58 protein-coding genes and 1 pseudogene (2 of these 59 running past the window's edge) are annotated in these 55,471 nt (G+C 65.6%); 34 read left to right on the top strand and 25 right to left on the bottom strand.

What is annotated here, in order from left to right; all coding sequences use genetic code 11:
• The 10 genes from flgJ to AC0IZS_RS05315 all read right to left on the bottom strand — a co-directional run.
• A protein-coding gene (flgJ, locus tag AC0IZS_RS05360) for a flagellar assembly peptidoglycan hydrolase FlgJ (RefSeq protein ID WP_471634689.1) crosses the window boundary here: on the bottom strand, window positions 1-767 show its 5' portion. It extends 163 nt beyond the left edge of the window; the window shows 767 of its 930 coding nt (coding positions 1-767); its start codon is at window positions 765-767; the stop codon falls past the left edge of the window.
• A gap of 2 nt (window positions 768-769) precedes the next feature.
• Window positions 770-1,861 (bottom strand): flagellar basal body P-ring protein FlgI, encoded by a 1,092-nt coding sequence (locus AC0IZS_RS05355; protein ID WP_471639466.1) that lies wholly within the window; start codon window positions 1,859-1,861, stop codon window positions 770-772.
• A 205-nt stretch (window positions 1,862-2,066) separates the two neighbouring features.
• Entirely contained in the window at window positions 2,067-2,696 is a 630-nt protein-coding gene (locus AC0IZS_RS05350) for a hypothetical protein (protein ID WP_471634688.1), read from the bottom strand.
• 88 nt (window positions 2,697-2,784) lie between these two features.
• Window positions 2,785-3,498, bottom strand: a complete 714-nt coding sequence (locus AC0IZS_RS05345) for a flagellar basal body L-ring protein FlgH (RefSeq protein ID WP_471634687.1) — start codon at window positions 3,496-3,498, stop codon at window positions 2,785-2,787.
• Window positions 3,499-3,532: 34 nt separating this feature from the next.
• The gene (gene flgG / locus AC0IZS_RS05340) at window positions 3,533-4,315 is read right to left on the bottom strand and encodes a flagellar basal-body rod protein FlgG (protein ID WP_057204081.1); all 783 of its coding nucleotides are present in this window, start codon (window positions 4,313-4,315) and stop codon (window positions 3,533-3,535) included.
• A 24-nt stretch (window positions 4,316-4,339) separates the two neighbouring features.
• A complete protein-coding gene (locus AC0IZS_RS05335; protein WP_471634686.1) occupies window positions 4,340-5,080 on the bottom strand; it encodes a flagellar basal body rod protein FlgF in 741 nt (246 codons plus the stop codon).
• A gap of 31 nt (window positions 5,081-5,111) precedes the next feature.
• A complete protein-coding gene (gene flgE / locus AC0IZS_RS05330; RefSeq protein WP_471634685.1) occupies window positions 5,112-6,392 on the bottom strand; it encodes a flagellar hook protein FlgE in 1,281 nt (426 codons plus the stop codon).
• Between the two features lie 56 nt (window positions 6,393-6,448).
• Complete coding sequence (locus AC0IZS_RS05325) at window positions 6,449-7,102, bottom strand: flagellar hook assembly protein FlgD (protein WP_471634684.1); 654 nt, start codon at window positions 7,100-7,102, stop codon at window positions 6,449-6,451.
• 18 nt (window positions 7,103-7,120) lie between these two features.
• Complete coding sequence (flgC, locus tag AC0IZS_RS05320) at window positions 7,121-7,525, bottom strand: flagellar basal body rod protein FlgC (RefSeq protein WP_305746561.1); 405 nt, start codon at window positions 7,523-7,525, stop codon at window positions 7,121-7,123.
• Window positions 7,526-7,555: 30 nt separating this feature from the next.
• Window positions 7,556-8,047 (bottom strand): flagellar basal body rod protein FlgB, encoded by a 492-nt coding sequence (locus tag AC0IZS_RS05315; RefSeq protein WP_471634683.1) that lies wholly within the window; start codon window positions 8,045-8,047, stop codon window positions 7,556-7,558.
• A 215-nt stretch (window positions 8,048-8,262) separates the two neighbouring features.
• Between AC0IZS_RS05315 and flgA the strand changes: the two genes are divergently transcribed.
• The 3 genes from flgA (at window position 8,263) to AC0IZS_RS05300 (ending at window position 9,865) form a co-directional block, all read left to right on the top strand.
• Window positions 8,263-9,009, top strand: a complete 747-nt coding sequence (gene flgA, locus AC0IZS_RS05310; RefSeq protein WP_471634682.1) for a flagellar basal body P-ring formation chaperone FlgA — start codon at window positions 8,263-8,265, stop codon at window positions 9,007-9,009.
• A 91-nt stretch (window positions 9,010-9,100) separates the two neighbouring features.
• A complete protein-coding gene (gene flgM, locus AC0IZS_RS05305) occupies window positions 9,101-9,430 on the top strand; it encodes a flagellar biosynthesis anti-sigma factor FlgM (RefSeq protein ID WP_322591412.1) in 330 nt (109 codons plus the stop codon).
• 51 nt (window positions 9,431-9,481) lie between these two features.
• Window positions 9,482-9,865 (top strand): hypothetical protein, encoded by a 384-nt coding sequence (locus tag AC0IZS_RS05300; protein ID WP_471634681.1) that lies wholly within the window; start codon window positions 9,482-9,484, stop codon window positions 9,863-9,865.
• A 286-nt stretch (window positions 9,866-10,151) separates the two neighbouring features.
• On the opposite strand, the gene AC0IZS_RS05295 is transcribed toward AC0IZS_RS05300, so the two are convergent.
• From AC0IZS_RS05295 to motA, 9 genes are all read right to left on the bottom strand, one after another.
• Entirely contained in the window at window positions 10,152-10,868 is a 717-nt protein-coding gene (locus tag AC0IZS_RS05295) for an RNA polymerase sigma factor FliA (protein ID WP_322591414.1), read from the bottom strand.
• Between the two features lie 4 nt (window positions 10,869-10,872).
• Window positions 10,873-11,679, bottom strand: coding sequence for a hypothetical protein (locus AC0IZS_RS05290; RefSeq protein ID WP_471634680.1), 807 nt, complete (start codon window positions 11,677-11,679; stop codon window positions 10,873-10,875).
• Window positions 11,672-13,186 carry a flagellar biosynthesis protein FlhF gene (flhF, locus tag AC0IZS_RS05285; protein ID WP_471634679.1) on the bottom strand — a complete coding sequence of 505 codons (1,515 nt, stop codon included), beginning with the start codon at window positions 13,184-13,186 and terminating at the stop codon, window positions 11,672-11,674. The genes AC0IZS_RS05290 and flhF overlap by 8 nt, the downstream gene beginning before the upstream one ends.
• Window positions 13,183-15,261, bottom strand: a complete 2,079-nt coding sequence (flhA, locus tag AC0IZS_RS05280) for a flagellar biosynthesis protein FlhA (protein ID WP_471634678.1) — start codon at window positions 15,259-15,261, stop codon at window positions 13,183-13,185. Before flhA ends, flhF begins: the two co-directional genes overlap by 4 nt.
• On the bottom strand, window positions 15,258-16,418 hold the full coding sequence (locus tag AC0IZS_RS05275; RefSeq protein ID WP_471634677.1) for an EscU/YscU/HrcU family type III secretion system export apparatus switch protein: 1,161 nt from the start codon (window positions 16,416-16,418) through the stop codon (window positions 15,258-15,260). The genes flhA and AC0IZS_RS05275 overlap by 4 nt, the downstream gene beginning before the upstream one ends.
• A 172-nt stretch (window positions 16,419-16,590) precedes the next feature.
• Complete coding sequence (locus AC0IZS_RS05270; protein ID WP_471634676.1) at window positions 16,591-17,220, bottom strand: protein phosphatase CheZ; 630 nt, start codon at window positions 17,218-17,220, stop codon at window positions 16,591-16,593.
• Window positions 17,221-17,224: 4 nt separating this feature from the next.
• The gene (gene cheY, locus AC0IZS_RS05265; protein ID WP_007852233.1) at window positions 17,225-17,611 is read right to left on the bottom strand and encodes a chemotaxis response regulator CheY; all 387 of its coding nucleotides are present in this window, start codon (window positions 17,609-17,611) and stop codon (window positions 17,225-17,227) included.
• Between the two features lie 72 nt (window positions 17,612-17,683).
• Window positions 17,684-18,616, bottom strand: coding sequence for a flagellar motor protein MotB (gene motB, locus AC0IZS_RS05260; RefSeq protein ID WP_471634675.1), 933 nt, complete (start codon window positions 18,614-18,616; stop codon window positions 17,684-17,686).
• 12 nt (window positions 18,617-18,628) lie between these two features.
• Complete coding sequence (motA, locus tag AC0IZS_RS05255; RefSeq protein ID WP_057204096.1) at window positions 18,629-19,489, bottom strand: flagellar motor stator protein MotA; 861 nt, start codon at window positions 19,487-19,489, stop codon at window positions 18,629-18,631.
• Window positions 19,490-19,821: 332 nt separating this feature from the next.
• Here motA and rfbF point away from each other — a divergent pair, with 332 nt between their 5' ends.
• The 7 genes from rfbF to AC0IZS_RS05220 are packed head-to-tail and all read left to right on the top strand — an operon-like array spanning window position 19,822 to window position 26,137.
• Window positions 19,822-20,604: a glucose-1-phosphate cytidylyltransferase gene (rfbF, locus tag AC0IZS_RS05250; RefSeq protein ID WP_471634674.1), complete on the top strand. Its 783-nt coding sequence runs from the start codon at window positions 19,822-19,824 to the stop codon at window positions 20,602-20,604.
• 2 nt (window positions 20,605-20,606) lie between these two features.
• Complete coding sequence (gene rfbG / locus AC0IZS_RS05245) at window positions 20,607-21,692, top strand: CDP-glucose 4,6-dehydratase (RefSeq protein WP_471634673.1); 1,086 nt, start codon at window positions 20,607-20,609, stop codon at window positions 21,690-21,692.
• Window positions 21,689-22,252: a dTDP-4-dehydrorhamnose 3,5-epimerase family protein gene (locus AC0IZS_RS05240; RefSeq protein WP_471634672.1), complete on the top strand. Its 564-nt coding sequence runs from the start codon at window positions 21,689-21,691 to the stop codon at window positions 22,250-22,252. The genes rfbG and AC0IZS_RS05240 overlap by 4 nt, the downstream gene beginning before the upstream one ends.
• A 13-nt stretch (window positions 22,253-22,265) precedes the next feature.
• Complete coding sequence (locus AC0IZS_RS05235) at window positions 22,266-23,492, top strand: methyltransferase domain-containing protein (protein ID WP_471634671.1); 1,227 nt, start codon at window positions 22,266-22,268, stop codon at window positions 23,490-23,492.
• Window positions 23,489-24,607: a DegT/DnrJ/EryC1/StrS family aminotransferase gene (locus AC0IZS_RS05230; RefSeq protein ID WP_471634670.1), complete on the top strand. Its 1,119-nt coding sequence runs from the start codon at window positions 23,489-23,491 to the stop codon at window positions 24,605-24,607. The genes AC0IZS_RS05235 and AC0IZS_RS05230 overlap by 4 nt, the downstream gene beginning before the upstream one ends.
• Complete coding sequence (locus AC0IZS_RS05225; RefSeq protein WP_471634669.1) at window positions 24,597-25,286, top strand: NeuD/PglB/VioB family sugar acetyltransferase; 690 nt, start codon at window positions 24,597-24,599, stop codon at window positions 25,284-25,286. The genes AC0IZS_RS05230 and AC0IZS_RS05225 overlap by 11 nt, the downstream gene beginning before the upstream one ends.
• Window positions 25,287-25,333: 47 nt before the next feature.
• On the top strand, window positions 25,334-26,137 hold the full coding sequence (locus AC0IZS_RS05220) for a cephalosporin hydroxylase family protein (protein WP_471634668.1): 804 nt from the start codon (window positions 25,334-25,336) through the stop codon (window positions 26,135-26,137).
• A gap of 47 nt (window positions 26,138-26,184) precedes the next feature.
• On the opposite strand, the gene AC0IZS_RS05215 is transcribed toward AC0IZS_RS05220, so the two are convergent.
• Window positions 26,185-28,284 (bottom strand): O-linked N-acetylglucosamine transferase, SPINDLY family protein, encoded by a 2,100-nt coding sequence (locus AC0IZS_RS05215; RefSeq protein ID WP_471634667.1) that lies wholly within the window; start codon window positions 28,282-28,284, stop codon window positions 26,185-26,187.
• A gap of 199 nt (window positions 28,285-28,483) precedes the next feature.
• Window positions 28,484-29,994: pseudogene (locus tag AC0IZS_RS05210) on the bottom strand (flagellin N-terminal helical domain-containing protein).
• Window positions 29,995-30,319: 325 nt separating this feature from the next.
• Here AC0IZS_RS05210 and AC0IZS_RS05205 point away from each other — a divergent pair.
• The 4 genes from AC0IZS_RS05205 to AC0IZS_RS05190 all read left to right on the top strand — a co-directional run bounded on the left by AC0IZS_RS05205 (window position 30,320) and on the right by AC0IZS_RS05190 (window position 34,325).
• Window positions 30,320-31,831, top strand: a complete 1,512-nt coding sequence (locus AC0IZS_RS05205; RefSeq protein ID WP_471634666.1) for a flagellin N-terminal helical domain-containing protein — start codon at window positions 30,320-30,322, stop codon at window positions 31,829-31,831.
• A gap of 236 nt (window positions 31,832-32,067) precedes the next feature.
• Window positions 32,068-33,498, top strand: coding sequence for a flagellar filament capping protein FliD (fliD, locus tag AC0IZS_RS05200; protein WP_471634665.1), 1,431 nt, complete (start codon window positions 32,068-32,070; stop codon window positions 33,496-33,498).
• A 65-nt stretch (window positions 33,499-33,563) separates the two neighbouring features.
• On the top strand, window positions 33,564-34,022 hold the full coding sequence (gene fliS, locus AC0IZS_RS05195) for a flagellar export chaperone FliS (protein WP_471634664.1): 459 nt from the start codon (window positions 33,564-33,566) through the stop codon (window positions 34,020-34,022).
• A 3-nt stretch (window positions 34,023-34,025) separates the two neighbouring features.
• Window positions 34,026-34,325 (top strand): flagellar protein FliT, encoded by a 300-nt coding sequence (locus AC0IZS_RS05190; protein WP_007860919.1) that lies wholly within the window; start codon window positions 34,026-34,028, stop codon window positions 34,323-34,325.
• A 397-nt stretch (window positions 34,326-34,722) separates the two neighbouring features.
• On the opposite strand, the gene fliE is transcribed toward AC0IZS_RS05190, so the two are convergent.
• Entirely contained in the window at window positions 34,723-35,034 is a 312-nt protein-coding gene (fliE, locus tag AC0IZS_RS05185; RefSeq protein ID WP_007853768.1) for a flagellar hook-basal body complex protein FliE, read from the bottom strand.
• 175 nt (window positions 35,035-35,209) lie between these two features.
• Between fliE and fliF the strand changes: the two genes are divergently transcribed.
• From fliF to fliR, 13 genes are all read left to right on the top strand, one after another.
• The gene (gene fliF, locus AC0IZS_RS05180; protein WP_471634663.1) at window positions 35,210-36,901 is read left to right on the top strand and encodes a flagellar basal-body MS-ring/collar protein FliF; all 1,692 of its coding nucleotides are present in this window, start codon (window positions 35,210-35,212) and stop codon (window positions 36,899-36,901) included.
• Window positions 36,902-36,933: 32 nt separating this feature from the next.
• Entirely contained in the window at window positions 36,934-37,929 is a 996-nt protein-coding gene (fliG, locus tag AC0IZS_RS05175; protein ID WP_322591435.1) for a flagellar motor switch protein FliG, read from the top strand.
• Window positions 37,916-38,644: a FliH/SctL family protein gene (locus AC0IZS_RS05170; RefSeq protein ID WP_471634662.1), complete on the top strand. Its 729-nt coding sequence runs from the start codon at window positions 37,916-37,918 to the stop codon at window positions 38,642-38,644. The genes fliG and AC0IZS_RS05170 overlap by 14 nt, the downstream gene beginning before the upstream one ends.
• A gap of 31 nt (window positions 38,645-38,675) precedes the next feature.
• Window positions 38,676-40,034 (top strand): flagellar protein export ATPase FliI, encoded by a 1,359-nt coding sequence (gene fliI / locus AC0IZS_RS05165; protein ID WP_471639465.1) that lies wholly within the window; start codon window positions 38,676-38,678, stop codon window positions 40,032-40,034.
• Between the two features lie 18 nt (window positions 40,035-40,052).
• A complete protein-coding gene (gene fliJ / locus AC0IZS_RS05160) occupies window positions 40,053-40,502 on the top strand; it encodes a flagellar export protein FliJ (protein WP_471634661.1) in 450 nt (149 codons plus the stop codon).
• A gap of 16 nt (window positions 40,503-40,518) precedes the next feature.
• A complete protein-coding gene (locus AC0IZS_RS05155; RefSeq protein ID WP_471634660.1) occupies window positions 40,519-41,904 on the top strand; it encodes a flagellar hook-length control protein FliK in 1,386 nt (461 codons plus the stop codon).
• A gap of 165 nt (window positions 41,905-42,069) precedes the next feature.
• Window positions 42,070-42,651, top strand: a complete 582-nt coding sequence (locus AC0IZS_RS05150) for a flagellar basal body-associated FliL family protein (RefSeq protein WP_471634659.1) — start codon at window positions 42,070-42,072, stop codon at window positions 42,649-42,651.
• A gap of 18 nt (window positions 42,652-42,669) precedes the next feature.
• Complete coding sequence (gene fliM, locus AC0IZS_RS05145; RefSeq protein ID WP_007853747.1) at window positions 42,670-43,674, top strand: flagellar motor switch protein FliM; 1,005 nt, start codon at window positions 42,670-42,672, stop codon at window positions 43,672-43,674.
• Complete coding sequence (fliN, locus tag AC0IZS_RS05140) at window positions 43,664-44,104, top strand: flagellar motor switch protein FliN (RefSeq protein ID WP_471634658.1); 441 nt, start codon at window positions 43,664-43,666, stop codon at window positions 44,102-44,104. The genes fliM and fliN overlap by 11 nt, the downstream gene beginning before the upstream one ends.
• Window positions 44,105-44,123: 19 nt before the next feature.
• Window positions 44,124-44,486, top strand: a complete 363-nt coding sequence (locus AC0IZS_RS05135; protein WP_471639464.1) for a FliO/MopB family protein — start codon at window positions 44,124-44,126, stop codon at window positions 44,484-44,486.
• Window positions 44,479-45,276 (top strand): flagellar type III secretion system pore protein FliP, encoded by a 798-nt coding sequence (gene fliP / locus AC0IZS_RS05130; protein WP_471634657.1) that lies wholly within the window; start codon window positions 44,479-44,481, stop codon window positions 45,274-45,276. Before AC0IZS_RS05135 ends, fliP begins: the two co-directional genes overlap by 8 nt.
• 15 nt (window positions 45,277-45,291) lie before the next feature.
• Window positions 45,292-45,561, top strand: a complete 270-nt coding sequence (gene fliQ / locus AC0IZS_RS05125; RefSeq protein ID WP_007853732.1) for a flagellar biosynthesis protein FliQ — start codon at window positions 45,292-45,294, stop codon at window positions 45,559-45,561.
• Between the two features lie 13 nt (window positions 45,562-45,574).
• Complete coding sequence (fliR, locus tag AC0IZS_RS05120) at window positions 45,575-46,345, top strand: flagellar biosynthetic protein FliR (RefSeq protein WP_471634656.1); 771 nt, start codon at window positions 45,575-45,577, stop codon at window positions 46,343-46,345.
• 97 nt (window positions 46,346-46,442) lie between these two features.
• Here fliR and AC0IZS_RS05115 read toward each other — a convergent pair whose 3' ends face one another.
• Together AC0IZS_RS05115 and AC0IZS_RS05110 are read right to left on the bottom strand one after the other, a co-directional pair.
• Entirely contained in the window at window positions 46,443-47,072 is a 630-nt protein-coding gene (locus AC0IZS_RS05115; RefSeq protein WP_471634655.1) for a response regulator, read from the bottom strand.
• Window positions 47,069-48,184, bottom strand: a complete 1,116-nt coding sequence (locus AC0IZS_RS05110) for a hybrid sensor histidine kinase/response regulator (protein WP_471634654.1) — start codon at window positions 48,182-48,184, stop codon at window positions 47,069-47,071. The genes AC0IZS_RS05115 and AC0IZS_RS05110 overlap by 4 nt, the downstream gene beginning before the upstream one ends.
• A gap of 185 nt (window positions 48,185-48,369) precedes the next feature.
• Between AC0IZS_RS05110 and AC0IZS_RS05105 the strand changes: the two genes are divergently transcribed.
• From AC0IZS_RS05105 to AC0IZS_RS05075, 7 genes are all read left to right on the top strand, one after another.
• On the top strand, window positions 48,370-48,816 hold the full coding sequence (locus AC0IZS_RS05105) for a hypothetical protein (RefSeq protein WP_035203188.1): 447 nt from the start codon (window positions 48,370-48,372) through the stop codon (window positions 48,814-48,816).
• A 49-nt stretch (window positions 48,817-48,865) separates the two neighbouring features.
• Window positions 48,866-49,228 carry a response regulator gene (locus tag AC0IZS_RS05100; RefSeq protein ID WP_007853722.1) on the top strand — a complete coding sequence of 121 codons (363 nt, stop codon included), beginning with the start codon at window positions 48,866-48,868 and terminating at the stop codon, window positions 49,226-49,228.
• Between the two features lie 40 nt (window positions 49,229-49,268).
• Complete coding sequence (locus AC0IZS_RS05095; protein ID WP_471634653.1) at window positions 49,269-51,398, top strand: chemotaxis protein CheW; 2,130 nt, start codon at window positions 49,269-49,271, stop codon at window positions 51,396-51,398.
• Between the two features lie 60 nt (window positions 51,399-51,458).
• A complete protein-coding gene (locus AC0IZS_RS05090; RefSeq protein ID WP_471634652.1) occupies window positions 51,459-51,947 on the top strand; it encodes a chemotaxis protein CheW in 489 nt (162 codons plus the stop codon).
• A 99-nt stretch (window positions 51,948-52,046) separates the two neighbouring features.
• Window positions 52,047-52,946 (top strand): CheR family methyltransferase, encoded by a 900-nt coding sequence (locus AC0IZS_RS05085; RefSeq protein WP_471634651.1) that lies wholly within the window; start codon window positions 52,047-52,049, stop codon window positions 52,944-52,946.
• A gap of 44 nt (window positions 52,947-52,990) precedes the next feature.
• Window positions 52,991-53,740 carry a chemoreceptor glutamine deamidase CheD gene (gene cheD / locus AC0IZS_RS05080; protein ID WP_471634650.1) on the top strand — a complete coding sequence of 250 codons (750 nt, stop codon included), beginning with the start codon at window positions 52,991-52,993 and terminating at the stop codon, window positions 53,738-53,740.
• A 31-nt stretch (window positions 53,741-53,771) separates the two neighbouring features.
• Window positions 53,772-54,875 (top strand): protein-glutamate methylesterase/protein-glutamine glutaminase, encoded by a 1,104-nt coding sequence (locus tag AC0IZS_RS05075; protein WP_471634649.1) that lies wholly within the window; start codon window positions 53,772-53,774, stop codon window positions 54,873-54,875.
• 150 nt (window positions 54,876-55,025) lie between these two features.
• On the opposite strand, the gene AC0IZS_RS05070 is transcribed toward AC0IZS_RS05075, so the two are convergent.
• Window positions 55,026-55,471 carry the 3' portion of an ATP-binding cassette domain-containing protein gene (locus AC0IZS_RS05070; protein ID WP_471634648.1) on the bottom strand. It continues 1,453 nt past the right edge of the window, so 446 of the gene's 1,899 nt are visible here — the last part of the coding sequence; the start codon falls outside the window, past its right edge — the gene reads right to left on this strand; it ends in the stop codon at window positions 55,026-55,028.

Below are 55,471 nucleotides of genomic sequence, written 5' to 3'. Positions count from 1 at the left end.
GGGCTTTCCTTGATGAGGCGCGCGTAGTCGCGAAACGAATCCTCGTACGAGTCGTAAGCCCGGAACTTGGCCACCACCTTGCGCGGAGCGCCGTTGATGTATTCGGTGGTCGTGATCTCGGCGACCTTGCCGGTCCAGCCCTTGCCGGCCTTGATGCCAAACAGGTTGAAGGAGTTGCTGCCGTCGGCGTTCTTGATCTCGCTCTTGCCCCAGCCGGTCTCATGGCCAGCCTGGCCGAGCATGAAGCTCGCGGGGATGCCGCTTTCCTGCGCCACCTTCTCGGCCGTGCCGCTCAGGTGCTGCACGAAGCCGTCGCGGCCCTTGGGCGCCTGGCCCACGGCTTCGGTGCTGGTGGGGGTGGCGCTCACCTTGGCGGCTGCCGGACGCTGGATCTGCGACAGGCTCATGGTGGAGGGCACGGAAAAGGACGGATCCGGCCCGCCCATCTGGCGCGAGAGCTGGCGCGCGATGGCCTCGGACAGGCCGCCCGACTGGCCGGCCATCTGCACCGAAAGCTGCTGGTCCAGCAGGTCGGTGCCCAGGTCGCCCTGGGCGCCGTCCATGAGGCCCGACTTCATGGTGGCCTCGCGCATGCTCTTGATCAGCTCGCGCATGAACAGCGATTCGAACTGCTTGGCGGCCTCTTTCGTGGCCTGGGGATTGTTGTTGCCGGCCTCGTACTTGAGCGCGTTCAGCGAGCGAACGTCGGCCGCCAGCGCGTTGGACGTGCTGGTGGTGGCGGACGACGAAGGCAGCGTGAGGGCCATGGTCAGATCACTTCAAGCTCGGCGTTCAGGGCGCCGGCCGCCTTGATGGCCTGCAGGATGGCCAGCAGGTCACCCGGCGTGGCGCCCAGGGAGTTGAGCGCGCGCACCACGTCGGCCAGTTGGGGGGAGGGCGGCATCTGGATGATGTTGCCGGGCTCCTGGTTGATCTTGATGTCGCTTTGCTGCGCGACCACGGTCTGGCCCTGCGACAGCGGGTTGGGCTGGCTGATGACGGGGCGCGAACTGATGGTGATGGACAGGTTGCCATGCGCGATGGCGCAGGGCCCCAGCGTCACGGCCTGGTTGAGCACGATGGAGCCGGTGCGCGCATTGATCACCACCTTGGCGGCAGGGGCGGCCATTTCCAGCGGCAGCTCCTCGAGGTCGGCAATGAAGCCCACGCGGGCGCCGGGGTCGCTGGGGGCGCGCACCTGCACGGTGCGGCCATCGAGCGCCGTGGCCAGGCCATTGCCCAGCCGGCTGTTGATGACCTGGGCCACGCGGCGGGCGGTCTGGAAGTCCGAGGCATTGAGGCCCAGGCTGATGGTGTCGCCGTCGTTGAGGGGCGTGGGAACGGAGCGCTCGACCTGGGCGCCCAGGGGGATGCGTCCGGCGGCCAGGTGGTTGATCTGCACCTTGCTGCCGCCGGACGACGCGCCGGCGCCGCCCACCACCAGGTTGCCCTGGGCCAGGGCGTAGATTTCACCGTCGGCACCGCGCAGCGGAGTGACCATGAGGAGGCCGCCCTTGAGCGACTTGGAGTTGCCCATGGAGGAGACGTTGACGTCGATCTGCTGGCCGGGCTGGGCGAAGGCGGGCAGTTGGGCCGTGACGATCACGGCGGCCACGTTCTTGAGCTGCAGCTGCGAGGCCGTGCCGGGCGGCAGGCTGATGCCCATCTGCTGCAGGTAGTTGGACATGGCCTGCGTGGTGTAGGGCATCTGGGTGGTCTGGTCACCCGTGCCGTCCAGGCCCACGACCAGGCCATAGCCGGTCAACTGGTTGGTGCGCACGCCCTGCACCGCCGCGATTTCCTTGATGCGCAGCGCATGGGCCGGCCAGGCGGCGCACACCAGGGCGACGGCCATGGCCATCAGCCACAGTCTGCGCAAGGGATGTGCCGTGAAGGGGGAGGGCAAGGCTTTCATGGGCTTCATTGTGGGCCGTGGCCGCACAAGGGAATGCCCAAAAAGAGGTGAATTCACCCGCCTTTTGGCGAAGGCCTTGTTACAAAAGCAGGTCTGCAGCGTGAACCCGGCAGACGGCCGGCCCCGGCCGCCTCCAGCGCTGCCTGCGAGCTCAGTCGCAGCTGTTGTTGATGATGCCCTTCCAGGGCTTGCGCAGCATGAACGGCACGGTGTCCCAGGCGCTCCAGGTGCGTGGATCGTCGAAATTCACCGTAGCGGCCGGCGCAATGATGGCGGTGAGCAGCCAGACGCCGGAATCCAGCCCATGCACCGTGAGGTTGCCGCCCAGGATCACCTCGGTCTGCGCGCCTCCCAGGTTGTCTCCGACGGCCGTGTAGGTGTCGATGGCCTGGATGTTGCCCGATGCGGGGTACACCTTGAAGATCGCACCGGTGGTCATCAGCGGGTTGCGCACCAGGGGGAAGAACAATCCACCATCCCGGTGGAAGACCACGTACACGTTCTGCAGGGTGCTCGGGGTGGAGCCCACCGCAGGCTTGCCGGCGTCGTACTTGAGGGTGAAGGCCAGTTGGTCCAGCGCGGTGGTGTCGCAGGGCGAGAACTTGATGCCTGCGGGCAGGGTCTTGTTCTTGGAGACGGCCTCGGCAGCGGACCCCTTGGGCAAGGTCAAGGTCAATGCCACGGAATAGGCGTAGGTGGTGGGCTGCGCGTGGGTGGCTGGCGAGAATGCAGCGGCCAGGGCCATGAGGCCGCATGCCAGGGAGCTGCGAAAAAGGGACATCGTGAAACCTCGGATCTGAATGCACAAGGGGCGCTGCGCTGGCTGCCTGGGCTGCAGCCAATCCACAGGCGCCCGGTCACATTTTGTATCAGAACGGTGTCACGGTGTTGAAGAAGCGGCCCAGCCAGCCGGTCACCTGGGCTTCGCCCTGGGCGCCGCGGCCACGTGATTCCACGCGCACGTTGGCCACCTGGGTGGAGGCGACGATGGAGCCCGGTTGCAGCGCGCGCGGATCCACCGTGCCCGAGAAGCGCAGCACGTCCACGTTCTGGTTCACGCCGATCTGCTTCTCGCCGGCCACGATCAGGTGGCCATTGGGCAGCACGTCGATGACGGTCGCCGTGATCGAGCCCTGGAAGGTGTTGGCGCTTTCCGTGCCGCCCTTGCCTTCGAAGGCATTTTCCGAATTGGCGCCCACGCCCAGCTTGTCGGTGAACTTCTGGCCGGTGAACGGCAGCGCCGTCACGCCGCTGCTGACCTTGGAGGTGCGGTCCACGGTGGACGAGGACTTCTGGCTGGCCGTCACGTTCTCCACGATCTGGATGGTGACGTTGTCACCCACCAGGCGTGCGCGCCGGTCCTCGAACGAAGGGCGGTAGCTGGCGCTGTGGAACAGTCCCCCGGTGACCGGTGGCGGCGTGCGTGGTGCCATGCTCAGTGGCGGGGGCGCGGTGGGCAGGATGTCCACCGGGGGAGGAGGGGACAGGCTGGCGCAGCCTGCGCTCAGCACCGCTGCGGCGAGCGCCGGCAATGCAAGAAGGCGGCTGCGGGCCGCCTGGCCGATGGCGTGGAGGAATGTCATGGCGAAGGTCCTGGCGGAATGGCTGGTGGCCTTGTTACATCTGGCTGAGCTTGGCCAGCATCTGGTCCGAGGTCTGGATGGCCTTGGAATTCATTTCGTAGGCGCGCTGGGTCTGGATCATGGTCACCAGTTCCTGCACCACGTTCACGTTCGATGTTTCGAGGTAGCCCTGCATGACCGTGCCCAGACCGTTGGTGCCGGGCGTACCCTGCTGGGGCTGGCCCGAGGCCGCGGTCTCGATGAACAGGTTCTGCCCGCGCGGCTCCAGGCCGCCCGGGTTCACGAAGGTGGACATGGCGAGGTTGCCCAGGGGCTGCGGTGCGGTGTTGCCCGGGACCGTGGCGGACACGGCGCCTTCGGCGCTGATGGTCACGCTCGTGGCATTCGGCGGCACGGTGATGCCGTTGGCGATCGGCAGGCCGCTGGAGTTCACCAGGCGGCCCTGCGAGTCGAGCTGGAACGAGCCGTCGCGGGTGTAGCCGATGGTGCCGTCCGGCTGTGTGACCTCGAAGAAGCCGTTGCCCTTGATGGCCACGTCCAGGTTGTTGTTGGACTGCTGCATGCTGCCCTGCATGAAGTTGCGGGCGGTGGCCACCGTGCGCACCCCCAGGCCCAGGTGCAGGCCGGTGGGCAACTGGTTCTGCTCGGTGGTCTGGGCGCCCACCTGGCGCAGGTTCTGGTAGATCAGGTCCTCGAACACGGCATTGGCGCGCTTGTAGCCGGTGGTGGACACATTGGCCAGGTTGTGGGAGATGACGTCCAGCTGGGTCTGCTGGGCTTCCATGCCGGTCTTGGCGATCCACAGGGAGTTGATCATGGCGTTTTCCTAAGGTCTGGGGGGTCAGCCGTTGATGCTCAGCAACTGGCTGGCGGCCTTGTCATTGGTCTCGGCGGTCTGCAGCATCTTGATCTGCTGCTCGAACTGGCGCGAGGCGGCGATCATGCCGACCATGGTTTCCACGGCATTCACGTTGGAGCCTTCGATGGCCCCCGCCAGCAGGCGTGCGTTGGCGTCGTTGGGGATCGGATCGCCCGAGGTGGTGCGGAACAGCCCGTCGTCGCCGCGCTTGAGCGGGTCCTCGGGCGTGGGCGTGGCCAGCTTCAGGCGGCCGATGGCGGCCGCGGGCTGGCCCGCCGTCTTGGCGGTGATGGTGCCGTCCGAGCCCAGGGAGACTTCCGAGCCGGGCGGCACGTCGATCGGGCCGCCGCCGTCCGACAGCACGGGCAGGCCGGTGTTGGTGAGCAGGGCGCCGGTGGGCGAGACCTCCAGGCCGCCATTGCGGGTATAGGCTTCCACGCCATCGAGGCCCTGCACGGCGAACCAGGACTTGCCGATGGGCATGGCATCCAGGGCGCGGCCCGTGCGCTGCACGGGTCCGGGCGTGTCCACATGGCCCGAGGTGGCCTCCAGTGCAAACACGCGCGTGGTGGAGCCGTCGCCCTGCAGCGGGACGGAGCGGAAGGTGGACATCTCCGCGCGAAAGCCGTTGGTGGACACGTTGGCCAGGTTGTTGGCCAGCACCGACTGCCGGTGGGCAGCGGCGCTGGCCCCGGTCATGGAGGTGTAGATGATGCGGTCCATGGCGGCTTCCGGTCAGGGGGTCAGGGGCGGGTCAGCGCAGGTTCACCAGGGTGGACATCACCTGGTCTTGCGTCTTGATGGTCTGCGCGTTGGCCTGGTAGGTGCGCTGCGCGGTCATCATGTTCACGAGTTCGGCCGTGAGGTCCACGTTCGAGTCTTCCAGGGCGCCCGAGCGCAGGGCGCCGAAGTTGCCATCGGTGGCGGTGCCGGTGACGGGCTGGCCCGATTCGAAGGTGGCCACCCAGTTGTTGCCGCCCACCGACGCCAGGCCTTGCGTGTTGCGGAAGCTCGACAGCGCGATCTGGCCTTCGGCGCGCGTGACGCCGTTGGAGTAGCGCGTCATGATCATGCCGTTGTTCTCGACATTGATGCCCGTCAGGTCGCCGGCGGTGTAGCCATCCTGCGAGAGGTCGGACACCGCGAACTTGCGGCCGAATTGCGTCACGTCGTCCAGTTTCACGTCCACGTTGTAGGCGGGCAGGTTGTTCGGGTTGGGCGGTGTGGGGTTCACGTTCAGCGCCAGCGAAAAGCCGGTGGCCGGTGGTGTGGCGGCCGGGCCGGTGATCACGCCGTTGTTGTCGAAGGTGATCTGGCCGATGGCCGTAGCCACCACGGGCGGCACCGCCGTGGGATCGTCGAGGGCGTCGTACACGTCCCAGGTGTTGTCCGTGGCGGTCTTCTGGAAGTACAGGTTGACCGGCTTGGCCACGCCCTGGCTGTCGAACACGTTGATCGACGTGCCGTAGGTGGCACGCGGCGTGGCCGGCACGGGCGGCGTGGCGGCCGGGTCGCCAGCGGCGTCGGTGGCGCGCGCATCCAGGTTGAAGGCGGCGGTGATGGTGGTGGTCTGCTTGGCGGGGATCGGCTCGGAGGTCGGGAACACCATGGGAATGGGGTCGGTGCCCGTGCGCAGGCCGGTGGCCGGGTCGATGGGGTAGCCCATGACCTTGGCGTTGTCGTTGGTGACCATGTTGCCCACCTTGTCCAGCTTGAAGTTGCCGGCGCGGGTGTAGGCGGCCGAACCGTCGGGCAGTTGCAGCGTGAAGAAGCCATTGCCGTTGATCGCCACGTCCAGGCTGTTGCCGGTGATGGTCAGGTTGCCCTGGGTGAACTGCTGCGCCACGTTGGCGGTTTCCACGCCGATGCCGGCGTTGGCGCCGCCAGCCGAGCCGATGGCATTGGCCACCATTTCGGCAAATTCAGCACGGGATGCCTTGAAACCCACGGTGTTGGAGTTGGCGATGTTGTGGCCGATCACATCGAGGTTTTTGCTGGCGGCGTTCAGGCCGGAAAGGCCTTGCTGGAAACTCATGGTGTTCTCCTAAGGGGGGCGTGGGCGGTGTTCAGTGAGGGAGGGCGGGAACGGCGTCAGACCAGGGACTTGATCTGGCTGTAGCTGATGTTCTTGCCGTTGGCCAGCGTGAGCACGAGCTGCCCGTCGGTGGCGCCGGCGGCCGTGACCTTGGACAAGGTGAGTGCGGTCGATTCGAGCGTGGTGGCGCCGTTGACGGCCTTGACGCGGAACTGCAGGCCTTCCTTGCTGCCCTTGTAGGCGCTGGCGTCCCAATCGAAGTTGTGGCGGCCCGCGTCCTTGGGGCCCAGGTCCAGCGTGTCCACCACCTGGCCGCCAGGGGTCACGACCTCGACCGTCACCTTGGTGGCGGCGTACGGAATCTCGAATCCGGCCTTGCCCACGTTGTCGGCGACTGTCATGCCCGAGCCTTCGGTCAGCACATTGCGCCCGACCAGGGTCGTGCCCTGCATGACCTGCAGCGAGTTGAACTGGGCGGCCATGCTCTGCATGGTGGTGTTGAGCTGCTGGATGCCGGTGACGGTATTGATCTGCGCGATCTGCGAGGTCATCTGGGCGTTGTCCAGCGGGTTCATCGGGTCCTGGTTGTTGAGCTGCGCAACGAGCAGCTTGAGGAACCGGTCCTGGGACGCGGCAGGGTCGTTGGCCGCGGTCGCCTTGGCATTGGCGGTGTCGGCGGTCGTGGCGGCGTTGGTGGCGCTGAGGATCATGGCGAGGGTCTCCCGGGGTTACTGGCCCATCTGCAGGGTCTTGAGCAGAAGTGACTTGGCCGTGTTCATCACCTCGACGTTGTTCTGGTACGAGCGCGACGCTGAAATCATGTTCACCATCTCCTCCACGGCGTTGACGTTCGAATGGGTCACGTAGCCCTGCTCGTCGGCGGAGGGGTGGCTGGGGTCGTGGATCTTGCGGCCGGGCACATTGCTTTCGGTGATGGCGCTCACGCGCACGCCGTCCGAGCCCTGCTCGCCCATGTTGGTGGTGCGAAAGACCACCTGGCGGGCCTGGTAGGCCTTGCCGTCGGGGCCGGCCACCGCATCGACGTTGGCCAGGTTGCTGGCCACGACGTTCAGGCGCTGGGACTGCGCGCTGATGGCGCTGCCCGAGACGTTGAAGATGGAGAACATGGACATGGTGGAGTGCCTCTTGGGTGGCTATTGGGCTTACTGGCCCTGGATGGCGCTGAGCATGGTCTTGGCATTGCCGTTGATGAAGCGCAGCGTGGCCTCGTAGCGCACGGCGTTGTCCACGAAGGCGGCGCGTTCGCGGTCCAGGTCCACCGAGTTGTTGTCCAGGCTGGGCTGGGTCTGCAGGGAATAGGCCAGCTTGCCCTTGCTCCCCAGCTCGGCCGAAGAGCCCGGGTCGGCGGAGGAGGCGGTGATGTGCCGTGGATCGGTAGCGATGGTGACCGTGGGCCGCTCGCTGGTGTAGCCGGAGCCGCCCACTGTGGTGGTGGACAGGCGGCGCGGCGATTCGGTGAACGAGGAGCGCTCGCCTGTGGCGTTGCTCAGCGCGTCGGAGAATTTGAAGTCACGTGCGACGTAGCCGGGGGTGTCGGCATTGGCGATGTTGCTGGCGATGGCACGCTGGCGCTCGGCACGCAGTATCAGTGCGTTGCCGTGGAAGTCCAGCCGGTTGGTCATCTTGTCAAGCATGTCTGCCTCACGTCCAGGTTGCGAAAGCGCCAGCAAAAACGGTTTTCTGGCGTGGCTCGATTATGAAAACCACCCGGATTTTCTAAAGCGCGAAGAGCCCGCGTTTGCCGCCGCAGTTCGGGGTTTCGGGCGCAGCCACAGGACCTACAGTGGTGGTCGTGAAATGGCCTTTGCACCGAATGGCAGGGCCACATTGACGTACCAGGAGGCGCCCCATGGCACCCACATTTCTTCCATCCCTTTCCACCGTCGGCCGTGCCGTGCTGGCCGCACTCGCCTGCGCACTGGCGACTGGCGGCTTGGCCCAGGCCCAGGCCGTGGCCGACCCGGCTGCAGACCTGCCCGCCCTGACCCAGCGCTGGCTGGACGATGCCATCACGCGCAACCAGCCTGCGGGCCTGCCGCTGCGCATGGAGGTGAGCATTGGTGCGCTGGACACCCGGCTGCGCCTGGCGCCCTGTGCCCGGGTCGAGCCCTACCTGCCCGCGGGATCGCGCCTGTGGGGCCGCACCCGGCTGGGCCTGCGCTGCGTGGAGGGGCAGACCGCCTGGAATGTGTTCCTGCCCGTCACGGTCAAGGCCTGGGGACCTGCATGGGTGCTGACGGGCAACGTGGCCTCCGGCGCCGTGCTGAGCGCCAGCGACGCCACCGAGGCCGAAGTGGACTGGGCGGCGGATGCAGCCCCGGTCGTGGCCAATCCCGACCAGTGGGTCGGGCAGATCGCCTCGCGCCCCCTGGTAGCGGGGCAGGCCCTGCGCCAGCCGATGGTGCGGGCACCGAGTATTTTCAAGGCCGGCGCCCAGGTGCGGGTGGTGGCACAGGGGCCGGGTTATGCGGTAACCTCGGCAGGGCAGGCACTCACCGCAGGCGCCGTGGGCCAGACTGTGCGCGTACGCATGGACAATGGCCGCACAATCTCTGGTATTGTGGGTGAAAACGGGACGGTTGACGTTACCCTTTGATTCATCCCCCTGCATAAACAGCTAAAGTCCAGCGCCGAAGGGTCGAAAACATTGCTACGAGCTCCGTGTCATCGGAGCGCTGGAGAAGGCGATGAAGATAGGTCAACAACCGGAACTTCCGGGCGCACTGGCGCAAACGGGGCAGGCCAAGCAGGCCAAGGCCCCCGCTGCAGCCCCTGCGACACCCGAAGGAGTGGCCAAAGGCAGCACGGCAGCCCAAGCCGCAGGCGTGCCTGTGACGGTTTCCACGGCAGCCCGTGCCCTGGACCCCGCTGGCCGCGCGGCCAGCGATTTCGACACCAAGAAGGTGGCGGCCGTGCGCGCAGCCATCGAAAAGGGAACGTTCACGGTCAGCGCCGGCGCGATTGCCGACAAACTGCTGGCCAACGCCCAAGAGATATTTTCCCGTTCGCGCGGCTAGCGTGACCGCTGTTTTCCAGGCGTCACCGGCCCGCATCCACCAGGACCGCCCGTGACCACGCCTTTGGAAGACGCCTTGGAGGCTGTTGAGCAGCACATCGAGATGGTATCCGCCGCCCTGCTCAAGGCCGATGCCCCCACCCTTGAACAAGCAAGCACCGGGCTGCGCGATGCCGCAGCCCGTTTTTCGTATGCGCTGGACCTGTCGCGCCAGCAGGTGAGCAGCATCACCCCCGCCCTCAGGGCCCGCATGGACGCCATCGCCGCCACCCTGGTGGTACACCGTGAAAGCCTGGCCCGCCTGGCCGCCATCACCGACCGCCAGACCGCCGTGCTCGTCCCCTCCCAGGACAGCTCCGCCAATGCCACCTACGGCAATGGCCTGGGCGGCAAGCAAAAAGCCGGCGTCGCCAAGATCTACCGCTCGGCCGGCTGATCGGCGCGCGGCAAAGCCGCGCTGTATGGCCACGATTCTTTTTTTGTACTAGTACATAGGCGCTGCCCTGAATGGCGCGCAAGCGCCAGGGCAAACCCGTGGATAGCGCGCGCCCCCAATACCAGGGCAGCCGTGCAAGGGCCGCCCCGCCGCACCGGCTGCGTCCCCCTTCCCGAATTACGCAGTAATTCGAGGAGAAGGGGTGAAGGCGCGTCAGCGCCTCAGGGGGATGTACTAGGGCCTGTTCACACTGATTTCGCGACCCCGAAATCAGTGTGAACAGGCCCTAGTGACTGCGCATCTTCGCCCGCAACCGGGCGATGGACTGGCTGTGCAGCTGGCACACGCGGGATTCGGTGACGCCGAGCACGGCCGCGATCTCCTTGAGATTCATGTCGTGCTCGTAGTACATGCCCATGATGTGCTGCTCGCGCTCGGGTAGCGATTCGATGGCCGTGACCAGGGCCGAGCGCAGGCGGTGGTCGCGCAGCATCTCGAGCGGGTTCGCCGTCTCGTCGCCCACATGGCGGTCGAGGAAGCCATCGTCCTCGTCATTGCCGTGGGTCATGTCCTCCAGGTACACGAGCTGGGTGCCCCGCACCCGTCCCAGCAGGTTCTGGTACTCGGGCAGCGGCATGCCCATCTCGGTGGCGATCTCCGATTCGAGCGGACTGCGGCCCAGGCGCTGCTCCAGCCGGTTGACGGCCTGCTCGATGTCCTTCTGGCTCTTGCGCGAGCTGCGCGACATCCAGTCCCCTTCGCGCAGCTCATCGAGCATGGCGCCGCGGATGCGCTGGGTGGCAAAGGTCTCGAATTGCACGCCCTGGGCGGCTTCGTAGCGCGAAAGGGCTTCCGCCAGGCCCATCATGCCGACCTGGATCAGGTCGTCGAGCTCCACATTGGGAGGCAGCTTGGCAATCATGTGGTGCGCGATCCGCCGTACCAGGGGCACGTGCTGGCGAATCATCGCATCACGGTCAAGCTGGCCTTTGGCGGTGTACATCAGATCAGTGGCTCCGAACGAGGTGTGCTGTGACCGGCGTACCGGCAAAATTGCTGGATGCAATTGCAGTGGCAGCTGCCATCGTTCCATTGATGGTGCCCGCGTTTTCCAGCAGTTGCAAGGCCAGGCGCTGCAGGTCCTGGGGATTCTGGGTGGAGACGGCGGTAGTGTGCACCTGGCCGCCCAGGTGGCGCTCGGCGCAGTCCTGCAATGTCTGCAATGCTGCAAGGGTCTTGCGGCGCTCGGCCGCACCCGACCCGCGCACCAATGCCGCCACGGTGCAGGACAGGCCGGTGTGCTGGGCCATCTGCTTCAAGCTCTTGTAGGTCGTGAGCACGCCCGCAGCCCCGCCCTCCATCACCATCAGCGGCGTGGTCCGGGTGTGGGTGAGCAACTGGCCCAGCAGGGGAGGCGGGGCGTGCAGCACCAGGATGCTGTAGGCGCGCACATAGGGCTGGATGTCCTGCAGCGGCGAGACATGGGCCGGGCGGTCGGCCCGGCTGATCTGCCACAGACCCCGGGCGGCCGGGATCACCGCCAGGGAGGAGGCCGCGGCGCCCTGGTCCATGCCGTCGTGCCAGGGTGCCCGGCGCAGCAGATGGTACAGGCCCGGGGAATCGTCGGTCTCGTAGCCGGTGGCGTCGAGCACCACCACCGGGTAGCCCATCCGCTGCAGGCTGGCGCAGACCTGCCACAGGGTCTCCAGGCCGCTGCCGGCCTGTTCCTGGCTGGCCACGGCCAGCACGCGCAGTTCGGTTTGCGGGGTGAAGCTTTGCAGCCCCGCAGCCTGGTGAAAGCCGGTATCAAGCATCGACCAACCCCCTGTCGGTTGCCATTTCGGGCGAGTGCGAGAAGAAGAAATTCAGGTCGCTGGCCTTGGGGTCGAACGGCGACTTGACCGGCGCACGCATCGAGGTGCCGATGAGCTGGTGGGCGTCGGCGGCTTCCCAGTCCTCGGGCACGCGCTGGCCGTTGGTCACGCCGCGCAGCACCATCTGGTGGCGGATCAGCGCGTCGATGGAGGGTCCGAGCTTCACGGCTTCGTCCACCTTGGACAGGATTGCCTGCTGCGAGCCATTGGTCTTGAACGAGGTCAGCACGTCGTCCAGGGTGTCGCCATGGCAGCCGGCGTTGAGCACCAGCAGGCGGTTCACATGGGGCAGGTCGAGCACGTCGAGCATGTCGCGCTTGCGCGGATCGCGCGGGGCGACGCCGGTGGTGTCGATCAGGACCATCTTCTTGCCGCTGAGCAGGCCCAGCAGGTCCTGCAGCGCTGCACGGTCATGGGCCAGGTGGGCCACGATGCCCAGCATGCGGCCATAGGTGCGCAGCTGTTCGTGGGCGCCTACGCGGTAGGTGTCCAGGGTGATCAGGCCCACGCTGCCGGGGCCGTGGATGCGCGCGCACAGGGCCGCCAGCTTGGCGGTGGTGGTGGTCTTGCCGACGCCGGTGGAGCCCACCATGGCGAAGATGCCGCCCTGCTCGTACAGGGGCGCGGCATCCGTGTCGGTCTTGAGGTTGCGCTCCAGCACCTCCATGAGCCAGCGCACGGATTCGCCGGCCGAGAGCTCCTCGGGCATGCGTTCGAGCACGGCGCGGGCCAGGGCGGGCGAGTAGCCGGCGCGGATCATCTTCAGCATCAGGTTCGACTGGATCGGATTCTGGCGCGCCTGGCCCAGCCAGGCCAGCGTGTTGAAGCGGTCCTCGATCAGCTCCTTCATCGAGTGCAGCTCGTTCATCAGGTTCTGCTGGTTGTTCACCTGCGCATTCGAGAGCGAGGGCGCGTCCTGGCGCTGCTGCCTGCGGGGGGCGGGCTCCGGCAGGTCCATGGGAATCGAGCGCAGCGGGTTGTGGCGTGTCACCTGGGCGGCGGGGCGCTCGCGGGCCAGTTCGGCGGCACGGTCGCGGCTGCGCTCCATCATGGGAACCGGGTCGGAGGGGCCGCTGATGGCCTCATGGCGGCGGCGCAGCATGCGCTCGCGCACGTAGTCCTGGAAGGACAGGGTGCTCATGGCCAATTGCTCGGTGTCTTCCTCCACCGGGTTGCGGTGGGCTGCGGCTGCAGGCTGCGCTGCGCGCGGCTGCTGCTGTTGCACCTGCTGGCGCTGGCTGGCCTGCGCCAGGGGGGAGGGGGCGCTCAATTGCCTGGCCGTAGCGGCACTGTCCAGCGACGAGAGCGTATCCTCGGCCGTGGCCATCACTTCCACGCCGTTGGCGGTCGGGCGGTTGGACAGGATCAGTGTGCCCTCGCCAAAGGCCATGCGTGCTTTGGCCAGTGCTTCACGGGACGTGGCAGCGTGAAAGCGTTTGATGTTCATGATGCACCTTTGAGGATGGGCCCGATACGGATGGTGTGGGTCTCGGGAATTTCACTGTGGGCAAGGACCTGCAGGCGGGGCGCCACGCGGCGCACCAGGCGGGAGATCGCATTGCGGATCTGGTCGGGAACGAGCAGGCAGGCGGGCAGGCCCATTTCCTCCTGGCGCAGGGCCACTTCGGCGGCCTTCTGGGTCAGGATGTCCGCCACGCCGGGGTCCAGCGCCGGGCTGGCGATGTTGCCCAGGGCCTGCACGAGCAGGCGCTCCAGGCCGGGTTCGATGGCGATGACGTTGAGTTCGCGTGTCGGGCCGTAGATCTGCTGCACGATGGCCGGCGAAAGGGCGATGCGCACGCGGCGCGCCAGTTCCACCGGGTCGGAGATGCCGCCGGCATGCTCGGCCAGGGTTTCGATGATGGTGCGGATATCGCGGATGTGCACAGACTCTTCCAGCAGCAGCTGGAGGACTTTCTGGAACGTGGCGATGGAAACCATTTTCGGGACGACTTCTTCGATGAGCTTGGGGGCCAGTTTGGCGACGTGTTCCACGAGTTGCTGCGTTTCCGTGCGGCTCAACAACTTGGCTGCCTGCACTTGCATCAAGTGTGACAAATGCGTCGCCATCACGGTTTCCGAATCAACGACCGTAAAGCCGGCCATTTGCGCCGCTTCCTTCTGCCGGTCGTCGATCCAGTGCGCTGGCAGACCGAAGGCGGGGTCGGTGGTCGGGGTGCCGATCAGCGGCGTGGTGATGCCGCCGGGGTTGATGGCCAGGAACATGCCAGGGAAGGCCTCGCCTTCGCCCACCACCACGCCGCGCAGGGTGATGCGGTAGCCGCTGGGCTTGAGTTCGAGGTTGTCGCGCACATGCACGGCGGGGGGCAGAAAGCCCACTTCCTGCGCGAACTTGCGGCGCACGCCCTTGATACGCGTCAGCAGGTCGCCCTGGCGGCTCTTGTCCACCAGGGTGATCAGGCGGTAGCCCAGTTCCAGGCCGAGCAGGTCCACGGGCTGCAGGTCGTCCCAGGTGGCTTCGCCGTCGGTGGCCACGGGCGGGGGCGGTGCCACTTCCTCGGGCACCTGCTGGCGCTGGTACAGGGTCCAGGCCCAGTATCCAAGCAGGGCGCCGGTGATCAGGAACACCAGGTGGGGCATGCCGGGGATGACTCCGAGCAGGATCAGGATGCCGGCGGTGACGCCGAGCACGCGGGGCGACATGAACAGTTGCTGCACGATCTGGCGGCCCATGTCCTGTTCCTTGCCCACGCGCGAGATCACCATCGCGGCCGCCACCGAGATCAAGAGGCCGGGGATCTGGGCGACCAGGGCATCACCGATGGCCAGCAGGATGTAGCTGTCGGCGGCCTGCTTGGCCGACAGGTCATGCTGCAGCACGCCGATGGCGAAGCCGCCGATGATGTTGATCAAGAGGATCAGGATGCCGGCGACGGCATCGCCGCGCACGAACTTGGAGGCACCGTCCATGGAGCCGAAGAAATTGGCTTCCTCGCCCACTTCGGCGCGGCGGCGCTTGGCTTCCTTCTCGTCGATCAGGCCGGCGTTGAGGTCGGCGTCCACCGCCATCTGCTTGCCGGGCATGGCGTCCAGCGTGAAGCGGGCCGACACTTCGGCAATGCGCTCGGCACCCTTGGTGATCACGACGAAGTTGATCACCACCAGGATGGCAAACACGATCAGGCCGACGGCGAAGTTGCCGCCGATCAGGAAGTGGCCGAAGGCCTCGATCACGGCACCGGCGGCACCGGGACCGGTGTGGCCTTCGAGCAACACCACGCGGGTGGAGGCCACGTTCAGCGACAGGCGCATCAGCGTCGTCAGCAGCAGCACCGAGGGAAAGGCAGCAAAGTCCAGCGGCCGGATCATGTAGGCCGAGACCATCATCACCATCAGCGCCACGGCGATGTTCAGCGTGAAGAAGGTGTCCAGCAGCCAGGGCGGGATGGGCAGCACCATCAGCGCCAGGATGGCCACCACCAGCAGCGGTGCCGACATGCCCTGGAAGGCCGATGTGTTCTTGCCAGCCCACAGCCGAAGGGAATTCATGGAATTGTTCATGGGGCGGTGCCTTGCACGGTGGACGACGTCTTGTTCAGCGGATCGAGCTCAGGGGGAACGTAGGGTTCGACCAGGTCATCGGGCATCTGCCCTTCGCCGCGCAGCGCGGCCTTGAGGCGGTAGACATAGGCCAGCACCTGTGCCACGGCGGCATACAGGGTGGCGGGAATGGCCTGGTCGATCTCGGCGTGCGCGTAGAGGGCGCGGGCCAGCATGGGCGATTGCAGCACCGGCACGTCGTGGGCGCGGGCCAGGTCGCGGATGCGCATGGCCGTGAGGTCGGTGCCGCGCGAGATCACCTGGGGGGCGGCCATGGTCTTGTCGTCGTACTTCAGCGCCACGGCATAGTGGGTGGGGTTCATCACCACGAAATCTGCCTTGGGAACGGCGGCCACGCTGGCGCCGTCGGCCATCTCGCGCTGCTTCTGGCGGATGCGGCCCTTGGTGTGCGGGTCGCCATCGGATTCCTTGTGCTCCTGCTTGACTTCCTCGTGCGACATCTTCAGGCGTGCCTTGAAGAAATACGCCTGCAGCGGCACGTCGATCAGCGCTGCCATGAAGACCACCAGCAGCATCAGGCTGACGCCGGAAACCAGCCATTCGGACATCTGGCGGATTGCCATGGGCGAGGGCTGCAGCACCAGCATGGCCACGCGCTCGATACTGCCTGCCATGTAGTGCCAGGCCACGGCGGAGATGATGGCCGTCATCAGGACCATCTTGGCCACGTTGGCCATCTGCTGCTTGGAGAACAGGTTCGCCACCCCGGAGAGGGGGTTCAGGCGGTTGAACTGGGGGCTGATGGGCTTCATGCTGAAGATCCAGCCGCCGGCGCCGATGGCGCTGAGCAGTGCGGCGCCGCTGGTGAGCAGCGCAAACACGGTGCTGGCGACCAGGCCCACGATGACCATGGTGCGCAGGCGGTCCAGCATGGTGGCGGGGGCCATCACCGTGTTGGCGTTGAACACCAACTGGTGGCCCATGGCCTGCTGCAGGTGCTCCATGAGTGTCGGTGCCAGAACCAGCATGGCGCCGCCGCCCGCACCCAGAATAGCCAGGTGGGACAGATCGCGCGAGCGCGCACCCTGCCCGTCCGTGCGTGCTTTCTGCAGCTTTCGCTCGGACGCCGGTAGGCTTTTTTCTTGGCTGGATTCCATGATGGCGTGACAACTTGTGTCCTGCCATTGTCGTGAGCGACCCGGAAATCTAAAGACGGATAAAGGGCGGCTGCAGGCCCCTTTTCCCTAGTACTCTGTCATTGCCGCGCAGCGCGGAGCGCGCCGGCATCGGCTGGCATCGCTGCGCCGGGCCGGTCGGTAGGATGCCGGGTCAGAAGCCCAGGCTGGCCAGCAGGTCGTCCACCTGGGACTGGTCGGTCACGACGTCGGGGGTGTTTTGCGGGTCCACCACAGGGCCGGCGAGGTGCTCGCGCGGCGCCTCCACCAAGGCGGCGGGCACGTTGGCAGTGGGCGGGGCCGTCTGGATCAGCAACTGCACCAGTTGCTCCTCGATGGTGGCGGCCAGGTTGACCACCCGGGCGATCACCTGGCCCGTGAGGTCATGGAAATCCTGCGCCATCATGATTTCGGTCAGGTGCGTATCGGCTTCCATGGTGACACGCTCCACGTCGGTCAGGAAGTTCATGATCTCGCCCTTGGCCACTGCGGCCACCGGGTCTTTCACCAGCGAGGCCACCACGCGGCGCGTCTCGGCGGCGATGAAATCATGCTGGGCCTTGGCCTGTTCGACCCGGGTAAGCACCTTTTCGGCCGCTTCGCCTGTGAGGCGGGCGATGTAGGACAGGCGACTCTGGGCGTCCGGCAACTCACCCATGGAGCCGCGCAGCTTGTCGGCATAGCCCAGTTCGTTGAGCGAATCATGCAGCTGGCGGGTCAGCAAACCGATCTTGTGGTGAACGTCGGCCGTGGGTTCGCCCTGGGGGGCGTCTGGTGTTTCCATGGCGTCACATTCCCATTTTCTTGAGGATCAGCAGGACCTTTTCCTCCAGTGTGGCCTTGGTGAAGGGCTTGACGATGTACCCGGCAGCACCGCCCTGGGCGGCCGCGACGATGTCTTCCTTGCGGGCTTCGGCGGTCACCATCAGCACCGGCAGATGCTTGAGCTTGTCGTCTTTCTTGATTTCCGCCAGAAGCTGGAAACCGTTCATGTTGGGCATGTTGATGTCCGTCACCACGAAGTCAAACTTGCTGTTGCGCAGTTTGTTCAGCGCGGCGACGCCGTCCTCGGCCTCATCTGCGTCGGCAAATCCGCTCTCCTTGAGCAGATTGCGGACGATGCGCCGCATGGTGGAGAAGTCGTCAACGATCAAGAAGCGAAGGGCTGTGGTCACGTGGGACCCTTTCGGTCGAAATAGGCTGGTTGTATTGTCAAGTGTGGCAGGTTTGGTGACAAGTCGTAACGATCACCTGCCAGACGTTGGATTTTCGCGCTTTTCCGTCGGCACTTCTGGAGCGCTTGCCGCGGGAGTCCCCTTGCCCATGAGGCGTTCTTCGGCCTCGCGGGTCAGCACCGTGATGGTAATACGGCGATTGGCGGGTGCGCGTGGATTCGTGGGTTCGAGCAGATCGCTGGCGGCAAGGCCCACCACGCGGCCCAGCTTGGCATCGGGCATGCCGGCTGACACCAGCTCGCGGCGCGAGGCGTTGGCCCGGTCCGCCGACAATTCCCAGTTGCTGTAACCGCGCTCGCTGTTGCCATAGGGAACGGCATCGGTGTGGCCGGCCAGGCTGATGCGGTTTTCCACCCCGCCCAGCGCGGCGCCGATCTCGCGCAGGATGTCGCGCATATAGGGTTTCACCAGCGCGCTGCCGCTGTCGAACATGGGGCGGTTCTGGTCGTCCACGATCTGGATCTGCAGCCCGTCGGGCGTGACATCGATGCGGATCTGTGACTTGTACTCGTTCAGGCGCGGGTTTTCGGTGATCAGGGCGTCGATCTTGGCCTGCAGCGCCTTGATGCGCTCCTGGTCCTGCTTGGCGCGCTCCGCGCGCGCGTTGTCGATGCTGGCCTTGCGGTTGTTGTCAGGGTCCGAGTCGGAGCGGCGCACCTGGCCGTGCACCTTGGAAAGATCGTTGCCGCCGCCCGGAATCACGCTGGAGCTGTTGCCCGCTCCATCCCCGCCGGTCATGGCCACCTTGAGCGGAGAGCTGAAATAGGCCGAGATCCCCTGCAGCTCCCCCTTGGCGGTGGAGCCCAGCAGCCACATCAGCAGGAAGAAGGCCATCATCGCCGTCACGAAGTCGGCATAGGCGATCTTCCAGGCGCCGCCATGGACGGCATGGCCGCCCTTCTTGACGCGCTTGATGATGATGGGCTGGAGCTTCTTTTCTGCCATGGTAGTGCGGGCTTACTTCTTGCCCTTTACATGTCCCTCAAGTTCCGCGAAGGTCGGCCTGTCGGTGGAGAACAACACCTTGCGGCCAAATTCGATGGCCGTGGCGGGGTTGTAGCCCTGCATGCTGGCCAGCAGCGTGGACTTGATGCACAGGAATTCCTTGGCGGCATCTTCGGTCTTCTGTTCCATCAGGCCGCCCAGGGGCTCCACGAAGCCGTAGGCCAACAAGATGCCCAGGAAGGTGCCCACCAGCGCCGAGGCGATCATGCCGCCCAGCACCGACGGGGGTTGCCCCACCGAGCCCATGGTGTTCACCACCCCCAGCACGGCAGCCACGATGCCGAAGGCGGGCAGGGCGCCGGCCAGCCGGGCAATGGCCGCCACCGGGGCATGGGCTTCCTGGTGGTGGGTGTCGATCTCGTTGTCCATCAGGGCCTCGATCTCGTGCGAGTTGAGGTTGCCCGAGACCATCATGCGCAGGTAGTCGGTGGTGAACTCAATCACATGGTGGTCGCTGCCCACCGTGGGGTATTTCTTGAAGATCTCGGACTCATGGGGGGCTTCCACATCCTTCTCGATCGCCATCAGGCCTTCCTTGCGGGCCTTTTGCAGGATGTCGTACAGCATGGCCAGCAGCTCCATGTAGCGCGCCTTGGTGTACTTGGAGCCCTTGAGCGCGGCCGGGACGGCCTTGAGCGTTGCCTTGAGCACCTTGGGCTGGTTGTTCACCACGAAGGCGCCCATGGCGCTGCCGCCAATGGTGATGAGCTCGAACGGCAGGGCCTTCAGGATCACCTGGATGTTCCCGCCATGCACGATGTACACACCGAAGATGCAGACCATGCTGACGACGTAGCCAATGATGACGAACATGCTGATTCAGTTTGTTTTTGGCGGGCGCCAGGCGGGGCTGGGGCGGTTGCGGTGGAAACACGGCACCGGGCCGTATCGCTGGTTTCACTGTATCTGATTGTGCGCGAACCAGTCCCGCGAGCAAGCGGTAAAGCGCCCATCACTTCGCCCGGTTGGGCGGGTTGCGTGGTTTTTCCGTCGGTTTTCCCGATTTCGGAAACTCCGGCAGTGTTTATGCTGCGCAATAGTAGGGCTTTAAAACGGCAGTTTCGGCAAGACCCCATGGACACAGGTGATCTACATATGAAGACAGGCCCGTTTGCGGATATGTACGCAGCATTGGAGCGCCGACCATGAAGGCTGTGTTGCTGGCCGGTGGTCTGGGCACCCGCATCTCCGAAGAGTCGCATCTGCGCCCCAAGCCCATGATCGAGATCGGCGGGCGCCCCATCCTGTGGCACATCATGAAGACCTATGCCGCCCATGGGGTCAATGACTTCATCATCTGCCTGGGCTACAAGGGCTACATCATCAAGGAGTATTTCGCCAACTACTTCCTGCACATGTCGGACGTCACCTTCGACATGGCCGAGAACCGCATGGAGGTGCACCACCGCCATGCCGAGCCCTGGCGCGTGACGCTGGTGGATACCGGCGAGTCCACGCTGACGGGGGGGCGCCTCAAGCGGGTGCGCGAGTACCTGCCGCCCGATGAACCCTTCTGCTTTACCTATGGCGACGGCGTGGCCGATCTCGACATGGCCGCCCAGTTTGCCTTCCACGCCGAGCACGGCAAGCTGGCCACGGTGACGGCAGTGCTGCCCCCCGGCCGCTACGGCGCATTGGTGCGTGACGGCGAGGGCAAGGGCGACGGTGTGCGCGGCTTCGTCGAAAAACCGCGCGGCGACGGTGGCTGGATCAATGGCGGGTTCTTCGTGCTGTCGCCCCAGGTGCTCGATCGCATCGATGGGGATGCCACGCCCTGGGAGGCTGCTCCCATGGAGAGCCTGGCGCGCGATGGCGAGCTGATGGCGTTCGAGCACCATGGCTTCTGGCAGCCCATGGACACCTTGCGCGAGAAGAACCTGCTCGAAGAACTCTGGCAAAGCGGCCGGGCACCCTGGAAGTGCTGGTGAGCATGGCGCTGCCCGACCCCCCTTTCTGGCGCGGCAAGCGCGTGGTGCTCACGGGGCACACGGGCTTCAAGGGCAGTTGGCTGGCCCTGTGGCTGCAGCGGCTGGGGGCGCATGTCACCGGCATCGCCCTGCCTGCGGCCACCGAACCCAGCCTGTTTGCACTGGCCGGCCTGGCCGATGGCATGGAGAGCCACGCGTGCGACGTGCGTGATGCGGCCGCCACGGCGGCCCTCATCCAGGCCGCACGGCCCGACATCGTGCTGCACCTGGCGGCGCAGGCGCTGGTAAGGGCCAGCTATGCCGCGCCTCTCGACACCTATGCCACCAACGTCATGGGCACGGCCCATGTGCTCGATGCACTGCGTGGCCTGGCCGGCGTGCGCGTGGCGCTGGTGGTGACCACCGACAAGGTCTACCGCAACCGCGAATGGGTCTACCCCTACCGCGAAGACGATGCGCTGGGCGGGCACGACCCCTACAGCGCCAGCAAGGCCGCGGCCGAGATCGTGGCCGCCAGCTACCGCGATGCCTTCCTGTCCGCGCAGGGGGTGGCCGTGGCCACCGCCCGGGCCGGCAATGTGATCGGCGGTGGCGATTGGGCGCCGGAGCGCCTGCTGCCCGATGCCGCCGCCGCCTGGTCTGCCGGCCAGACCCTGGTGCTGCGCAACCCCCACGCCACGCGGCCCTGGCAGCATGTGCTGGAGCCGCTGGCCGCCTACTTGCGCCTGGCCCAGGTGCTGTGGGAGCAGCCCGTGAGCGCGGGGGCCTACAACTTCGGCCCGGCCCCGCAGGAGGCGGCCACGGTGGGCCGCGTGATCGAGATGGCGCAGGCCGCCTACCCTGCGGCCCCTGTGCGCTACGAGAACGATGTGAAGAACCCCCATGAGGCGGGGTTGCTGGCTCTGGACACGGCACTGGCGCGCAACCGGCTGGGTATCGCTCCGTGCTGGGCGCTGCCCGAGGCCGTGGGCCGCACCATGGCCTGGTACCGGGACCACCATGCGGGTGCCGATGCGCGTGCCCTGTGCCTGGCCGATCTGGATGCCTACGAGCAGGCGTGCGGCGCCCTGCGGGAGTTCGCTCCGTGAGCCGCTTCACCGTGGAGGCCACGCCGCTGGCAGGCCTGGTGACCGTGCAGCGCCAGCCGCTCGTGGACAGCCGCGGCTTCCTGGCGCGCATGTTCTGTGCAGAGGAGCTGGCGCCTGCGGGCTGGACCTGGCCGATCGCGCAGATCAACCACACCCACACGGCGCGGTGTGGCACCGTGCGGGGCCTGCATTTCCAGCACCCCCCGGCGGCCGAGGCCAAGCTGGTGAGCTGCCTGCGGGGCGCCGTGTGGGACGTGGCGGTGGACCTCAGGGCCGGCTCGCCAAGCTTTCTGCAATGGTTCGGCACCGAGCTGTCGGCGGCCAACCACCGGGCATTGCTCATTCCGCCCGGCTTTGCCCATGGTTTCCAGGCCCTGTCCGACGGTTGCGAGATGCTCTACCTGCACTCCGCCCCCCATGCGCCCGCCTCGGAAGGCGGGCTCGATGCGCTCGACCCCCGCCTGGCCATTGCCTGGCCCTTGCCCGTGGCAGAGCGGTCACCGCGCGATGCCGAACATCCCCTGCTGGCGCCCGGTTTCACCGGGTTGCCGCTGTCCTGACCGAGTTCTGTCCATGCAATGCCGCCACTGCACCGCCCCCGTGACCCTGCCCATGGCAGACCTGGGTACGGCACCGCCTTCCAATGCCTACCTGCGCGAGCCCGCGCTGCATGCCCCTGAACGCTGGTACCCGCTCCGGGTCCTGGTGTGCGAGAACTGCTGGCTGGTGCAGACCGAGGACTTCGCGGCCGCCGACGCGCTGTTCGATGCCGACTACGCGTATTTCAGCTCGTTCTCCAGCAGCTGGCTGGCCCATGCCGAGGCCTATGTGCAGGAGATGGCGGAGCGCCTGTCGCTGGGTACCCACAGCCATGTGGTGGAGGTGGCCGCCAACGACGGCTACCTGCTGCGGTACGTGGCCGGGCGCGGCATCCCCTGCCTGGGCGTGGAGCCCACGGCCAGCACGGCCGCGGCGGCCCGGGCGCGCGGCATCGAGGTCGTGGAGCAATTCTTCGGCGTGCAGCTGGCCCGCACCCTGGTGGCCCAGGGGCGCGCTGCCGATCTCACGGTGGCCAACAATGTGCTGGCCCATGTGCCCGACATCAACGACTTCGTCGCAGGCTTTGCCGTGCTGCTCAAGCCGCAGGGGGTGGCCACCTTCGAGTTTCCGCACCTGCTGCAGCTGGTGCAGCAGTGCCAGTTCGACACCCTGTACCACGAGCACTTCTCGTACCTCTCGCTCACGGCGGTGCAGCGCATCTTTGCCGCCAACGGCCTTGCGGTGACCGACGTGCAGGAGCTGCCCACCCATGGCGGCAGCCTGCGCGTGTTCGCCCAACGCAGCGATGCCACGCCCGTGGTGCATGGCCGGGTGGGCGAGCTGCTGGCCCGGGAAACGGCGGCCGGGGTGTCGTCGGCTGCGTTCTATGGCGGCCTGCAAGGCGAGGCACTGCGCATCAAGCGCGAGCTGCTGGCATTTCTGCTCGACTGCCATGCGCGCGGGCTCCAGGTGGGCGCCTATGGCGCAGCGGCCAAGGGCAATACTCTGCTCAATTTTGCTGGCGTGCGGGCGGACCTGCTGCCTTACGTGGTGGACAGGAACCCTGCCAAGCAGGGCCAGTTCCTGCCCGGCAGCCGCATTCCGGTGGTCGATGAGGCGCACCTGCGCGCGCACCGGCCCGACCGCGTGCTGATACTGCCGTGGAACTTGCGCACGGAGGTGGCAGCGCAGCTGGACTATGTACGTGCCTGGGGCGGGCAGTTGGTGGTGGCCGTTCCCCGAATGGAGACTCTGACATGACCACACCTTCCCGAATACTTCTGTCGCGCCCATCGATCACCGAACTCGAGGTGTCCTATGCCGAAGATGCGGCCCGCAATGGCTGGGGCGAGCATTGCTACGACTACATTCGCCGGTTCGAAGCGGCCTTTGCCGCGCATGTCGGGGTACGGCATGCCATCGCGACCTCGAGCTGCACCGGGGCATTGCACATGGGCCTTGCCGCCCTGGGCATCGGGCCCGGCGACGAGGTGATCCTGGCCGATACCAATTGGGTCGCCACGGTCGCGCCGGTCATGCACCTGGGTGCCCAACCGGTGCTGGTGGACATTCTGGAAGACACCTGGTGCCTCGATCCCGAGGCCGTGCGCGCGGCCATCACGCCCCGCACCCGCGCCATCATCGCCGTGCACCTGTATGGCAACGTCTGCGACATGGACGCATTGCTTGCCATTGCAACGGAGCATGGCATTCCCCTCATCGAGGATGCGGCAGAGGCCATCGGCTCGCGCCACCGGGGCCGCAGGGCCGGGTCCATGGGCCTGTTCGGTGGCTTCTCGTTCCATGGCTCCAAGACCATGACCACCGGCGAGGGCGGCATGTTTGTCACCGATGACCCGGCGTTGTACGAGAAAGTCCTGACCCTGTCCAACCATGGCCGCGCGCGGGGGCAGGCGCGGCAGTTCTGGCCCGAGGAACTCGGGTTCAAGTACAAGATGTCGAACGTCCAGGCGGCGCTCGGGTGTGCGCAGCTGGAGCGTATCGAAGACCTCATCGCACGCAAGCGAGCGATCTTTCATGCCTACCAGCAGGCCCTGGCGGGTGAGCCTGCGCTGCGCATGAATCCGGAATTGCCGGGTACCGTGATCGGCGCGTGGATGCCCACCGTCGTGCTGTCTCCCGAGGCGCCGCTGGCGGCCGATGCCTTGCTGCAGCGTTTTGTGGACAGCAACATCGATGCCCGGCCCTTCTTTGCTCCGCTCTCGACCCTGCCATGGATGCAGGGCGGCAGCAGCGGCCGGCATGCCGTGGGCATTGCCAAGCGCGCCGTGAATCTGCCCAGCTACCACGACATGGGCAGCGCCGATATCGCACGGGTGGCGGGCGTGATCACCGAGGCGCTGCATGCCCGCTGACCATGGCCCTGTGCCCTCTCTGGACGGGCGTTCATTCGTGGTCTGGGGATGCTCGGGCCATGCCCGGGTGTTGCTCGACCTGATCGAGGGGCAGGGGGCCCGTTTGGCCGCTTTTGTGGATGCCCGGCCCGTCCCGTCTCCCGTGGCGGGCGTGCCTGTGCTTCTGGGTGACCCTGGCTTTGCCGACTGGATGCGTGTGATGTCACCGCCTGCGGGTTCCTTGTCCGGTGCGATTGCCATCGGACGGCAGGGGCCGGATCGCCTGCAGGTTCTAGGCCAATTTCTGCACCATGGCATCGCGCTGCCGGTGCTCGTGCATTCCACCGCCAGCGTGAGCCGTTCGGCCACCCTGGGCCAGGGATCCCAGGTGCTGGCGCAGGCCGTGGTTGCCGCTGCGGCGGTGCTGGGCGATGCCTGTATCGTCAACCACCGTGCATCCATCGACCATGAGTGCCAACTGGCCGACAGTGTGACCGTGGCGCCCGGGGCCACCCTGTGCGGTGGCGTCCAGGTCGGTCCGGGGGTCTTCATCGGTGCTGGTGCCACGGTACTGCCGCGTGTCACCATCGGCGCCGGTGCCATGGTGGGGGCGGGTGCCGTCGTTACACGCGATGTGCCCGCAGGCGCCGTGGTGGTCGGCAACCCGGCCCGTTTGATCCAGGCGCCGTCAGCGTTGTGACGCACGCCCTTCCCAGTCATTGTTTCAACAGTCCGCAGGAGCATTTCATGCCGAACAAACAGGTCAAGGGCCCCGTCGAGGTATTCCAGCAGGAGCGTGCGGACCGGCTTTCGCACTACGCCGAGGATGCGCATTTCCAATCCCTGTCTGCCGACTGGCTGCAGGCGTCCATGCAGCGCCAGTACGTGTACAACTTCGAGTGGCTCGGGAGACCCATCATCCAGTACCCGCAGGACATGGTCGCCATGCAGGAACTGGTGTGGCGCGTGCGGCCGGACCTGATCATCGAAACCGGCATTGCCCACGGAGGCTCACTGGTGCTCAGCGCCTCGCTGCTGGCCATGCTGGACATGTGCGATGCCATCCAGGCGGGGGAAATGCTGGACCCCAGGCAGTCCCGGCGCAAGGTACTCGGCGTGGACATCGACATCCGCGCGCACAACCGCGAAGCCATCGAGGCCCATCCCATGGCCAGTCGCATCGCCATGGTCCAGGGGTCATCCATCGCACCGCAGGTCATTGACCAGGTCCGGGAGTTCGCCAAGGGCTACCAGCGCGTCCTGGTCTGCCTGGATTCCATGCACACCCACGAGCACGTGCTGGCAGAACTGCAGGCCTATGCTCCCCTGGTGTCAGAAGGCAGCTACTGTGTGGTGTTCGACACCTTTGTGGAGGACATGCCGCCGAAATTCTTCGCGGACCGCCCCTGGGATGTCGGAAACAACCCCAAGACAGCGGTGCGGGAATGGCTGGGGACCCATCCGGAGTTCGAAGTGGACCCGGAGTGGCCCCACAAGCTGATGGTCACGGTGGCTCCGGAGGGCTTTCTGCGCAGAAGGCCGGCCGCCTGACGGGGCGCCGCCGCTGAGTCGGCGGCGGGTGCCGCCGTCGCCCCGTGCTAGCTGTTGGTGGCCATGGCCTGCGTTGCATAGCGCAGGTAGGTCATCGCGAAATCGGTGTGTCCGTGGGCCAGTTCCACTTCTGCCAGGCAGGTGAGCGCGACCGGGTCGTGTGGAACGGCGCACAGCACGGTTTCTGCCAGCTCGGTCACGTTGTACCAGCGCCTGTTTTCCAACTGGCCGCTTTCCGTCACCGCATCCGTGGGAACCTCCCGGGCCCTGGCCAGGGAGGATTCGAGGCGCTCATGGGCTTCGTGGATGGTCACCCGATGCCCCGGCTCCAGCCCTACCCCCGGCACGGGGGCGGTAGCCCACTCCGACGGCATGGTGGCCAGGTAGCCTTGCATGACCTCTATTTGCGCCGCGTGGTGCGCTTCGGTGTCGCCGGGGATTTCCTGCTGCGCCAGCCACTGCAGCCACATGGTGCGCAAGGCTTCGGCGAACACATTGCAGAACACGTCTTCGCGCATGAGAACGGATTCCTCCAGTTCATTGCGCAGGTTCAATCGCGTTGCATTGAGCGCCGTGATGTCCTGGGCCAGGTGGACGGCAATGTCGACATAGGACGGCGGTGTCTGCGCCAGCCACTCCGGCCTTCCCAGGTGCAGCAAAATTCCCGCCGTGAGCCGGCTCTTGAAGCTGGTTCCCGCCAGGGCCACCAGAGGGACGCCCATCCAGAGCACGTCCATGGACGTGGTGCCCCCGTTCAAGGGGAATGGATCGAGGGCGATGTCGATGCGGTGGTAGGTCAGGTACTGGTTGTTGGGGTTCAGTGCCACCAGCTCCAGCCTGTCCGTTTCCAGGCCCAGCCGGTTGCAGCGCTCCAGGTACTCGCGCGCGAAATCCGGGTTGTCGAAATTCTTGCCTTCGATGAGAAGCCTGGACCCCGGAACCCGGCGCAGGATCTCGGCCCAGGTAGACAGCACGCTGTCGGTGATCTTTCCCAGGTTGTTGCACGATCCGAAGGTGACATAACCGTTGTCCACCGCGGGGCTGGGGCGCACCAGGTAGATCGGCTGGTAACGCCACAGGGGGTTGCGGCTCATCGGCCGGTAGACGCACAGCCGGGTGGGCAGGCGGTACAGGCGTTCGCTGTACTGTCCGTCCACCCCCGGTGGGTCCGTGATGTCGTCCGTGATCAGGTAATCGACCGCGGACAGCCCGGTGGTTCCCGGGAAACCGATCCATGTGGCCTGTATGGGCGCCGGCTTGCGCGCCATGGCCATCAGTCCGTTGTGGCCGGTGTGCCCGGCCAGGTCGATCAGGATGTCGATTTCGTGGCCCTGGATGATTTCGGCCTGCCTTGAGGCATCCATCCCACCCAGTCGGATGAAATGGTCCGCATGCCGTTCCACCCGCGTGGTGACGTAATCGTCCTTGGGAAAGAGGTAGAAGGCGTAGACCTCGCATTGGCGGCGGTCGAGCTGTGCCAGCACGCCCTCCATGAAGTACATCACCGAATGCACGCGGAAATCCGGGGACAGAAAGCCGACACGCAGTTTCCGCCAGGGGTCGCGGTTGCGTTCGGCAAACACAGGCCAGGCGGGTTTCAGGGGGGGCTCGAATACGGCGGCGTATTCTCGGGCGGCAAGGGCCAGACTGGAGGCGTCCGAATCCGGGTCCGCCAGCATGAACAGAAGCCGGTTGGTGTGGTTGGACAACTCGGTAGGTGTCAACGCAATGGCATCGATGGAATCCTGCACGGACTGCTTCACCTGGCCCAGTTCACGCCGATGAATGGCTTTTTGCGTGAGCGCCGACGATTTTTCGTAGATGTCCGTCGCGAGTTCGGCGGCCTTCTCGGCGGCCCGAAAGCCCTTCTCATGCATGGTGATCAGGTAGCAGCACTGCGACAGCTTCAGCCAGCAGACGGCCTTGTCGGGGCGCAGTTCGCAGACCTTCTCCAGAATGGGCAGCGCTTGCGCATTGCGCACCTGGTTGAGCAGTCCATTGCCATAGTTGATCAGCAACTCGGCATCGTCGGGCCACATCTGGGCGCCGCGGCGGTACACCTCGATCGATTCCTCGAGCTTGCCCTGGCATTCGAGCGAGTAGCCCAGCAGGCGGGTGGCTGGAAGATCGCGGGAGTCCTTGCGCAAGCTTTGTTTGCACAGGCGCGTCAACAATGCCCAATCCTGGTTTTCGAGCGCCGTTTTCAAGCGGCCGTCGATAGGGGATTTGTTCCTGCCGTAGTTTCTGCCTTGCACCATGAGTCCTTCTTGACCTTGCGGCTCGCGCAGTCTAACTGCCATTTCTACGGGAGGAGGCGAAGAGCGTCGCCATGGCCTCGCCCGTCGATTACTGCAGCAGCTTGAGCACGCCCTGTGGAATCTGGTTGGCCTGTGCCACCATGGCCGTGCCGGCCTGCTGCAGGATCTGCGAGCGCGACAGGTTGGCGGTTTCCGCCGCGAAATCGGCATCCAGGATGCGGGAGCGCGATGCCGACAGGTTCTCGGACGTGATGTTCAAGGCCGAGATCGCCGTTTCGAAGCGGGCCTGCAGGGCGCCCAGCTTGGCGCGTTCGCCGTTGATGTAGGCCAGCGCGGAGTCCACGGTCTTGAGGGCTTCGGTCGCCTTCTTGAAGGTGGTCACGTCTAGGTTGGCCACTTCCTGCAGATCCGAGGCGCTGTTGGCCGGCGTGGCCGTGTCGAACGCATTGGTGGTGGTGGCATTGGTGGAGAAGGACTTCTCCGAGTCCAGCACCACATACCCACTGACCGTGGAACTGTCTGCACCGGATGCGGCAGCCAGGGTATCCACCGCGCCAGCGGCGGTGCCATTCGACTGGAGCTTCTGGATGTTGACGGCCCCGGCATTGGCGCCGGAGGTGGCACCCTTGTAGATACCGATGTCCTGGCCCGTGGCATTCGTCAGCACAATCCCGGTGCTCGTCGAGTTGAGCGACGCGGTGACCCCTGTCTTGGCGGATTGTTCATTGATCGCGGAAATGGCGTTGGACAGGCCATCCGAGGTGTTGATCGCGGAAATATTGAACGAGACGGACTGTCCGAGCGCCGGGGCGGTGGGCGTGTTTTCCGAGCGCAGCTCGAAGGTGTAAGAGCCCACGGAGGTGAAGGACAGGTCCACCTCGGTGCGTGCCGAGGCGGTGACACCCGTGTTCGCAGTCTGCAGGTTGATGTTGTCGGCCATCGCCTTGGACGTGTCGTTGGCGTTGATGGTGATGTTGCGGGAGCCCAGGGCCCCGTTCACGGCCAGCGTACCGCCGGTCACGCCGTTGGAGCCCCAACTGGTGGCGCTGGCGCCGCTGCCGGCACCGTTGGCCGAGGTGTTCTGGTTGTTGCCGTAAACACTGGTGCGCAGGTTGGCCGTGGCAGCGACAATGGTCTGGTTGGCATTGGCACCGACCTGGAACTGCTGCGTACCAAATGTGCCGTTGAGCAATTTGGCGCCGTTGAACTCGGTCGTCTGGGAAATCCGGTCCAGTTCAGCGACCAGCTGGCCCACTTCCTGGTTCAGGGCCTGGCGGTCACTGGGGCTGTTGGAGGCGTTGGCCGATTGCACGGCCAGTTCACGAACGCGCTGCAGAATGTCCCCGCGGCCTTCATGGCGCCTTCCGTGACCTGTGCCAGGGAGATGCCGTCGTTGGCATTGCGTGCCGCCTGGTTCAGGCCGCGGATCTGGCTGGTGAAGCGTTCGGAAATTGCCAGGCCAGCGGCGTCGTCCTTGGCGCTGTTGATGCGCAGCCCCGACGACAGGCGCTGGATGGAGGTGTTCAGCGAGGTTTGACTCATGCCCAGGTTGCGCTGGGCCGTCAACGAAGCGACGTTGGTGTTGATCGTGGCTGCCATGGAATGCTCCTTGAGGCTTGAGTGGACATTTGTGCCTGAGGGGGACTACCACCGTCCGGCAGGCGATACGGGAACGATGAGGAATTGTGGCCAGGGAGCTCCCCTGGCGTTGGCCCGATAAAGAGCGGAAAAGCCTGCCAACTTGCACTTTTGGGCCTAAAGTTTCCCCAGCCGGCGTCGAAAAGACTCACAACGGAAGGCGAATGCGCTCTCCGCCGTTCACCAGAAGGCCATGTCGGCACTGTGGACCGTATAGCCGGGTGCCTTGCCTGGCACCAGGTTGGCGGCAACGCCATTTCAGTCAGTTCTTTTCAGGAGATTTGCCATGGCATCCACCATCAACACCAACGTCGCCTCCTTGACGGCCCAGCGCAACCTGGGCATGAGCCAGACCTCGCTCAATACCTCCATCCAGCGCCTGTCGTCGGGCCTGCGCATCAACAGCGCGAAGGACGACGCTGCCGGCCTGGCCATTTCCGAACGCTTCACCAGCCAGATCCGCGGCCTGAACCAGGCTGTTCGCAACGCGAACGACGGCATCTCCCTGGCGCAAACGGCTGAAGGCGCCTTGAAGGCTTCCGGCGACATCCTGCAGCGTGTACGTGAACTGGCCGTGCAGTCGGCCAACGCATCCAACAGCGCCGGCGACCGCCAGGCCCTGCAACAGGAAGTGGGTCAACTGGTCAGTGAATTGGACCGTATCTCGCAAACCACCGAGTTCAACGGCGCCAAGCTGCTCAATGGCTCGTTTGGTACGCAGCAGTTCCAGGTCGGTGCCAATGCCAACCAGACCATCGTCGCCGCCACGGCCAACCTGCGCACCAGCGTCTACGGCAACAACCAGAACACCTCGGCCAACGGTGCCGGCAGCGGCGCCAGCGCCACCAGCTGGGGCTCCAACGGCGTGACCGGCGGTACGCTGGCCGTGAACGGTGCCCTGGGCTCCAAGAACATCACCATCGCCGCCAACGACACGGCCAAGGCGATGGCTGACAACATCAACCTGCAGACGGCGAACACCGGTGTCACCGCCTCGGCACGCACCGAAGTGCAACTGTCCTTCACGTCCGTCGGTGCCTACACCTTCGAGCTGCGCGGTGACAATGCACCCACCTCGCCTGCCCTGGGCCAGTCCGTCTCCTTCAACGTGACGGCGCTCAACACGGCCGATGGCCTGTCGAACGCGGTGTCCGCCATCAATGAGCAGGCTTCCAAGACGGGTATCACGGCTTCCCTGAACGCCACGAACGATGGCGTGATCCTGACCAGCGCTACGGGCCAGGACGTCGGCCTTGCCAAGAGTGCCACTTCCGGCGCGAACGCGGGTGCGGTGAATATCCAGAAGCTGCAGGCAGATGGCACGGCCATTGGCGCTGTCGACACCCTGGCGGCAGCCTCCGGTGCGGACGCCTCGACGGTCAGCGGCTATGTCGTGCTGGACTCCGACAAGTCCTTCTCGACGGTGGCTACCACGACCAACGCATTCAGCACGGCGACCCCCGCCAATTCGGCCTCCGATCTGCAGGAAGTCGCCAACCTGGACGTGACCACCTTCAAGAAGGCGACCGAAGCCCTCAAGACCGTGGACTCTGGCCTGGCCTACATCAACGGTGAACGCGCCAAGCTCGGTGCCTTGCAGTCGCGCTTTGAAACCTCGATTGCCAACCTGCAAGTGACGTCGGAGAACCTGTCTTCTTCCCGCTCGCGCATTCTGGACGCCGACTTCGCGGCAGAAACCGCCAACCTGTCGCGCTCGCAGATCCTGCAGCAGGCTGGTACGGCCATGGTGGCCCAGGCCAACCAGTTGCCACAAGGTGTGCTGGCCCTGCTGCGTTAAGCGCACAATGGCTGGCAGGGCCTGAGAAGGCTCTGGTGCATCGGCGGCGACAGTTTCCCTGTCGCCGCCTTTTCACCTTGGGGCCCTCTGTGCCGACCGCAAGCACAGGTTCAGAGGGCTTCTGGAAACAGCGCGTACCAGGAGCGCTGGAATTGGCAGGTTTCCTGGTGTGAATAAGGACGTTACTGGCGCTTGAATGGCTCCATAATTTCCTTTGGCCAGTTCAGGAGGTTTGTATGGCAACCATTTCATCACCAGGGGTCGGTACCAATGGACTTGATGTCAAGAGCATCATTTCCCAGTTGGTCACGCTGGAAAAACGGCCCCTCGATACGCTGAAGTTGCAGGCGGCCACGGTCAATACCAAGATTTCCGCCTACGGCCAGATCAAGTCGCTGGTCTCCACGCTGGCCGATGCGGCCGGCAAGCTCACGAGCGTGACCGGCTGGAACGGGGTCACGACGACCTCCTCGGATTCCAAATTCGTGTCGGCCACCGCGATCGGGGGCACCCTGCCCACCACCTTCAGCGTGGAAGTGCAGGGCCTGGCCAAGGCGCAGGCCACTGCGTCGGCCGCGCTCCTGCCGGTGGGCGGTGCCCTCGGTGCCGGCACCTTGCGCCTGGAGCTCGGCAAGTGGAGCGTGGCGCCCGCCTCCTTCACGCCCGGCAGCGGCCAGCCTGTGGATATCTCCATCAGTGCCAGTGACAAGCTGACGGATGTGGCCAGCAAGATCAATGGAAGCACGGCCGGGGTGACCGCCTCGATTCTGTCCGACGCGTCCGGTGAGCGCTTGCTGCTGCGCAGCAAGAGCACGGGCGAGGAGTTCGGGTTCCGCCTGAGCGTCATGGAAGGGGGCGATACCGATATCGCCAGCGCCGGCAATACCGATGCCTCGGGCCTGTCGCGCCTGGTGGCAGGCAGCACGACGACGCAGGCCGGGCTCAACGCCAAGGCCACGGTCAACGGTATCGCGGTGTCGTCCGCCACGAATACCTTCGCTACCACGATCTCGGGTGTGACCTTCAAGGCCGAGCAGATCACGACCGCACCCATCGACATCACGGTGGGCAAGGACACGGCGGGTGTCAAGGCCAATGTCGACGAATTCGTCAAGGCCTACAACGCCATCAACCAGTTGATGCAGGACGCCACCAAGTACGACGCGAAGACCAATTCGGCCGGGTTGCTGCAAGGGGACTCGACGGCCATCGCCTTGCAAAATACCCTGCGCAATGCCCTGCAGTCGGTCACCACGGGAGGAGGTGTTTTCAAGCGCCTGGCCGACGTCGGCCTGACCCAGCAATTGGGTGGTGACCTTGCGCTGGACTCCACCAAGTTCAACAAGGCCTTGACGGAGAACCCGGACGATCTGAAGAACCTGTTCCGCAACACGGGCGGCGGCTCTGCAGAGGGCATTGCCGTGAAGATCAAGGCGGTCACCACCAACCTGTTGTCCTCCGACGGTTTCTTCAAGTCCAAGGACGATACGCTGCAGCTGTCGCTCAAGCGCAATGCCAAGGACCAGGCCTCGGTGAATGACAAGGTGGACGCGTTCGAGAAGCGCATCACCGCGCGCTACAACGCGCTGGACAAGCAGATGGCTTCGCTCAATGGCTTGAACGCCTACATCGCGCAACAGGTGACTGCCTGGAACAAGTCGACCTGACGGAAGGCCTTTAGTTTTGTGGGCACGAGCCGATAAATAAAGCATCACACCGTAAGGACCACCCCATGTTCAGCGCCCACAATCCCCGTGCAGCCAACGCCTACCAGCGCATCAATGTGGAAACCAGCATGCACACGATCGACCAGCACCAACTGGTCAGTCTGCTGTATGAAGGTGTGCTGGGTGCCATCGCCACCGCACGCGGCGCCATGGCGCGCGGTGACATCGTTGGCAAATGCAATGCCATCTCCAAGGCGGTGCGCATCATCGAAGAGGGGCTGAGCACAGCCCTGGACAAGGTCGATGGGGGTGAATTGGCGGAGAACCTGGGTGCCCTGTACGACTATTGCATCCGCCGCCTGATCCTTGCCAATGCCCGCAATGACGACGCCATGATGCAGGAAGTCATGCGCCTGATCGAGCCGGTCGCGCTCGGCTGGAACGAGATCAAGAAAAACAACAACGGTGCAGCCACTCCCGCTGACGCCACCGCTTCGGGCCAGCCTGTGCTGGTGGAGGCATGAACCATGTCCCACATGCTGATTGATTACTACAAAGCCATTGAAGACAGCAGCGCCAAGATGCTGGAGGCCGCCAAGCTCAAGGATTGGGATGGCGTGGTGCGTTACGAGGGCGCCTGCGCCGTGCTGATCGAGCAACTGCGCTTCAAGTCCCAGGAGCATGAACTCCTGCCCGAGCACCGCCGCGAAAAGACGCGCATCATGCAGCGCATCTTGCGCAACGATGCCCAGATCCGCTGCCTGGCCGAGCCTTGGCTGGCCCAGTTCGAGCACCTGTTCGAAGGCCAGCCGCAGATGATGCACTGAACAGGGCATGAAGAAGGAGGGGGCTGCCGAGCGGCCCCTCCATCCACGGTCCTGCTTCCTGCTGGGAAGGAAAAAAGCCACCGCACGTCGCAAGACGGCCGGTGGCTTTTTGCTGCCCGCAGGGCTCTTCAAAGGCGCTTGACGGAAGATGCCACTGAACGGACCAAATGCCTTTATTGATGCGGCGAATTCTGTTTGGGTCGTGGAATTGAATGCAAATTAGTGGCCAATGGGAGGACGCAGGCGGGCTTTGAGCGGCTCTCTGCGGCGCTGCACGCTACGCTCATGGCGCATGAAACTGGCGCGGCCCAAGCCAGCGCCCCCGTGCAAGGGCCGCCCCGCCGCACTGGGGGTGTCCCCCTTCCAGGGGGAAGGCGCGCAGCGCCTCAGGGGGTCTTCACACCTGCATGTTCATGATGTCGGTATAGGCCTGCACCATGCGGTTGCGCACATGCAGCGTGGCCTGGAAGCCGATCTGGGCCTTCTGGATCGCCACCATGGTCTCTTCCAGGCTGACCGAGGGGTTTTCCAGCTGGACTTCCTTTTGCAGGTCGGACGACTTGTTCTGCGCCGCGCTCACGGACTGCAGGGCTCCCTTGAGTGCGCCCGAGAAGCCCACGTCGTTGCCCTCGGCCTGCGGCATGGCCGCGCGGCGCGCCATGCCGGCACCCGTCATGGGGGTGGTGGAGCTGGGGATGCGGAGGTCCATGGCGGTATCCATTGAGGGAAGGGGGATGCTGTGATAGTAGCCAGGCACCCGAGGAGCATCATGGGGAATAGATGGCCAAAGGCGCGCCTTATCGGCAGAACATGGCAGGTACTTGAGCCAAATAATCGAACCCACGCCAAGGTCCGTTGCCGGGCCCCACCAATTGGAAAGCACGATGTCCGCAGTTGCCGAAGTCCCACTCGCTCCGCTCGCACCTCCCGCTGCCAGCCCCAGTCCCAACTGGCTGCAGCGGTTGACCAGCCTCGACCGGGCCCAGCGCATGCGCCTGGGTGTGGGGTTGGCGCTGCTGGTGGCCATCGCGGTCGCAGCCATCGTGCTGGGCCGCCAGCCCGACTACCGCGTCCTGTTTGCCAACCTGAACGACAAGGACGGCGGAGCCATCGTGGCGCAGTTGACCACGATGAACGTGCCCTACAAGTACGCCGAAGGCGGCGGTGCGATCCTGATTCCCTCCGAAAAGGTGCATGACGTGCGCCTGCGCCTGGCCACCCAGGGCCTGCCCCGCGGCTCCGTGACCGGCTTCGAGTTGATGGAGACCAACCGCTTCGGCATGACCCAGTTCCAGGAGCGGCTGAACTTCCAGCGCGGCCTGGAGGGTGAACTGACCCGTTCCATCCAGGCCCTGTCCTCGGTGCAGAGCGCCCGCGTGCATCTGGCGTTGCCGAACCAGAACGGCTTTTTCCGCGAACAGCAAAAGCCCTCGGCGTCGGTGCTGATCAGCCTGCATCCCGGCCGCATCCTGGACCGTGCCCAGCTCGCCGGCATCGTCCACCTGGTGGCCTCCAGCGTTCCTGAACTGGCCCCCTCGGCCGTCAGCGTGCTCGACGACACGGGCAAGCTGCTCTCGCAGTCGCCCGACGGCAATTCGGCCAATGCGGTCGATGCGCAGCAACTGCTCTATGTGCAGCAGATCGAGCAGCAGCTCACCCGCCGCATCCAGGAGATCCTGGAGCCCGTGGTCGGCCGCAACAACGTCAAGGCCCAGGTCTCCGCCGAGCTGGACTTCAGCCGCACCGAGTCCACGTCCGAGCAGTTCCGTCCCAACCAGACCCCCGACGCCAAGACCGTGCGCAGCCAGCAGATGCTGGAAACCTCCGGCATGGCGCAGAAGACGGCCACCGGTGTGCCGGGTGCCGTTGCCAACCAACCGCCCGCACCTTCGGCTGCCCCTATCAATGGTGCCAATCCTGCACCCCAGGCCGGCACCCAGCAGGGCACGGAGGAGTCTTCGACCAAGCGCGAGTCCACCACCAACTACGAAGTGGACAAGACCGTGCGGGTCACCCGTGGCAACAACTGGGCCATCAAGCGCCTGAATGCCGCCGTGGTGGTCAACTACCAGTCGGCCGAAGAAAAGGGCAAGACCGTCACCAAGGCGCTCACCCCCGAACAACTGGAGCAGATGAAGGCGCTGGTGCGTGAAACCATCGGCTTCAACAGCGAGCGCGGTGATTCGGTGAACCTGATGAACACGCCGTTCCAGGTGGAAGCCGCCACATCCACCGATGTGCCGCTGTGGAAGCAGCCCGAGGTCATCGAGGTGGCCAAGACCTTTGCCTGGCCGGTAGGGGCCCTGCTGTTCGCTGCCATGGTGCTGCTGGGCGTCGTGCGTCCGGCGCTCAAGGGCACTGCACCGCGTGCCATTCCGGTGGCGGGCGGACAGCTCGATGCCCTGGAGGCCGACGAGCCCGACCGTCCGGCGTTGCCTCCCCCTTCCAAGAAGGACGAGAATGTGGTGGCCACGCCAGAGCAGGTGCGTCTGGAAGAGGCCCGCGTCCTCGCCAAGGAAAACCCTGTGGCCGTTGCCAATATTCTCAAATCCTGGGTGAACGGCGAAAATGCCTGACCCCGTCGCCTCTTCACATGCTGGGATAGCCCATGGATGAACAAGGTCTCAACGACGCCGCCATCATGCTGATGTCCCTCGGCGAGGAGGAGGCGGCCGAGGTGTTCAAGCACCTCTCGCCCAAAGAGGTTCAGAAGCTGGGCGAGACCATCGCGCGCATGAAATCGGTGTCGCGCGAGAAGGTGGACAGCGTCATCAACCGCTTTGCCGACGCCGCGGCGGCCCAGAGCCTGCTGGTGTCCGACACCGGCAACTACGTGCGGGCCGTGCTCAAGCGCGCCCTGGGGGACGACAAGGCCTCGCTGCTGATCGACCGCATCCTGCAGGGCGGCGACGTCTCCGGCATCGAGAGCCTCAAGTGGATGGACCCCCTGTCGGTGGCCGAACTGCTGCGCAACGAACATCCCCAGATCGTCGCGGCCATCCTGGTACACCTGGACAGCGAGCAGGCTTCGGGCATCCTGATGCACCTGACCGACCGCCAGCGCAGTGAAATCCTGCTGCGCGTGGCCACGCTCGAAGGCATTCAGCCCACGGCCCTCAAGGACCTCAACGAGGTGCTGTTCAAGGTGCTGGCCGGTGGCGACAAGATCCGCAAGAGCTCGCTGGGTGGCGTCAAGGCGGCGGCTGAGATCATCAACCTGCTGGGCTCCAACATGGACAGCGTGGTGATCGAGTCCATCCGCGGCTACGACCCCGATCTGGCGCAGAAGATCATGGACAAGATGTTCGTCTTCGAAGACGTGCTCAAGCTCGACGACAAGGCCATCCAGACCGTGCTCAAGGAAGTGGCCTCCGAGACGCTCATCGTGGCCCTCAAGGGCGCGGTGCCCGAGCTGCGCGAAAAATTCCTGTCGAACATGTCCACGCGTGCCGCCGAGGCGCTGCGCGACGACCTCGAGTCGCGCGGCCCGATGCGGCTGTCCGAAGTCGAGGCGCAGCAGAAGGAAATCCTCAAGACGGTCCGGCGCCTCTCCGATGAAGGCCAGATCGTGATCTCCGCCGGTGGTGACGATGCCTTCGTCTAGCCAACGCTCCTATTCGCGCTTCATCCCCAGCGAAGAGGTGGGGGTGGTCACGCAATGGAAGTTCGGTGCTGTGGACGGCTCCGAGCCGGTGGAGCCCCCCGAACCCGAGGTATTGCCCGAGCCCGAACCCCTGCCCGATCCGGCCGAGGTGGAAGCCGCGCAACTGGCGCTGGTGCAGCAGGCCTGCGATGCGGCTTTTTCCCAGGGGCTGGCGCAGGGCCAGGCCGACACGGCGCTCGAATGGCAGCAGCGCATGGACGACTATGTGTCCGGCCAGGCGCTGGAAATGTCGCAGAGCATTGCCAACGTGGTGCAGTCGATGCAGGCGTCGCTGGCCGCCATGCAGCAGCGCATGGCCCAGGACGTGCTGGCGCTAGCCTGCGACATTGCCCGTGAAGTCGTGCGCCGGGAGCTGTCGGTCAGCCCCGACGTGCTCGAACCCGTGGTCCGCGAGGCCGTGGGCATGCTCGTTGCAGAAGGGCGTCCCGCCCTGGTGCGTCTGAACCCTGCGGACATGGGAGCCGTGGAGCAGCCGCTGCGCGACGAGATGGGCACTGGCATCCAGTGGGTGGCCGATGCGGCCGTGCCTGCAGGTGGCTGCCTGGTCGAGTCGGGCGGCACCGTGGTCGATGGCAGCGTGGGCAAGCGCTGGGAGCGTGCCATCGCTTCGCTGGGGCTGGAATCGCCCTGGCAGGAGAGCGGCGATGAGCGTTGACGCCCCCGCCGCCACCGCCTGGACGCAGTTCATGGACGATGCGCGCGAGCGCGTGCGCACCCGTGCGCCGCTGGAAACGCGCGGCACCCTCACCCGGCTGACCGGCCTGGTGCTGGAGGCGGCTGGCATCCGCGTGCCCGTGGGCTCGCAGTGCATGGTGCAGATGCCGGGGCATGCGCCGGTGCTGGCCGAGGTGGTGGGCTTTTCGGCGGACCGCGCCTTTTTGATGCCGGCGGGCGACATCCACGGCCTGTCCAGCGGCGCCAGCGTGGTGCCCGCTGCGCCCTACGTGGCCAGTCCGCGCCTGGGCGAAGCCTCCCGGCCGTCCCCGAAAGCGGGCGTGCTGCGCCTGCCCATGGGCGACGGCCTGCTCGGGCGGGTGGTGGATCCGCAGGGCCTGCCCCTGGACCATGGCGGTCCGGTGCAGGACGTGGTCTCTGAGCCCATGGACCGCCGCCAGATCAATGCCATGGACCGTGACCCCGTGCGCCTGCCGCTGGACACCGGTGTGCGCGCCATCAATGCGCTGCTGACCGTGGGGCGCGGCCAGCGCCTGGGCCTGTTCGCCGGCTCGGGCGTGGGGAAAAGCGTGCTGCTGGGCATGATGGCCCGCTACACCCGTGCCGACGTGATCGTGGTGGGGCTCATCGGCGAGCGGGGCCGCGAGGTCAAGGAGTTCGTGGAAGACATCCTGGGGGCGGACGGCCGGGCCCGCTCGGTCGTGGTGGCCGCGCCGGCCGATGCCCCCCCGCTGCTGCGCATGCAGGGTGCGGCCTATGCCACGGCAGTGGCCGAGCATTTCCGTGACAAGGGCAAGCACGTGCTGCTGCTGATGGACTCCCTCACCCGCTACGCCATGGCGCAGCGCGAGATCGCCCTGGCCATCGGCGAGCCGCCGGCCACCAAGGGCTACCCGCCTTCGTGCTTTGCCAAGCTGCCCGCGTTGGTCGAGCGCAGCGGCAACGGCCTGCATGGCGTGGGCTCCATCACCGCTTTCTATACCGTGCTCTCCGAGGGCGACGACCAGCAGGACCCGATTGCCGACGCTGCGCGCGCCATCCTGGACGGGCACATCGTGCTGTCGCGCTCGCTCGCCGAGTCCGGGCACTTCCCGGCCATCGACATCGAGCAGTCGGCCTCGCGCGTGATGCACAACGTGGTCTCGCGCGGCCATTTCGACGTGGCACGGCGTTTTCGCGCCGTGTACTCGCGCTACCAGAAGAGCCGCGACCTGGTGCAGGTGGGCGCCTACATGAGCGGCTCCGACCCCGCGCTGGACGAAGCCATCCACCTGCAGCCGCAGATGGCGGCCTTCCTGCAGCAGGACATGTTCGAGGCGTCCACCATGGACCAGAGCGTGAACGCCATGGCGTCCGTGCTCGACCAGTAAGCACCCGAAGGCTGCGCCATGTCCGTCCTCAGTGCCCTCATCGTCGCCGTGGAGATCGCCTCGCGCAAGCGGGACGAGGCACGCCACGTGCTGCAGGAAGCCCTGGCCGTGCAGCAGGCCGCCCAGGCGCAGTTGACCCAGTTGCAGGACTATGCGCGCGAGACGGAGCAGCGCTGGGGCATGCAGGCCGATACGCAGGTGCAGCCCGAGGTGATGTACCACCACTACCAGTTCATGGACCGGCTGGGGCATGCGGCGGGCCTGCAGACCAGCGTGGTGGGCGACCAGGCCGCACGGGTCGAGAACGCGCGGCGCAGCCTGATGGAGGCCGAGCGGCGCCTGGCCAGCCTGCGCAAGGTGGTCGAACAGCGGCGGCGCGAACTGGAACAGGCCCAGGCCCGCATGGAACAGAAACAAACCGATGAACGCGCTGCGATGCAATACAGCCGCAGGGTTCAGGACCGATAGGGCAGGAGAATTGACCATGGAACAGGCACGCATATCCACCCCGCAGGGGACTTCCTCTGCCCAGGCTGCGCGCACACGCGCCCCCGCCCAGCAAAAAGGCGTGACGGACGAAGGTGCGGCTGCGCAGCCAGGCAGCTTTTTGTCGCTGCTGGCCGCGCAGGACCCGGAACTGGCCGAGGGCGGTGATCCGCTGGCCGCCATGCCGGAGGCCACCGATGCGGCCAGCGTGCTGGCGCAGACCGTCGATCCCTCCACCCTGGTGGGCTGGCAGGCGCTGGTCGCGGGAGACAGCGCAGCCCAGCAGCTCAAAGGGCTACCGGGCGCTGTGGCGGGCGCGGACGGCCTGACCACCGTAGGCCTGGGGCAGCGCGGCGCCCCGGGCACCCTGCCGGCGGATACGCTCGAACTGGCAGACAGTGCGGCAGCCCTCAGCGGGCGCCTTCTGGCCACCCAGGGCCTGGCAACGACCGATGGCCTGGTCTCGCAAACGGCGGCGCTCGATGGTGGCGCACAGGGCGGTGTGCCCCAGGCCACGGCCACCTTGGGGTTTGGCCGCCAGTTCTCGCGCATGCACAGCGCCGCCCTGCAGCGTGGCGCCAGCGATGCGGCGTTGGGCGGGGCCGGCGGCGCTGCCGAGGCCTGGTCTGCGCGCTCCGCCATGGGCGGCGATGCGAAGCAGGCAGGGGCCGCCTCCTCGGCGGACCTGTCGGCGCTGTCCACCACGGTCGCCGCCTCGGTGCGCGAGCAGCTTGGCGGCACGGGCCTGCACCGTTCTGCCGGCGAAGGTTCAGGAGCCGGGATCGATGCCCCGCTGCTGGCCGGCCAGGATCCGCTGGCCGCCGTGGGCGCAAGCGGTGCGCGCAGCGCGGATGCCGGCGGCGGCGAGTCGTCCCGGCACGGTGGCTCGGGAGGCTTGGGCGAAGGCGCGACCGAGCCCTCCTTCGCGGTTGACGGTGCCCCGGGCACTGCGGGCTTCGATGAACTGGCGCAGACCGGCGCCGAAGAGCTGCTGGCCGAGCAGGTCACCTACTGGGCCAACCAGAAGACCCAGAATGCCGAGCTCACCCTGAACCGCGACGGCCAACCCCTGGCCGTGACGGTGGCCCTGTCCGGCAACGAGGCCCACGTCACCTTCCGCAGCGACCAGGAGCACACCCGCGAGATGCTGGACCAGAGCATGGCGCAACTCAGTGAGCTGCTGCGCGGCGAGGGCCTGGTCCTGTCCGGCATGACCGTGGGCACCTCGGCGGGCCAGGGCGCCATGGCCGGCGATGCCGAGCAGCAGCGCAATCGTCCGGGCGATGGGCAGCAGGCCCAGGTGCTGGTATCGGGCCCCACGGATGTCAGCCAGCGGCTGGCAGGCAGCGGTACGCGCAACAGCGCCGTGGACGTCTTCGTGTAAGGCGGTGGCGGAACGGCGGGGCGATTGCCGGAGTCAACACCCTGTTAGGGGGTGTATTCTGGCTATTATTGGGAGGGCAGCTGCGCCACAATGTGAAGCGTCTGCGGGCGCGATGCCGTTTCCGACGAGATGCCACCACCGAATCCCACCTAAGGAACCTGCCACGTGTCTGCCAATGCCGCCGCTCCGGCCAAGGAGAAGCCCAAAAGCAAGAAGATGCTGATCATCGTGGTCGCTCTGGTGCTCGTGCTGGGAATTGCGGGCGCTGCGGCCTTCTTCCTCCTGGGCAAGAAGAAGAACGCTGACGACGAAGAGGGCGGTGCAGCGGCAGCCTCGGCCCACGAGACGGCGGCCAAGGCGCCACCGACTTTCCTGCCGTTCGAGAACATGGTGGTCAACCTGGCCGACCCGGGTGGTGACCGGTTTGCGCAGATCGGCATCACCGTCGAGGTGGCCGACGCCAAGACGGCCGAGCAGATCAAGCTTTACCTGCCCTCCATCCGCAGCAGTGTTCTGCTGCTGGTATCCCAGCGCACCTCCGGGGAGCTGTTGCTGAGGGAGGGCAAGGAAAAACTCGCCAAGGACATTCTGCGCGAGGTCTCGCGCCCGCTCGGCTTCACCGTGCCGCGCGAGCGACCCAAACGTGCCGCGTCGGCCGAGGAGGACGATGAAGAGGATCGCCCGTCACGCAAGCCGCCGAGGAATCCGGTACAAGGCATTCTTTTCTCCAGCTTCATCATCCAGTGACGCAAGGACAATCCTGCCATGAGTGATTCATTCCTATCGCAGGAAGAGGTTGATGCCCTTCTCGAAGGCGTCACTGGCGAGAGCCAGAAGTCCGTCGAGGAAGTGGCCGAGTCGGGGTCCGTACGCAACTACGACATCTCGAGCCAGGAGCGCATCGTTCGCGGCCGCATGCCGACGATGGAAATCGTCAACGAGCGGTTTGCGCGCAACTTTCGCATCGGTCTGTTCAACTTCATCCGCCGCAGCCCCGAAATTTCGGTGGGCACCGTGTCGGTGCAGCGCTACAGCGCCTTCCTGCGCGAGCTGGCCGTTCCGACCAACTTCAACATCGTCGCCATCCGCCCGCTGCGCGGCAGCGGCCTGATCGTCTGCGAGCCGTCCCTGGTGTTCGGCATCATCGATACGCTGTACGGCGGGGTCGGCAAGTTCCAGACCCGCATCGAGGGGCGTGACTTCTCGCCCACCGAGCAGCGCGTGATCAACCGGCTGGTCGACGTGATCTGCGCCGAGTACAAGAAGGCCTGGCAGGGCATCTACCCGCTGGAGCTCGACTACCAGCGCTCGGAGATGCAGCCGCAGTTCGCCAACATCGCCACGCCCAGCGAAATCGTGGTGTCCACCGCGTTCCAGTTGGAAATCGGCGACCTGTCGGGCGCCATCCACATCTGCATGCCCTACGCCACGCTGGAGCCCATCCGCGACGTGCTGTACTCCTCGACGCAGGGCGACTCCATCGAGGTGGACCGCCGCTGGGTGCGGGTGCTCACGCGCGAGATCCAGGCGGCCGAGGTGGTGCTGGTGGCCGAGCTGGCCAAGGCCGATGCCACGGTGGAGCAACTGCTGGCCATGAAGCCCGGCGATTTCATCGAACTCGACCGGGAGCCGCGCATCCGCGCGTCCATCGGCGGTGTTCCCATCTTCGAATGCCAGTATGGGACCCACAATTCGAAATATGCCATCCGTATCGAAGAGTGTTTGCGCAATTCGGACATGAGCTGGCTGGGAGAAAAAGATGTCAACTGAAGACGACAACAAGGACGGCGCGGCCGAAGACCCGTTTGCAGGCTGGGCCGAGGCGCTCGAAGAGCAAAAGAGCTCGGACGACAAGCCTGGCGATGCGGAGCAGGGCGGCCCCCTGTCCGGCGATGCGGTGCGTCCGTCATCGTCGAGCAACAGCGACGGTACCGTCAACGACATCAACATGGTGCTGGACATTCCTGTCCAGCTGTCGGTGGAACTGGGCCGCACCAAGGTGCCGATCAAGTACATCCTGCAACTGGCGCAGGGCTCGGTCGTCGAACTCGATGCGCTGGCCGGCGAACCCATGGACGTGCTCGTCAACGGTTACCTGATCGCCCAGGGCGAGGTGGTGGTGGTGAACGACAAGTTCGGTATCCGCCTGACCGACGTGGTGACGCCTTCGGAGCGGCTGCGGCGCGTGAGCCGTGGGTGATGGAAGCAACGCCATGGGGATGACCCAGACACTGGTCATCGTCGTCCTGTTCGTGGGGGCCATGGCCTGCCTGCCCTGGCTCATCAAGCGCCTGCAGCAGCGCCATGCAGCGGGTGGCCTGCCTGCCGGCGCCGCATCGCGCGTGCTGTCGGCGGTGGCGGTGGGTCCCCAGCAACGGGTGGTCACCGTGGAGGTGGGTCCCGAAGGCGCTCGCACCTGGCTGGTGCTGGGTGTCACGGCGCAGCAGGTCAGCTGCCTGCATGTGCTGGCCGCTCCGTCCACTGCTGCTGCTTCGAATGCAATGCCGGCGGTGGTGCCGGATGCTTCGGCGTTTGCCCGTGAAATGGCGGCCGCCGAAGCGCGCAAGGATCCGCATGTCTGAGTCCGCGCGTCCCGCACCGCAACCACGCAGCGTGTGGATTGGCGCGCTGGCTGCCTTCGCTCTGCTGGCCTGGCAGGTGCCGGCGCTGGCGCAAACGGGCGCCACGCCCCCGGCTCCCGGGTCGCTGCCCGTGCTGATAGGCTCCGGCAGCGGCGGATCGAGCTACTCCGTGCCGATCCAGACGCTGCTGTTCTTCACGGCGCTGTCCTTCCTGCCGGCCATCCTGCTGCTGATGACGGGCTTCACGCGCATCGTCATCGTGTTGTCGCTGCTGCGCCAGGCCATCGGCACGCAATCGGCACCGCCCAACCAGGTGATCATCGGCCTGTCGCTGTTCCTGACCTTCTTCGTCATGGGGCCGACCTTCGACCGGGTCCACAAGGAGGCCTATGTCCCCTACACCACCAACGCCATCACTTTCGAGCAGGCGGTGGAGCGGGCCGAGGTGCCCATGCGCGAGTTCATGCTCAAGCAGACCCGCCAGTCGGACTTTGCGCTGTTCGCACGCCTGGCACGGCTGGCACCCGAGGTGACGGCCGAGACCGCGCCGTTCCGCGTGCTGGTGCCGGCCTTCGTGACCAGCGAACTCAAGTCCGCGTTCCAGATCGGGTTCATGATCTTCATTCCCTTCCTGGTCATCGACATGGTGGTCTCCAGCATCCTCATGTCCCTGGGCATGATGATGCTGTCGCCGGTGCTGGTCGCGCTGCCGTTCAAGCTCATGCTGTTCGTGCTGGCCGATGGCTGGAACCTGCTGATCGGCTCGCTGGCCGCCAGTTTTGCCACCTAGCGCAGGAGAAATGCCATGACTTCACAGATGGTTCTCACCATGGGGCGCGATGCCCTCACGCTGCTGCTGATGATTGCCATGCCCGTTCTCGGCGTGGTCATGGCCGTGGGCCTGGTGGTCAGCATCTTCCAGGCCGTGACGCAGATCCATGAAGCGACCCTGGCCTTCGTGCCCAAGCTGATTGCCGCGATGGTGGTGTTCGCGATCGCCGGGCCCTGGATGATCAGCACCCTGGTCGATTACATCCGCCGGACCATCGAGTCGATTCCCTCGGTCGTCGGCTAGCCCGGCCCCTCGCGTGATCACGTTCACCGAGGCCCAGTTGGTGGCCTGGATATCGCCCATCCTGTGGCCGTTCCTGCGGGTGCTGGCGATGTTTTCGGTGGCGCCGGTGTTCTCCATGCGCGCGATTCCCATGCGCGTGAAGATCGGGCTGGCCTTCTTCGTGGCCGTCTCGGCCCAGGCCGTGCTGCCCAACCAGCCGGTGATCGACATCAATGGGCGCGAAGCGCTGGGCGCCGTGGCCCAGCAGGTGGCCGTGGGCCTGGCCATCGGGTTTTCGGTGCGCCTGGTGTTCGCCTCGGTGGAGCTGGCCGGTGAAATGATCGGCCTGCAGATGGGCCTGAATTTCGCCTCCTTCTTCGACCCCGCCAGCAATGGCCAGGTGAGTGCTGTGGCGCGTTTCTTCGGGCACATGGCCACGCTGCTGTTCATCGTCATCAACGGCCACCTGATGGTCATCATGGCCGTGGTCAAGAGCTTCGACCGCTTTCCCGTGAACGGCAACTTCCTGCAGGCCATCGGTCAGATGCGGCTGTACGAGCTGGGCTCGTCGCTGTTCTCCAGCGCGCTGTGGATCGCTCTGCCCATGATCGCGCTGCTGCTGTTCGTCAACCTCGCCATGGGCATCATCTCGCGTGTGGCGCCGCAGATGAACATCTACGCGGTCGGGTTCCCGGTCACGCTCACCGTGGGCCTTTTGGGCATCGCGGCCACCCTGCCCATGCTGGAGCAGCCCATCCTGACGCTGATGCAGCAATCCATCGACCTTTTTTCCAGCCAGCGGTAAATGGGTCGTCGGTGGATGTGGCGCTCACCTGCGGCCTGTGAGCCATCCGCGACGCGTGAAGCGAGCGTGGTCCGAGGCGCGAAGCGGCTCTTGGGGGCTACACCAACTCGTTGCGGATGGCGTAGACGGTGAGCTCCGCATTGTTGGAGAGCTTGAGCTTTTCGAGCACGCGCGAGCGGTAGACGCTCACCGTCTTGGGGCTGAGCATCAGCTCTTCGGCAATGTCGGCCAGGCGCCGGCCCGAGGCGATCTTGATCAGCGTCTGCAGCTCGCGCTCGGACAGCGTGGCATGCGGGCTCTCCAGTACCGGCTGGGCCAGGCTTTCGGCCAACATCTGCGCCACTTCGGCCGTCAGGTACTTGCGGCCCTGCATCACCACCCGCACGGCGTTGATCAGTTCCGCCGGATCGGACGCCTTGTTGGCATAGCCTTGGGCGCCGGCCTTGAGGCAGCGCAGTGCGTACTGGTCTTCCGGGTACATCGATACCACCAGCACCTTGATGGTGGAATGCGTTTCGCGCAGCGTGGCCAGCACCTCCAGGCCGCCGCGGCCGGGCATGTTCAGGTCGAGCAACAGCACGTCGCAGGGGGCAGTGCGCAGCACCTCGCGCAACTCGGCGTAGCCGCCGGCCTCCCCGGTCACCTTGATGTCCGTGGCCTCGGTGAGGGTATCGCGGATGCCGCGCCTGAGCACGGCGTGGTCATCGCACAAAACGACGTTGATCACCAGACATCTCCTGGGTTGGCGGGCTGGCCCGATGTGGCCAGCGGTATCGACAGTGTGAGGCAAGTCCCCTTGCCTGGCTGGGTGCTGACATCGAGCCAGCCGCCCACGGTGCGTGCCCGCTCGTGCAGGCCCTTGATCCCGAAGGCCTTGGGCTTGTCCGCCAGTTGCGACACATCGAAGCCGCAGCCATCGTCGGCGATCTCCACGGTCAGCACCCCCTCATGGTCGGACAGATCGATATGCACCTTGCTGGCCTGGGCGTACTTGGCGATGTTGGTCAGGGCTTCCTGCGCCGTGCGGTAGGCCACCAGCCGGATGTCGCTGGGCACATCGATCGCCTCGCCACTGGCCACGACCTGGGTGCGTACCGCGCTGCGGCGCTCGAAGCCTGTCGCCAGCCACTGCACGGCCGCCACCAGCCCCTGCTCCAATATGGGGGGGCGCAGGTTCATCATGATGCGCTGGCTGGCACCGATGGCGTGCTGCAGCATGTCCGAGGCGCTGGAAAGGTGGTCCTGCGTCGCCGGGTCCTGTGCATGCCGGCCGATCCAGGCGAGGTCCACGCGCATGGCGGTCAGCGAGCCGCCGATATCGTCGTGGATCTCGCGCGCGATGGAGGCGCGTTCCTGTTCGATGGAGGTCTGCAGGTGCTCGGTCAGCTCCGCCAGGCGCTGCTGGGAGGCCGCCAGTTCGGCCACGGCGCGCTCGCGGTCCTGGCGCGCCTGGTGCACCTCGATGGCCCGGGTGACGACGTGTGGCAGGCGGGAAATGTCGTCCTTGAGCAGGTAGTCGGAAAAGCCCAGGCGCATGGCGTCCACTGCAGCGGCCTCGCCAATCGCCCCGGACAGCAACACAAAGGGCACAGGTGTTGCTAATTTAGCCACATGCTCCCAGGCATCGAGCGCAGTGAATCCTTGCAGTCTGTAGTCTGCAAGGATCAAATCAAAGGACTCGCTCTGGGTGCGATCACAGAAATCCTGCAGGGTGTCGACCTGCTGGAGGGTGCAATCGAGCCTGGCACGCTGCAAAGTGAGCTTGGCCAGAACATGGTCTGCCAGCGAATCCTCCAGGTGCAGGAGGCGTAAGGGCTGGCCTGCTACTGTCATGACCATATGAGCGCTATCATAGGATACAAATTGGAACAAACAAGGGTGTTTGTCCCGGTAGGGTGGGTGAGAAGGCTATCGTCCAATAGAACGCAATGTCGGGGTTTTTGCAAGGGTTGGCGGGGTCTGCCAGCGCGGGTCGCCTGTTACAGGGGCCCTGACCCTGGTCTGCTTGTTGCTATGGAGAAACAATGCAATCTACGCTATCAACGTCAACTGGGCCGGCAGTTCAGGTTCCGGTCATGGTGGCAGCAGAACTGCAGGATTCCTTGCTGGTCGTCATGCACGACCTGCACCGCCTGGAAGGCTTGTTGAACCATGCCACGGACAACCTGCTGGAGCGCTTTGGCGAGGCCAATGCGGTACTGAACGATGCCTTCGTGGCGGATTCGCCCGAGCTGGCGGCCGCCCGCGATGCGCTGCGCAGTGCCGTCACGGAACTGCAGTTCCAGGACATGGCCTCGCAGCTCATCTGGCACACCACCAAGGTGCTGCAGGGCTGCGCGTTCCGGCTGGCGTCCGAGGCCATGGGGCACGATGAGGGCGAAGAGGCAGCGCCGTTTGCCGAAATGGCGCCGGATCGGCCCAATCCTGTTACGCAAAGCGAGATGGATGCCGGTTCCATTGATCTATTTTGAAGTTGGCATCGCTGGTTCACCTATATATTCAAGTCAGTTGGAGTCCTAAATGCAATCGATACTTGCCGTAGATGATTCACCGTCCATGCGGAAAATGGTGTCCTTCACCCTCACCGGTGCGGGCTACCACGTGGTGGAGGCGGTGGATGGGCAAGATGCCCTGGAAAAGGCCGAGAGCCATGACATCCACCTGGTGCTGGCCGACCAGAACATGCCCCGGCTCGATGGCATAGGCCTCACGCGCAAGCTGCGCGAGCACCCCAAGTTCAAGACCATCCCCATCCTCATCCTGACCACCGAATCGAGTGACCAGATGAAGCAGGCGGGGCGGTCGGCCGGTGCCACCGGTTGGCTGGTCAAGCCGTTCGATCCCAACCGCTTGATCGAAGTCATCCAGAAGGTGATCCGTTGAAACGGATGCACGGGCGCCACCACGTATAAAGGAGCCGACTATGGCTGAAAGCTATCAAGAGGGATCAGGGGCCGGCGGTGCTGACTTTGACCTGAGCCAGTTCTACCAGATCTTTTTTGAAGAAGCTGGTGAGAACCTGGACCAGATGGAGCAGATGCTGCTCGACCTGGACCTGAGCGCTGCGAACGACGAAGAACTCAATGGCATCTTCCGCTGCGCACATTCGATCAAGGGCGGCGCCGCCACGTTCGGCTTCTCTGACGTGGCCGAGCTGACGCACCAGATGGAATCCCTGCTCGACCGGCTGCGCCGCCACGAGCTGCAACCCATCCCGCAGATGGTCGATGTGCTGCTGGAGTCGGCCGATGCCTCGCGCAGCCTGCTGGCACGCCACCAGGCGGGCGGACAGGGCGAGGCCGTGTCCACCACCTCCCTGGTCAAGCGCATCAGCGAACTGGCAGCGGGTGTGGTCCCTGATGACGCCCCTGCCGCTGCAGCAGCCCCTGCTCCGGCGCCCGCGCCGGCGGCCGCCGCTCCTGCGCCAGCCGCCAAGGCCCATGTGCCCGGGCAACTGCGCAAACTGCAGATCCACATCGGTCCGCTGGAAAAGACCGAGCAGGCCGACACCATCAAGGAGCTGTTCCGCGACATCCCCGGCCTGGGCTCCATCAGCGACCTGCCCAGTGTGCAGGCTGGCGTGCGGGTGTTCGCGGTGGAAACCACCTCGTCCACCGACGACCTGCTCGACCTGTTCGCCTTCCATGTCTCCAAGGAGCAGGTGCGCTTCAGTGACGGCGACGAAGAGCCCGCTGCGGCCTCCGAGATCGACCCCGACCATGCGGTGCATGAGAGCGAGCCGCCCGCGGGCGGTGCCGACGTGTCCTACGGCTTCTTCTCGGACGCTCCTGGCGCGCCGAGCGCGGTGCCTGCCGCCAGCGCGGCCGCCAAGCCATCGGCGAAGGCTGCGGCGGCTGCCGAGCCCAAGGCGGCGGCCCAGGCCCAGATGGAATCCACGACCATCCGCGTGGCGGTCAACAAGGTGGACCAGCTCATCAACCTGGTGGGCGAGCTGGTGATCACCCAGGCCATGCTGGCCCAGAACAGCCGCGGCCTGGACGCCGGGGCCTACCAGCAACTGCTGGCCGGCCTGGCCGACCTGGACCGCAATACCCGGGACCTGCAGGAATCGGTGATGTCGATCCGCATGATCCCCATGTCCATCGTGTTTAGCCGCTTCCCGCGCATGCTGCGCGACCTGGCCAACAAGCTGGGCAAGAAGGTCGAGCTGGTCACGCTGGGCGAAGCCACCGAACTGGACAAGGGCCTGGTCGAGAAGATCACCGACCCGCTGACCCACCTGGTGCGCAACAGCTGCGACCATGGCATCGAAATGCCTGCCGAGCGCCTGGCCAAGGGCAAGCCCGAGCTGGGCACCATCACCCTGTCGGCATCGCACCAGGGCGGCTCGATCGTCATCGAGGTGCGCGACGACGGCCGTGGCCTGTCGCGCGAGAAGATCCTGCGCAAGGCGCAGGAGCGGGGCCTGGATGTCTCCGACCAGATGAGCGATGCCGAGGTGTGGCAGCTGATCTTCGCGCCCGGCTTCTCCACTGCCGAAGAGGTCACCGACGTGTCGGGCCGCGGCGTGGGCATGGACGTGGTCAAGCGCAATATCGCGGCCCTGAACGGCTCGGTCGAGGTGGATTCCGCCGAAGGCTATGGCATGAAAGTGTCGGTGCGCCTGCCGCTCACCCTGGCCATCATGGATGGCATGTCGGTGGGCGTAGGCGAAGAGGTCTACATCCTGCCGCTGTCCTCGGTGGTGGAGTCCTTCCAGGTCAACTCCGACGATGTCAGCACCGTGGCGCAGGGTTCGCAGCTGGTCAAGGTGCGTGACGAGTACATGCCCGTCATCGCGCTCGAGAAGATCTTCCAGGTGCCGCGCTTCGACCTCAACAAGTCGAGCAACATCATGGTGGTGGTAGAGGCCGACGGCAGCCGTGTGGCGCTGCTGGTCGACGAGCTTCTGGGCCAGCACCAGGTGGTGGTGAAGAACCTGGAGACCAACTACCGCAAGGTGCCCAATGTCTCGGGCGCCACCATCCTCGGCGATGGCACGGTGGCACTGATTCTGGACACCGGCGGCCTGGTGCGCCGGGCCCGCCACTGATTCGGGTGCGATGCGTTCGTTCATGGAATGCACCTGCACTGCTAACAAGGAGAACTCACCATGAGTGTGATGGGCAAGACTGCCGATAGCGCGCCGACCGGCGCGCGCGAGTACCTGACGTTCCGGCTGGACCAGGAAGAGTACGGCATCGACATCCTGAAGGTTCAGGAAATCCGGGGCTACGAGCCGCCGACGCGCATTGCCAACGCGCCGGAATTCATCAAGGGCGTGGTCAACCTGCGCGGCACCATCGTGCCCATCGTGGACATGCGCCTGAAGTTCAACTGCGCGCAGGCGGACTACAACAGCTTCACGGTGGTCATCATCCTGAACCTGCGCAACCGCGTGGTGGGCATCGTGGTGGACTCGGTGAGCGACGTGATGGAACTCACGCCCGAGAGCATCCGCTCGGCGCCCGATATCGAAAGTGCCATCGACAACAGCTGCATCCTGGGGCTGGGGTCGGTGGGGGAGCGCATGCTGATCCTGCTGGACATCGAGAAACTGATGTCCAGCGTGGACATGGGATTGGTGACGGCGGCGGAGTAACGCCACGGTCAGCCAGGTGGGTGGCCGCAAGCCAAACTGCAGGCGAGGGTCTGCAGGCCTTTTGGAGCGAAATGGACTTCCGAGCGGATGATCAAAATGATGCCCCAGACCACCAGTGTTTCCTCGGCCGGCGCGCGTGCTGCCGCCGCAGCTGCTGCCAGCGCTCCCGCACCGTCGGGCCCGCTCGCGCAGGGGCGTGAGTTCGTATGGACCAACGCCGACTTTGCGCGGGTGCAGTCGCTGATCTACCAGCGTGCCGGCATCAGCCTGCACGATGGCAAGCACGCCATGGTCTACAGCCGGCTCTCGCGCCGCTTGCGCGACACGGGGTACAACAGTTTTCACGACTACCTGGGCTGGCTGGAGAAGCACGACGGTCCCGAGTGGCAGGAGTTCGTGAACGCCCTCACCACCAACCTCACGGCGTTCTTCCGCGAGCAGCACCACTTCGAGATCTTTGCCACGCTGCTGCGCAGCAAGCCGGCCAACACGGCCTGGAAGGTGTGGTGCAACGCGGCCTCCACCGGTGAAGAGCCTTACTCCATCGTCATGACGGCCTTCGAGGCGCTCGGGGCTAACGCCTCCTTCAAGCTCACGGCCAGCGACATCGATTCGAAGGTGCTGGCCACGGCCGGCCAGGGCGTCTACCGGCTCGACAATCTCAAAGGCTTGGGCCCGGAGCGGCTGCAGAAGTTCTTTCTGAAAGGCAAGGGCGGCAACGATGGCATGGTGCGGGCCAAGCCCGAGCTGCGCCGTGCGATCGAGTTCATGAGCGTGAACCTCATCCGTGACGATTGGCCCTTCAAGGAGCCTTTTGACGTGGTGTTCTGCCGCAACGTGATGATCTACTTCGATGCGCCCACGCAGCGCAAGGTGCTGGAGCGCATCCACCGCGTGCTCAAACCCGGTGGCATGCTGTTTGTGGGGCATGCGGAGAATTTCAGCGAGTCCCGCGATCTCTTCACCCTGCGTGGCAAGACGGTCTATGAACGCCGGTGATCCGCCCCTCTGTTCGCCCGTAGGAACTTGTTCCAAGCAGCTCCATGACCAATAACCAGCCCAACACCTTCACGCCTGGTGCCGCCCCGGCTGCGCCCGGAGCGCCGGAGCGCCGGCGTGCTCCGCGCATCGCGCCGCTGAGCGCGGACATCTACGCGTCCAGCGCGGCACCGCGCGAATCCTCGCTCAACGAACTCAAGAACCGCGCCAGAAAACCCGGAGAGGCATCCTTCTTCTACCTGGACCACCACTTCCAGCACAACGCCGTGAAGGTGCTGCCGGGCGAGTATTTCGTGGCCGATGAAAGCATGGTCATCATGACGGTGCTGGGCTCGTGCATTGCGGCCTGCCTGTGGGACAGCCGGGCCCATATCGGCGGCATGAACCACTTCATGCTGCCCGATGGCGACCTGGCGGATGCCTCGGGCCGCTATGGTTCGTACGCGATGGAGTTGCTCATCAATGAGATGCTCAAGCTCGGTGCCCGGCGCGAAACCATGCAGGCCAAGATTTTTGGCGGGGCCCAGGTGATGCACAATTTCACCACCATGAACGTGGGTGAACGCAATACCACCTTCGTGCTCAACTACCTGCACACGGAACGCATTCCCATCGTGTCCGAAGACGTGCTGGACATCTACCCGCGCAAGGTGGTGTTCTTCCCGGTGACGGGCAAGGCCATGGTCAAGCGCCTGGCCCATGCCCATCCCGAGACCCTGGTGGAGCAGGAAACGCGCGGAAATGCCGCGACGGTGGCCAAGAGCACCTCGGGTGGTTCCGTGGATCTGTTTTGATTGAAGATGACGAAGAAAGCCTGAGAGAACAATGAGCAGGAAAATCCGGGTGATCGTGGTGGACGATTCGGCGCTGGTCCGCAGTCTGCTGTCGGAGATCATCAACCGGCAACGGGACATGGAGTGCATCGGCACGGCCAACGACCCCTTGGTGGCGCGCGAGATGATCCGGGAAATGAACCCGGACGTGATCACCCTGGACGTGGAAATGCCGCGCATGGATGGCATCGACTTCCTGGGCCGGCTGATGCGCCTGCGGCCCATGCCGGTGGTGATGATCTCCACGCTGACCGAGCGCGGTGCCGAGGTGACCATGAAGGCGCTGGAGCTCGGTGCCATCGATTTCGTGGCCAAGCCCCGGGTGGGTCTGGCCAGTGGCCTCAACGACCTGGCGACCCAGATCGTGGACAAGATCCGCGTGGCGGCGGTGGCGCAGGTACGCCGCGCCGCGCCGCGCGAGGCCTCGTCGGCGTCCCATGGGGCCAGTGCCGGCACGACCGCCCCCGCGGCGCCGACCACCCTGCTGGGCCGTCTGTCCACCGAAAAGCTGATCTGCATCGGCGCCTCCACGGGGGGCACGGAAGCCATCAAGGAGGTGCTGGTACACATGCCTGCCGATTCACCGGGCATCGTGATCACCCAGCACATGCCCCCGGGCTTCACCACCAGCTTCGCGGCGCGGCTCAACGGTTTGTGCCAGATCACGGTCAAGGAGGCCGTGAATGGTGAGCGCATCCTGCCCGGCCATGCCTACATCGCGCCCGGCGGCACGCAGTTCCATGTGGCGCGCAGCGGTGCGAACTATGTGGCCGTGGTCGATGATGGCCCGCCGGTGAACCGGCACAAGCCCTCGGTGGAGGTGCTGTTCAAGTCGGCCGCCGCCGTGGTGGGGCGCAATGCCTTCGGCATCATGCTCACCGGCATGGGCAACGATGGCGCGGCCGCCATGCGCGAGATGAAGGACGCGGGCAGCTACAACTACGTGCAGGATGAGGCCACCTGCATCGTCTTCGGCATGCCGCGCGAGGCCATTGCCCACGGCGCCGCCGACGAGGTGCTGCCGCTGGGCCAGATTGCGCCCGCGTTGGTGGCGCGCCTGCGTGGCGCGACCGACCGCATCCATCACAGAATTTAAAGCCCCCCGAGTCGCCTCCGGCGCCACCTCCCCCCAGGGAGACGCCACCCGTGGCCTGGCAAAGCCAGTTCCACGGTGGCGCTGGTTTTGGGGCATGCCTTAGGGCAGGTCGCGCCACATACGAGCGTGGCTTGCAGCTTCCGCGTCAGGTCAGGCCGACAGGGCCGTCCAGCGCTCCAGTGCCGCCATCAGTTCCTCGTCGATCTCGCTGGCGCGGGCGGTGAGTTTGGCCGCCTTGGCGCCATCGGTGGCGTAGACGCTGCCATCGGCCAGCACGGCCTGTACCTCCGCCTGTTCCTTTTCTAGGGCACCGATGCGATCGGGCAGGGCATCCAGCTCGCGCTGTTCCTTGTACGACAGCTTCTTGCGCGAGGTCTGCTCGGTCTTGGAGGGGGCCGCAGCAGGGGCTGCGTCCTTGGCGGCGGCCGGCCTGGTGCCTGCCGCCGGGGCTGCGGCCGTTGCGGCGGCGCGGCTGCGGCGCGATTGCAGCAGCCAGTCCTGCACGCCGCCCTCGTACTCGCGCCACAGGCCATTGCCTTCGGAAGCGATGGTGCTGGTCACCACGTTGTCCAGAAAGGTCCGGTCATGGCTCACGA

Source organism: Acidovorax sp. AC410 (genome assembly GCF_979253235.1).
This window is presented reverse-complemented; position numbering and strand designations above follow the sequence as displayed.

Coding starts and splice junctions, on each gene's coding strand:
- AC0IZS_RS05350 (WP_471634688.1), bottom strand. CDS start 2,696: ATGTCCCTTTTTCGCAGCTCCCTGGCATGCGGCCTCATGGCCCTGGCC.
- fliP (WP_471634657.1), top strand. CDS start 44,479: ATGTCTGAGTCCGCGCGTCCCGCACCGCAACCACGCAGCGTGTGGATT.
- AC0IZS_RS05275 (WP_471634677.1), bottom strand. CDS start 16,418: ATGGAATCCAGCCAAGAAAAAAGCCTACCGGCGTCCGAGCGAAAGCTG.
- fliN (WP_471634658.1), top strand. CDS start 43,664: ATGTCAACTGAAGACGACAACAAGGACGGCGCGGCCGAAGACCCGTTT.
- fliJ (WP_471634661.1), top strand. CDS start 40,053: ATGTCCGTCCTCAGTGCCCTCATCGTCGCCGTGGAGATCGCCTCGCGC.
- flhA (WP_471634678.1), bottom strand. CDS start 15,261: ATGAACAATTCCATGAATTCCCTTCGGCTGTGGGCTGGCAAGAACACA.
- fliM (WP_007853747.1), top strand. CDS start 42,670: ATGAGTGATTCATTCCTATCGCAGGAAGAGGTTGATGCCCTTCTCGAA.
- fliD (WP_471634665.1), top strand. CDS start 32,068: ATGGCAACCATTTCATCACCAGGGGTCGGTACCAATGGACTTGATGTC.
- flhF (WP_471634679.1), bottom strand. CDS start 13,186: ATGAACATCAAACGCTTTCACGCTGCCACGTCCCGTGAAGCACTGGCC.
- AC0IZS_RS05155 (WP_471634660.1), top strand. CDS start 40,519: ATGGAACAGGCACGCATATCCACCCCGCAGGGGACTTCCTCTGCCCAG.
- AC0IZS_RS05170 (WP_471634662.1), top strand. CDS start 37,916: ATGCCTTCGTCTAGCCAACGCTCCTATTCGCGCTTCATCCCCAGCGAA.
- AC0IZS_RS05090 (WP_471634652.1), top strand. CDS start 51,459: ATGAGTGTGATGGGCAAGACTGCCGATAGCGCGCCGACCGGCGCGCGC.
- AC0IZS_RS05345 (WP_471634687.1), bottom strand. CDS start 3,498: ATGACATTCCTCCACGCCATCGGCCAGGCGGCCCGCAGCCGCCTTCTT.
- AC0IZS_RS05110 (WP_471634654.1), bottom strand. CDS start 48,184: ATGGTCATGACAGTAGCAGGCCAGCCCTTACGCCTCCTGCACCTGGAG.
- motB (WP_471634675.1), bottom strand. CDS start 18,616: ATGGCAGAAAAGAAGCTCCAGCCCATCATCATCAAGCGCGTCAAGAAG.
- AC0IZS_RS05075 (WP_471634649.1), top strand. CDS start 53,772: ATGAGCAGGAAAATCCGGGTGATCGTGGTGGACGATTCGGCGCTGGTC.
- motA (WP_057204096.1), bottom strand. CDS start 19,489: ATGTTCGTCATCATTGGCTACGTCGTCAGCATGGTCTGCATCTTCGGT.
- AC0IZS_RS05095 (WP_471634653.1), top strand. CDS start 49,269: ATGGCTGAAAGCTATCAAGAGGGATCAGGGGCCGGCGGTGCTGACTTT.
- AC0IZS_RS05270 (WP_471634676.1), bottom strand. CDS start 17,220: ATGGAAACACCAGACGCCCCCCAGGGCGAACCCACGGCCGACGTTCAC.
- AC0IZS_RS05355 (WP_471639466.1), bottom strand. CDS start 1,861: ATGGCCATGGCCGTCGCCCTGGTGTGCGCCGCCTGGCCGGCCCATGCG.
- fliI (WP_471639465.1), top strand. CDS start 38,676: ATGGACGATGCGCGCGAGCGCGTGCGCACCCGTGCGCCGCTGGAAACG.
- flgM (WP_322591412.1), top strand. CDS start 9,101: ATGAAGATAGGTCAACAACCGGAACTTCCGGGCGCACTGGCGCAAACG.
- AC0IZS_RS05230 (WP_471634670.1), top strand. CDS start 23,489: ATGACCACACCTTCCCGAATACTTCTGTCGCGCCCATCGATCACCGAA.
- flgA (WP_471634682.1), top strand. CDS start 8,263: ATGGCACCCACATTTCTTCCATCCCTTTCCACCGTCGGCCGTGCCGTG.
- AC0IZS_RS05085 (WP_471634651.1), top strand. CDS start 52,047: ATGCCCCAGACCACCAGTGTTTCCTCGGCCGGCGCGCGTGCTGCCGCC.
- fliE (WP_007853768.1), bottom strand. CDS start 35,034: ATGGACCTCCGCATCCCCAGCTCCACCACCCCCATGACGGGTGCCGGC.
- flgG (WP_057204081.1), bottom strand. CDS start 4,315: ATGATCAACTCCCTGTGGATCGCCAAGACCGGCATGGAAGCCCAGCAG.
- AC0IZS_RS05100 (WP_007853722.1), top strand. CDS start 48,866: ATGCAATCGATACTTGCCGTAGATGATTCACCGTCCATGCGGAAAATG.
- rfbF (WP_471634674.1), top strand. CDS start 19,822: ATGAAGGCTGTGTTGCTGGCCGGTGGTCTGGGCACCCGCATCTCCGAA.
- cheD (WP_471634650.1), top strand. CDS start 52,991: ATGACCAATAACCAGCCCAACACCTTCACGCCTGGTGCCGCCCCGGCT.
- AC0IZS_RS05335 (WP_471634686.1), bottom strand. CDS start 5,080: ATGGACCGCATCATCTACACCTCCATGACCGGGGCCAGCGCCGCTGCC.
- rfbG (WP_471634673.1), top strand. CDS start 20,607: ATGGCGCTGCCCGACCCCCCTTTCTGGCGCGGCAAGCGCGTGGTGCTC.
- fliQ (WP_007853732.1), top strand. CDS start 45,292: ATGACTTCACAGATGGTTCTCACCATGGGGCGCGATGCCCTCACGCTG.
- AC0IZS_RS05135 (WP_471639464.1), top strand. CDS start 44,124: ATGACCCAGACACTGGTCATCGTCGTCCTGTTCGTGGGGGCCATGGCC.
- fliG (WP_322591435.1), top strand. CDS start 36,934: ATGGATGAACAAGGTCTCAACGACGCCGCCATCATGCTGATGTCCCTC.
- AC0IZS_RS05105 (WP_035203188.1), top strand. CDS start 48,370: ATGCAATCTACGCTATCAACGTCAACTGGGCCGGCAGTTCAGGTTCCG.
- AC0IZS_RS05190 (WP_007860919.1), top strand. CDS start 34,026: ATGTCCCACATGCTGATTGATTACTACAAAGCCATTGAAGACAGCAGC.
- AC0IZS_RS05325 (WP_471634684.1), bottom strand. CDS start 7,102: ATGATCCTCAGCGCCACCAACGCCGCCACGACCGCCGACACCGCCAAT.
- AC0IZS_RS05290 (WP_471634680.1), bottom strand. CDS start 11,679: ATGCTTGATACCGGCTTTCACCAGGCTGCGGGGCTGCAAAGCTTCACC.
- AC0IZS_RS05235 (WP_471634671.1), top strand. CDS start 22,266: ATGCAATGCCGCCACTGCACCGCCCCCGTGACCCTGCCCATGGCAGAC.
- fliF (WP_471634663.1), top strand. CDS start 35,210: ATGTCCGCAGTTGCCGAAGTCCCACTCGCTCCGCTCGCACCTCCCGCT.
- AC0IZS_RS05225 (WP_471634669.1), top strand. CDS start 24,597: ATGCCCGCTGACCATGGCCCTGTGCCCTCTCTGGACGGGCGTTCATTC.
- flgE (WP_471634685.1), bottom strand. CDS start 6,392: ATGAGTTTCCAGCAAGGCCTTTCCGGCCTGAACGCCGCCAGCAAAAAC.
- AC0IZS_RS05315 (WP_471634683.1), bottom strand. CDS start 8,047: ATGCTTGACAAGATGACCAACCGGCTGGACTTCCACGGCAACGCACTG.
- fliS (WP_471634664.1), top strand. CDS start 33,564: ATGTTCAGCGCCCACAATCCCCGTGCAGCCAACGCCTACCAGCGCATC.
- flgC (WP_305746561.1), bottom strand. CDS start 7,525: ATGTCCATGTTCTCCATCTTCAACGTCTCGGGCAGCGCCATCAGCGCG.
- AC0IZS_RS05295 (WP_322591414.1), bottom strand. CDS start 10,868: ATGTACACCGCCAAAGGCCAGCTTGACCGTGATGCGATGATTCGCCAG.
- AC0IZS_RS05205 (WP_471634666.1), top strand. CDS start 30,320: ATGGCATCCACCATCAACACCAACGTCGCCTCCTTGACGGCCCAGCGC.
- AC0IZS_RS05220 (WP_471634668.1), top strand. CDS start 25,334: ATGCCGAACAAACAGGTCAAGGGCCCCGTCGAGGTATTCCAGCAGGAG.